Source organism: Paenibacillus thiaminolyticus (genome assembly GCF_003591545.1).
Taxonomy (GTDB): domain Bacteria; phylum Bacillota; class Bacilli; order Paenibacillales; family Paenibacillaceae; genus Paenibacillus_B; species Paenibacillus_B thiaminolyticus_A.
In genome coordinates this window covers 57,672-114,035 of the sequence record NZ_QYZD01000019.1, presented here as the reverse complement: position 1 = coordinate 114,035, position 56,364 = coordinate 57,672, and the positions used below count along the sequence as shown (strand labels likewise).

51 protein-coding genes and 6 pseudogenes (1 of these 57 cut by a window edge) are annotated in these 56,364 nt (G+C 52.9%); 38 read left to right on the top strand and 19 right to left on the bottom strand.

Features of this window, described 5'->3' with window-relative positions; all coding sequences use genetic code 11:
* Positions 1 to 51: 51 nt before the first annotated feature.
* A complete protein-coding gene (locus tag DQX05_RS19610) occupies positions 52 to 1,206 on the bottom strand; it encodes an alpha/beta hydrolase family protein (protein ID WP_119795160.1) in 1,155 nt (384 codons plus the stop codon).
* Positions 1,207 to 1,571: 365 nt separating this feature from the next.
* On the opposite strand from DQX05_RS19610, the gene DQX05_RS19605 reads away from it, so the two are divergent.
* The 3 genes from DQX05_RS19605 to deoD all read left to right on the top strand — a co-directional run bounded on the left by DQX05_RS19605 (position 1,572) and on the right by deoD (position 5,436).
* Complete coding sequence (locus DQX05_RS19605) at positions 1,572 to 3,434, top strand: bifunctional metallophosphatase/5'-nucleotidase (protein ID WP_119795170.1); 1,863 nt, start codon at positions 1,572 to 1,574, stop codon at positions 3,432 to 3,434.
* Between the two features lie 248 nt (positions 3,435 to 3,682).
* Positions 3,683 to 4,687 carry a sugar-binding transcriptional regulator gene (locus DQX05_RS19600; protein ID WP_119795159.1) on the top strand — a complete coding sequence of 335 codons (1,005 nt, stop codon included), beginning with the start codon at positions 3,683 to 3,685 and terminating at the stop codon, positions 4,685 to 4,687.
* Positions 4,688 to 4,725: 38 nt separating this feature from the next.
* Positions 4,726 to 5,436 (top strand): purine-nucleoside phosphorylase, encoded by a 711-nt coding sequence (deoD, locus tag DQX05_RS19595; RefSeq protein WP_119795158.1) that lies wholly within the window; start codon positions 4,726 to 4,728, stop codon positions 5,434 to 5,436.
* A 353-nt stretch (positions 5,437 to 5,789) separates the two neighbouring features.
* On the opposite strand, the gene DQX05_RS30360 is transcribed toward deoD, so the two are convergent.
* The 3 genes and pseudogenes from DQX05_RS30360 to DQX05_RS19585 form a co-directional block, all read right to left on the bottom strand.
* Complete coding sequence (locus DQX05_RS30360) at positions 5,790 to 5,984, bottom strand: hypothetical protein (RefSeq protein ID WP_147385209.1); 195 nt, start codon at positions 5,982 to 5,984, stop codon at positions 5,790 to 5,792.
* 13 nt (positions 5,985 to 5,997) lie between these two features.
* Positions 5,998 to 6,198: a hypothetical protein gene (locus tag DQX05_RS19590; RefSeq protein ID WP_119795157.1), complete on the bottom strand. Its 201-nt coding sequence runs from the start codon at positions 6,196 to 6,198 to the stop codon at positions 5,998 to 6,000.
* A gap of 521 nt (positions 6,199 to 6,719) precedes the next feature.
* Positions 6,720 to 7,933 (bottom strand): annotated as a pseudogene (locus DQX05_RS19585) (cytochrome P450).
* Positions 7,934 to 8,241: 308 nt separating this feature from the next.
* Between DQX05_RS19585 and DQX05_RS19580 the strand changes: the two are divergent.
* The 12 genes from DQX05_RS19580 (at position 8,242) to DQX05_RS19525 (ending at position 19,430) form a co-directional block, all read left to right on the top strand.
* Positions 8,242 to 8,832: a TetR/AcrR family transcriptional regulator gene (locus tag DQX05_RS19580; RefSeq protein WP_119795156.1), complete on the top strand. Its 591-nt coding sequence runs from the start codon at positions 8,242 to 8,244 to the stop codon at positions 8,830 to 8,832.
* A gap of 397 nt (positions 8,833 to 9,229) precedes the next feature.
* Complete coding sequence (locus DQX05_RS19575) at positions 9,230 to 10,090, top strand: MurR/RpiR family transcriptional regulator (RefSeq protein ID WP_119795155.1); 861 nt, start codon at positions 9,230 to 9,232, stop codon at positions 10,088 to 10,090.
* Positions 10,091 to 10,279: 189 nt separating this feature from the next.
* A complete protein-coding gene (murQ, locus tag DQX05_RS19570) occupies positions 10,280 to 11,194 on the top strand; it encodes an N-acetylmuramic acid 6-phosphate etherase (RefSeq protein WP_119795154.1) in 915 nt (304 codons plus the stop codon).
* Between the two features lie 31 nt (positions 11,195 to 11,225).
* Positions 11,226 to 12,656: an ABC transporter substrate-binding protein gene (locus tag DQX05_RS19565; RefSeq protein WP_119795153.1), complete on the top strand. Its 1,431-nt coding sequence runs from the start codon at positions 11,226 to 11,228 to the stop codon at positions 12,654 to 12,656.
* A gap of 89 nt (positions 12,657 to 12,745) precedes the next feature.
* Positions 12,746 to 13,648: a carbohydrate ABC transporter permease gene (locus DQX05_RS19560; RefSeq protein ID WP_119795152.1), complete on the top strand. Its 903-nt coding sequence runs from the start codon at positions 12,746 to 12,748 to the stop codon at positions 13,646 to 13,648.
* A 21-nt stretch (positions 13,649 to 13,669) separates the two neighbouring features.
* Complete coding sequence (locus DQX05_RS19555; protein WP_119795151.1) at positions 13,670 to 14,530, top strand: carbohydrate ABC transporter permease; 861 nt, start codon at positions 13,670 to 13,672, stop codon at positions 14,528 to 14,530.
* 167 nt (positions 14,531 to 14,697) lie between these two features.
* Positions 14,698 to 15,516 (top strand): GNAT family N-acetyltransferase, encoded by an 819-nt coding sequence (locus tag DQX05_RS19550; RefSeq protein ID WP_310735684.1) that lies wholly within the window; start codon positions 14,698 to 14,700, stop codon positions 15,514 to 15,516.
* Entirely contained in the window at positions 15,516 to 16,220 is a 705-nt protein-coding gene (locus tag DQX05_RS19545; protein ID WP_119795150.1) for a PIG-L deacetylase family protein, read from the top strand. The genes DQX05_RS19550 and DQX05_RS19545 overlap by 1 nt, the downstream gene beginning before the upstream one ends.
* 33 nt (positions 16,221 to 16,253) lie before the next feature.
* A complete protein-coding gene (locus DQX05_RS19540) occupies positions 16,254 to 17,396 on the top strand; it encodes an exo-beta-N-acetylmuramidase NamZ family protein (protein WP_119795149.1) in 1,143 nt (380 codons plus the stop codon).
* Positions 17,397 to 17,551: 155 nt separating this feature from the next.
* Positions 17,552 to 18,469 carry an N-acetylglucosamine kinase gene (locus DQX05_RS19535; RefSeq protein ID WP_119795148.1) on the top strand — a complete coding sequence of 306 codons (918 nt, stop codon included), beginning with the start codon at positions 17,552 to 17,554 and terminating at the stop codon, positions 18,467 to 18,469.
* Positions 18,470 to 18,892: 423 nt separating this feature from the next.
* Positions 18,893 to 19,141 (top strand): hypothetical protein, encoded by a 249-nt coding sequence (locus DQX05_RS19530; RefSeq protein ID WP_259392121.1) that lies wholly within the window; start codon positions 18,893 to 18,895, stop codon positions 19,139 to 19,141.
* Between the two features lie 37 nt (positions 19,142 to 19,178).
* The gene (locus DQX05_RS19525; RefSeq protein WP_259392120.1) at positions 19,179 to 19,430 is read left to right on the top strand and encodes a hypothetical protein; all 252 of its coding nucleotides are present in this window, start codon (positions 19,179 to 19,181) and stop codon (positions 19,428 to 19,430) included.
* Positions 19,431 to 19,530: 100 nt separating this feature from the next.
* Here DQX05_RS19525 and DQX05_RS19515 read toward each other — a convergent pair whose 3' ends face one another.
* On the bottom strand, positions 19,531 to 20,028 hold the full coding sequence (locus DQX05_RS19515) for a MerR family DNA-binding transcriptional regulator (protein WP_259392119.1): 498 nt from the start codon (positions 20,026 to 20,028) through the stop codon (positions 19,531 to 19,533).
* 180 nt (positions 20,029 to 20,208) lie between these two features.
* On the opposite strand from DQX05_RS19515, the gene DQX05_RS32355 reads away from it, so the two are divergent.
* Both DQX05_RS32355 and DQX05_RS19510 read left to right on the top strand, forming a co-directional pair.
* Entirely contained in the window at positions 20,209 to 20,430 is a 222-nt protein-coding gene (locus DQX05_RS32355) for a hypothetical protein (RefSeq protein WP_259392118.1), read from the top strand.
* A complete protein-coding gene (locus tag DQX05_RS19510) occupies positions 20,417 to 20,848 on the top strand; it encodes a DUF5701 family protein (RefSeq protein WP_259392117.1) in 432 nt (143 codons plus the stop codon). Before DQX05_RS32355 ends, DQX05_RS19510 begins: the two co-directional genes overlap by 14 nt.
* Positions 20,849 to 21,032: 184 nt before the next feature.
* On the opposite strand, the gene DQX05_RS19505 is transcribed toward DQX05_RS19510, so the two are convergent.
* The 3 genes and pseudogenes from DQX05_RS19505 to DQX05_RS19495 form a co-directional block, all read right to left on the bottom strand.
* Positions 21,033 to 22,544, bottom strand: a complete 1,512-nt coding sequence (locus DQX05_RS19505; protein WP_119795147.1) for a sensor histidine kinase — start codon at positions 22,542 to 22,544, stop codon at positions 21,033 to 21,035.
* A pseudogene (locus DQX05_RS32895) lies at positions 22,534 to 23,210 on the bottom strand (response regulator transcription factor). Before DQX05_RS32895 ends, DQX05_RS19505 begins: the two are co-directional and overlap by 11 nt.
* A 201-nt stretch (positions 23,211 to 23,411) precedes the next feature.
* Entirely contained in the window at positions 23,412 to 24,308 is an 897-nt protein-coding gene (locus DQX05_RS19495) for a putative RNA methyltransferase (protein ID WP_119795146.1), read from the bottom strand.
* A gap of 176 nt (positions 24,309 to 24,484) precedes the next feature.
* On the opposite strand from DQX05_RS19495, the gene DQX05_RS30950 reads away from it, so the two are divergent.
* From DQX05_RS30950 to DQX05_RS19475, 5 genes and pseudogenes are all read left to right on the top strand, one after another.
* Positions 24,485 to 24,658 carry a hypothetical protein gene (locus DQX05_RS30950; protein WP_182914824.1) on the top strand — a complete coding sequence of 58 codons (174 nt, stop codon included), beginning with the start codon at positions 24,485 to 24,487 and terminating at the stop codon, positions 24,656 to 24,658.
* A 69-nt stretch (positions 24,659 to 24,727) separates the two neighbouring features.
* A pseudogene (locus DQX05_RS33260) lies at positions 24,728 to 25,249 on the top strand (SAM-dependent methyltransferase).
* 38 nt (positions 25,250 to 25,287) lie between these two features.
* Positions 25,288 to 26,019 carry an aminoglycoside 3'-phosphotransferase gene (locus DQX05_RS19485; protein ID WP_119795145.1) on the top strand — a complete coding sequence of 244 codons (732 nt, stop codon included), beginning with the start codon at positions 25,288 to 25,290 and terminating at the stop codon, positions 26,017 to 26,019.
* 434 nt (positions 26,020 to 26,453) lie between these two features.
* On the top strand, positions 26,454 to 26,756 hold the full coding sequence (locus tag DQX05_RS33255) for a CAP domain-containing protein (RefSeq protein ID WP_119795144.1): 303 nt from the start codon (positions 26,454 to 26,456) through the stop codon (positions 26,754 to 26,756).
* Entirely contained in the window at positions 26,737 to 27,225 is a 489-nt protein-coding gene (locus tag DQX05_RS19475; protein WP_147385208.1) for a hypothetical protein, read from the top strand. The genes DQX05_RS33255 and DQX05_RS19475 overlap by 20 nt, the downstream gene beginning before the upstream one ends.
* A gap of 183 nt (positions 27,226 to 27,408) precedes the next feature.
* Here the strand turns inward: DQX05_RS19475 and DQX05_RS19470 are convergent, their stop codons facing one another.
* The 7 genes and pseudogenes from DQX05_RS19470 to rlmD all read right to left on the bottom strand — a co-directional run bounded on the left by DQX05_RS19470 (position 27,409) and on the right by rlmD (position 34,073).
* Positions 27,409 to 28,791: a branched-chain amino acid transporter BcaP gene (locus tag DQX05_RS19470; protein WP_119795142.1), complete on the bottom strand. Its 1,383-nt coding sequence runs from the start codon at positions 28,789 to 28,791 to the stop codon at positions 27,409 to 27,411.
* Positions 28,792 to 29,129: 338 nt separating this feature from the next.
* Positions 29,130 to 29,870: pseudogene (locus tag DQX05_RS19465) on the bottom strand (dihydrolipoamide acetyltransferase family protein); the annotation flags it as partial.
* Positions 29,871 to 30,118: 248 nt separating this feature from the next.
* A pseudogene (locus DQX05_RS33250) lies at positions 30,119 to 30,225 on the bottom strand (DinB family protein); the annotation flags it as partial.
* A 202-nt stretch (positions 30,226 to 30,427) separates the two neighbouring features.
* A complete protein-coding gene (locus DQX05_RS19455; protein WP_119795140.1) occupies positions 30,428 to 31,018 on the bottom strand; it encodes a DUF3238 domain-containing protein in 591 nt (196 codons plus the stop codon).
* A 127-nt stretch (positions 31,019 to 31,145) separates the two neighbouring features.
* A pseudogene (locus DQX05_RS19450) lies at positions 31,146 to 31,565 on the bottom strand (GNAT family N-acetyltransferase); the annotation flags it as partial.
* 233 nt (positions 31,566 to 31,798) lie between these two features.
* On the bottom strand, positions 31,799 to 32,506 hold the full coding sequence (locus DQX05_RS19445; protein WP_119795138.1) for a DNA alkylation repair protein: 708 nt from the start codon (positions 32,504 to 32,506) through the stop codon (positions 31,799 to 31,801).
* A 43-nt stretch (positions 32,507 to 32,549) separates the two neighbouring features.
* Complete coding sequence (gene rlmD, locus DQX05_RS19440; RefSeq protein ID WP_259392115.1) at positions 32,550 to 34,073, bottom strand: 23S rRNA (uracil(1939)-C(5))-methyltransferase RlmD; 1,524 nt, start codon at positions 34,071 to 34,073, stop codon at positions 32,550 to 32,552.
* Between the two features lie 380 nt (positions 34,074 to 34,453).
* Here rlmD and recQ point away from each other — a divergent pair, with 380 nt between their 5' ends.
* The 3 genes from recQ (at position 34,454) to DQX05_RS19425 (ending at position 38,525) form a co-directional block, all read left to right on the top strand.
* Positions 34,454 to 36,283 carry a DNA helicase RecQ gene (gene recQ, locus DQX05_RS19435; RefSeq protein ID WP_119795136.1) on the top strand — a complete coding sequence of 610 codons (1,830 nt, stop codon included), beginning with the start codon at positions 34,454 to 34,456 and terminating at the stop codon, positions 36,281 to 36,283.
* On the top strand, positions 36,280 to 36,690 hold the full coding sequence (gene csaA, locus DQX05_RS19430) for a chaperone CsaA (protein WP_259392114.1): 411 nt from the start codon (positions 36,280 to 36,282) through the stop codon (positions 36,688 to 36,690). The genes recQ and csaA overlap by 4 nt, the downstream gene beginning before the upstream one ends.
* Before the next feature lie 71 nt (positions 36,691 to 36,761).
* A complete protein-coding gene (locus DQX05_RS19425; RefSeq protein ID WP_119795135.1) occupies positions 36,762 to 38,525 on the top strand; it encodes a B12-binding domain-containing radical SAM protein in 1,764 nt (587 codons plus the stop codon).
* Positions 38,526 to 39,187: 662 nt separating this feature from the next.
* On the opposite strand, the gene DQX05_RS30945 is transcribed toward DQX05_RS19425, so the two are convergent.
* From DQX05_RS30945 to DQX05_RS19415, 3 genes are all read right to left on the bottom strand, one after another.
* On the bottom strand, positions 39,188 to 39,355 hold the full coding sequence (locus DQX05_RS30945) for a hypothetical protein (protein ID WP_182914823.1): 168 nt from the start codon (positions 39,353 to 39,355) through the stop codon (positions 39,188 to 39,190).
* Between the two features lie 331 nt (positions 39,356 to 39,686).
* On the bottom strand, positions 39,687 to 40,289 hold the full coding sequence (locus DQX05_RS19420; RefSeq protein ID WP_182914822.1) for a hypothetical protein: 603 nt from the start codon (positions 40,287 to 40,289) through the stop codon (positions 39,687 to 39,689).
* 367 nt (positions 40,290 to 40,656) lie between these two features.
* Positions 40,657 to 41,430, bottom strand: coding sequence for an effector binding domain-containing protein (locus tag DQX05_RS19415; RefSeq protein ID WP_119795134.1), 774 nt, complete (start codon positions 41,428 to 41,430; stop codon positions 40,657 to 40,659).
* A gap of 177 nt (positions 41,431 to 41,607) precedes the next feature.
* Here DQX05_RS19415 and DQX05_RS19410 point away from each other — a divergent pair, with 177 nt between their 5' ends.
* The 4 genes from DQX05_RS19410 (at position 41,608) to DQX05_RS19395 (ending at position 46,387) form a co-directional block, all read left to right on the top strand.
* Complete coding sequence (locus DQX05_RS19410; RefSeq protein ID WP_119795133.1) at positions 41,608 to 42,372, top strand: TrmB family transcriptional regulator; 765 nt, start codon at positions 41,608 to 41,610, stop codon at positions 42,370 to 42,372.
* Positions 42,373 to 42,537: 165 nt separating this feature from the next.
* Positions 42,538 to 44,160: an ATP-binding protein gene (locus DQX05_RS19405; RefSeq protein ID WP_119795132.1), complete on the top strand. Its 1,623-nt coding sequence runs from the start codon at positions 42,538 to 42,540 to the stop codon at positions 44,158 to 44,160.
* Positions 44,157 to 44,879: a response regulator gene (locus DQX05_RS19400; protein ID WP_119795131.1), complete on the top strand. Its 723-nt coding sequence runs from the start codon at positions 44,157 to 44,159 to the stop codon at positions 44,877 to 44,879. Before DQX05_RS19405 ends, DQX05_RS19400 begins: the two co-directional genes overlap by 4 nt.
* A gap of 176 nt (positions 44,880 to 45,055) precedes the next feature.
* On the top strand, positions 45,056 to 46,387 hold the full coding sequence (locus DQX05_RS19395; RefSeq protein ID WP_259392113.1) for a CitMHS family transporter: 1,332 nt from the start codon (positions 45,056 to 45,058) through the stop codon (positions 46,385 to 46,387).
* A gap of 82 nt (positions 46,388 to 46,469) precedes the next feature.
* Here the strand turns inward: DQX05_RS19395 and DQX05_RS19390 are convergent, their stop codons facing one another.
* A complete protein-coding gene (locus tag DQX05_RS19390; RefSeq protein ID WP_119795129.1) occupies positions 46,470 to 47,738 on the bottom strand; it encodes an esterase/lipase family protein in 1,269 nt (422 codons plus the stop codon).
* A gap of 316 nt (positions 47,739 to 48,054) precedes the next feature.
* On the opposite strand from DQX05_RS19390, the gene DQX05_RS19385 reads away from it, so the two are divergent.
* The 9 genes from DQX05_RS19385 to hpaE all read left to right on the top strand — a co-directional run.
* The gene (locus tag DQX05_RS19385) at positions 48,055 to 48,723 is read left to right on the top strand and encodes a GntR family transcriptional regulator (RefSeq protein ID WP_119795168.1); all 669 of its coding nucleotides are present in this window, start codon (positions 48,055 to 48,057) and stop codon (positions 48,721 to 48,723) included.
* A 226-nt stretch (positions 48,724 to 48,949) separates the two neighbouring features.
* The gene (locus tag DQX05_RS19380) at positions 48,950 to 49,420 is read left to right on the top strand and encodes a flavin reductase family protein (protein ID WP_119795128.1); all 471 of its coding nucleotides are present in this window, start codon (positions 48,950 to 48,952) and stop codon (positions 49,418 to 49,420) included.
* A gap of 210 nt (positions 49,421 to 49,630) precedes the next feature.
* A complete protein-coding gene (locus DQX05_RS19375; RefSeq protein ID WP_119795127.1) occupies positions 49,631 to 50,833 on the top strand; it encodes an ABC transporter substrate-binding protein in 1,203 nt (400 codons plus the stop codon).
* Between the two features lie 34 nt (positions 50,834 to 50,867).
* Positions 50,868 to 51,749, top strand: a complete 882-nt coding sequence (locus DQX05_RS19370; protein ID WP_119795126.1) for a branched-chain amino acid ABC transporter permease — start codon at positions 50,868 to 50,870, stop codon at positions 51,747 to 51,749.
* Between the two features lie 9 nt (positions 51,750 to 51,758).
* Positions 51,759 to 52,841 carry a branched-chain amino acid ABC transporter permease gene (locus DQX05_RS19365; protein ID WP_119795125.1) on the top strand — a complete coding sequence of 361 codons (1,083 nt, stop codon included), beginning with the start codon at positions 51,759 to 51,761 and terminating at the stop codon, positions 52,839 to 52,841.
* Entirely contained in the window at positions 52,807 to 53,589 is a 783-nt protein-coding gene (locus DQX05_RS19360; RefSeq protein ID WP_119795124.1) for an ABC transporter ATP-binding protein, read from the top strand. Before DQX05_RS19365 ends, DQX05_RS19360 begins: the two co-directional genes overlap by 35 nt.
* The gene (locus DQX05_RS19355) at positions 53,589 to 54,359 is read left to right on the top strand and encodes an ABC transporter ATP-binding protein (RefSeq protein ID WP_119795123.1); all 771 of its coding nucleotides are present in this window, start codon (positions 53,589 to 53,591) and stop codon (positions 54,357 to 54,359) included. Before DQX05_RS19360 ends, DQX05_RS19355 begins: the two co-directional genes overlap by 1 nt.
* Positions 54,356 to 55,285 (top strand): 2,4-dihydroxyhept-2-ene-1,7-dioic acid aldolase, encoded by a 930-nt coding sequence (gene hpaI / locus DQX05_RS19350; protein WP_182914821.1) that lies wholly within the window; start codon positions 54,356 to 54,358, stop codon positions 55,283 to 55,285. The genes DQX05_RS19355 and hpaI overlap by 4 nt, the downstream gene beginning before the upstream one ends.
* A gap of 30 nt (positions 55,286 to 55,315) precedes the next feature.
* Positions 55,316 to 56,364, top strand: partial view of a 5-carboxymethyl-2-hydroxymuconate semialdehyde dehydrogenase gene (hpaE, locus tag DQX05_RS19345; protein ID WP_119795122.1) — the 5' portion only. Its footprint extends 451 nt past the window's final position; 1,049 of the gene's 1,500 nt are visible here — the first part of the coding sequence; the start codon lies at positions 55,316 to 55,318; the stop codon falls past the right edge of the window.

Sequence of the window (56,364 nt, the reverse complement as noted above, 5' to 3'; positions counted from 1 at the left end):
TAGGTTAAGTTTACCATGTTTTAATGTGAGCTTATAGTTTGAAGACACACTCTAGTAGGGAATGGACAGAGCGGCCTCTGCGGGCAAGTGCTGCGCCTCCGTCGCAGTCTCATACTGGGCGGGCGGTTCCGCTCCCAGCAGATGCTTCACGAAATAGTCCCATTTCCGCCGGATGAAATAGCGGTTCGACTGAATGCTGTGGCCGACGTTCGGCATGATGAGCAGATCGAAGTCCTTGTTCGCCCGGATCAGCGCGTCGACGAGCTGCATCGTATGCGCCATATGAACATTGTCATCCATATCGCCGTGCGCGAGCAGCAGCTTGCCCCTAAGATTGGCCGCCAGCTGGGCGTTGTCCTGACGGGCATACCGGTCCGGATGTTCCTGGTCGGCCAGTCCCTGGAACCGATCGCCCCATGCCGTAATGTAGGCCCGCTGATCGTGATTGCCGGCCCCCGAGACGGCGACGGAGTAGACATCGGGATAGGTCAGAATTGCCCGGGCCGAGCCGTAGCCGCCCCCGGAGACGCCCCAGATGCCGACGCGCTTCGGATCGATGAATGGATATCGTTCGGCGAGCTGCGGAATGGCGGCGACATGATCCGCTAATCCGGCCGGGAAGGATTTGTCTTCGGGGCGGAGATTCAGGTTCATCTCCTCAACTGTGCCTGCATATTCATAATAAGGCTCGCCGTCGAAGGTCAGCTGCCGCACTTCCCCGCTCTCCACATGGCGGACGAACAGATTATGCTTTTCGGCGTAGGCGCCCCACTGCCCGTCGGGGGAGAGCAGCTCATACGGCTCTGGCTGAAGCTGAACCGGGAAGCGGGTGCACCGATAGCTGGATAGATCGCATTCCCAGCGCGCCCCGTCCATATCGAAGCGGATGAGATGGCACGATTCGGGCAGCTCCAGCCGATCCAGCTTCAAATGATGGCGATCCAGCGTCCGGTCAAGCTCCTGGCCGAGGGAAGAAGCAAGGCGTTCATGATCGAAGGCCGGCTTCGAGGCGTTCGTCTCGGGATCGACGAGGATATACTCAATTCCCTTCTCTCTGCCCAGCCGTACGTCGCGGCGGTACCAGAACCGGTTCCCGCCGTCCAGCCAATTCGGGACGATGCGCCCGTTGAACACATGCTGTTGCCATTCGCTACTCAGCAGCTTCGCAGCGCGATCATACGGTTCGCGGGATATTATGTTGCTCATATCGCCATTCCTCCTGAATAAATTTGATGTATACTTCAGCTCCAGCTTCAGCTTAAGCAGGGAATATGAACGGAGTATGAACTCCGAATGGGGAAGGGATGGCTCAGTGGAAGGCTGGCTCAAATTCGCTTTCATTTCGATATGAAATGATTGGTTTTACAAATGTTCATTTTGTAGGAAGCAATAATCGATGTAAATCCTATGTTCTCCCTACTATCTCGGCATGAAACTTTGTCTTGACCGCAGAAAAATAAACTATGTATACTATGATTGATAAAAAGTTTTTCGTATATTTACATTTGTTCAATGGTGGTAGGCATTCTATCAACAAGATGAAAGGGAGAGTGAATTTTTTGAGATTCCAAATGAAAGCGGCTTCATTCCTCATGACCGGCGCATTGGGGATGCTGTTCTCGGCATCGGCCTTTGCCGCCCCGCTCCAACCGGTAGAGCACAATGAATGGATGCAGCAGAAGCATATTATTGCAGGCTATGAGCATGGGGATCTGCGGCTTGAGCGTCCCGTATCGTTGGGGGAAGCCGTCGCGCTGATTGCGAGAGGGACCGGAGCGTCGATTCCGGAGCAGAGCGGCTACTGGGCGCAGGGCTACCTTGACTGGGCGGCCGGACAGGGTGCAATTACGGAGCAGGAGAGCGCGAAGGACAAACTGACGCCTTCCGCCGAACGCCTTGCCGAGATTGCGAAGAAGCTGGGCGTTGAGCTTGAGCTGCCTGCCGGCACCTCCGTGACCCGCGAACAATTCACGGAAGCGTTGGGAGCCGCGCTGACGGAGCATATTACGATCGCCCATACGAATGATGTGCACGGCCACATTCAGGAGGATCAGAACGGCAAGGAATTCGGTTACGCCAAAATCGCGACGCTCGTCAAGGAATGGGAGAAGGAGAACAAGAATTTCCTGTTGATGGATGCAGGAGATACGTTCCAGGGCACGATCTATACGAACCAGTTCAAGGGAGAATCGATTCTTCCGATTCTCAATTCCCTCGGTTACACGGCGATGGCAGCCGGGAACCACGAATTTGATTTCGGCTATGAGCAGCTGTTGAAGCTTCGCGACGAGCTGAAGTATCCGATGATTAGCGCCAACGTCTTCAAGGCGGACGGCAGCAACTTGCTCGTGCCGACGTTCCAGACCGAGGTGGGCGGCGAGACGTTCGCCTTCATCGGCTTCGTCGCGGAAGAGACGCCGATCGTGACGCATCCGAACAATGTGAAGGGGCTGACGTTCAAGGATCCGGTAGATATCGCCAAGGAACTGGTGCCGGAGATGAAGAAGGAAGCCGATCATGTCATTATCGTCTCTCATATCGGCGTGGACAAGGACCGGGAGATCGCGAAGAACGTCTCGGGCATCGACCTCATCATCGGCGGCCATTCCCATACGCCGCTTCATACGCCGGAAGTCGTGAACGGCACCTATATCGTTCAGGACTGGGAGTACGGCAAATCGTTGGGCCGTGTCGATCTGTTCTATTACAACAAGGAACTGGTCGGCTTCAGCGGCGGATTGGTCGAGTATGACGAGAATGTGAAGGCCGATCCGGAGATCGAGAAGCTCGTACAGGAGGTCGTGGTCAAGGTCGAGGAATCGATGAAGGCCGTCGTCGGCAAGACGGAGGTCGATCTGGACGGCGAGCGGACGCAGGTCCGGGCGCAGGAGACCAATCTGGGCAACTTCATCGCTGATGCGATCATTGCCAAGACGAAGACGATCACAGGCTATGAAGCTGATGTGGCGCTGGTCAACGGCGGGGGCATCCGCGCCAGCAAGCAGGCGGGAGACATGACGAAAAAGGATCTCTATTCCATTCTGCCGTTCCCGAATACGCTGACCGTCGTGGAGGCGACCGGAGCCGATCTGAAGGCTGCGCTGGAAGTGTCGGTCAGAGGAGCGGAGAATACCGACGATCTGCCGGGCTCCTTCCTTCAAGTTGGCGGCATGTCTTTCGTCTATGACGTGAAGAAGCCGGCCGGCGAACGGGTCACCGAGGTGAAGGTCGGCGGACAACCGCTTGATCCGGAGAAGACGTACAAGGTGGCAACGAATGACTTCATTACCTCCGGCGGTGACGGATACTCGATGCTGCAGAAGGATCAGGTGTTGGATACCGGGTATACTTTCTATGATATCGTAGAAGAATACTTGCTGAACAACAAGGTCATTCATCCAAAAGTAGAGAACCGTATTGTAAGAGTCAACTAATCCGGGGTGAGGCGGAGGTTATGAATCTCAATGCTAGCCTGCCGCCGGATAATGGAATAGGCTGAGCGTAATGCGACGAGCGCTCCCCGGCGATTGTGCAGGGGGGCGCTTGTTCTCGTTATGCGTGTCCGAGGGATGCCAGCTACCATCCGGGGAATGCCAAATGATAAGATGCGGCGACAATGGTATAATAGAGAATTATAGACCGTTTTTCCTATATTCGACATTGGATAGATGGGTGGCTTGAAATGGATCAAGAGAAAATCAAAAAAATGATTGATGCTGCGAAAATGTATTATTTCATGGATTGCAGCCAGCAGGATATCGCAGACAAGCTCGGCGTGTCCCGGCCTACCGTCTCCCGATTTTTGCAGCAAGCGCGGGAGGAGGGATTGGTGCAGATTCGTATTCTGGATCCGTCTGAGGATACGCACCGGCTTGCCTACCAATTGAAGGACAAATACCGCTTGAAAAAGGCGATTGTCGTCCCGGTGCCTCATTATGAAGAGGACCTGATCGGAGAATATTTGGCCGAGGATGTCTCGCGCTATCTGGATGAGCTGATCACCGATGGAGATACGATTGCATTGGCTTGGGGAGAGACGATTTATCAGGTAGCGCACAAGTTGAACCATAAGCATGTAAGCAATGTCAATGTCGTGCAGTGGCAAGGCGGCGTAAGCCAGTCTGGAGCGAATACTTACAGCTGCGAGATTATGCATCTCTTTGGCAGCGCTTATCATACGTCTCCCTATTTCCTGCCGCTCCCCGTTATCGTGGACCACCCGTTGGTGAAGCAGGCGATAGAATCCGAGCGCCATATGCGCGCCGTCCTGGACATGGGGGAACAGGCGAATATCGCCCTGTACAGCGTAGGCGTCCCGGTGCCGAATTCTCCGGTTTTACCGGTGCAATACTTTACCGAAGAAGAGGTGAAGGAATTGGCAGGCAGGGCTTGCGGGGAGATTGGCGCCCGGTTCTACGATGCCGATGGCCGAATCTGTCTGCCTGAATTGGACGCGCGGACGATTGGGATCTCGCTTGATTCGCTCGCCCGGAAGGAGCATTCCATCCTTGTGGCCGGAGGGCCGGGCAAGGTGGAGGCGATATTCGGCGCGCTCCAAGGGGGATACGCGAATGTGCTCATAACCGATCAGTTCACGGCCAAATCTCTTGCCGACAAGGAGAAGGAGCATCTTCAGCCTGAGGGGACATCCTCTTCCTTCCCTCTTTCCGGCATTCCTCTATACTGAGCAGGCGGTTACTTAATGATGGGGAGGATATGACAGATATGAGCGTACACATTGGTGCTCCGCAAGGGGAGATCGCAGAGTCGATCCTGCTGCCTGGCGATCCGATACGCGCCCGGTTTATTGCGGATACTTTTTTGGAAGAGGCGCATTGCTATAACGCGGTGCGCGGCATGCTCGGCTATACCGGGAAGTACAAAGGGAAGCGTGTCTCCGTGCAAGGCACGGGAATGGGGGTGCCCTCCATCTCGATCTACGCGCATGAACTGATTCACGATTACGGCGTCAAGCATATGATCCGCGTCGGCACCTGCGGAGCAATTCAGCAAAACGTGGGGCTGCGGGACATCGTGATCGCGATGAGCGCATCCACGAGCTCGGCGGTGAACCAGCGCCGGTTCCGGGGCATTGACTTCGCGCCGACGGCCGATTTCCGCTTCCTGAAGCAGGCGTATGATCTGTCCTGTGAAAAGAAGCTGTCCGTCAAGGTCGGCAATGTAATGACGACGGATACGTTCTACATGGAGGACCGCGAAGAAATTCAGCTGTGGGCCGACTATCAGATTCTGGCGTTGGAAATGGAGACCGCGGCGCTCTATACGCTCGCTGCCCGGCATCAGGTCAACGCGCTGTCGATCCTGACTGTGTCGAACCATGTGCTGACGGGCGAGATGACGACCGCCGAGGAGCGGGAGAGCACCTTCACCGAGATGATAGAACTCGCCCTGGATCTGGCGGTGGCGCAGGAGTAAGGACACAGAATGATGAACGGATGAAGCTTAACTATGAATTTATCGCTAAAAACGACAGAGATGTCGTTTTTTTCTTTTGGAAATAGAGGGGCATAGCTACAGACAGTGGCTTTAAACACCAAACCACCGATTACCTCGCGGTATATGTCTCGTCGATTGTGGGGCGATTGAATATGGTATTGGAACGCTGATACTTAGAATTATATTTTGAAGGGCATATTGGCCATCATACGTTGACATGTGATTGTGCTTAAGGCTAGCTTTTCTCATATAAAGTCTTCCTGTATTAAAAATAAAAAGCACTCACCATCGGTGAGTGCTCTAGGCCATACTATTTGGGATTGTAGGTAAAGTCAATTTCGCCGCTCTTTCGCTTGCGAATGTTTTTCAGACATGGCCGCTTTTGATTCAGGTGTATGACCGCCTGGTATCGTTAAAGGCCCCACAGGATCGATGATCCGAGCTTCTTTAACGCCGGTTGCTCCGATAGTTACCCGTACAGTTTGTCCAACAGAATTGCGGACACCAGGTAAGACTTTTCGCTTCATAAGATGACGTCCTTTACTTGTAGTATACCCCGATCCAGTAATTTGAGACAACACCGTCGATGCCCATTTTACGCATAGGAAGATCAAATGCACCGAATTGAGTAGCAAAGTATTCCCGTTTTTCAGTCTTCGGCGTAAGTGCTAAAAATCCTTCGTAACCCAGATCATTGCTGGCCATTCCGGCAAAGGCAATCAGCAGTTTAGGTATGTTCACAAAAACCCTTGGCGGAACAAAAACGTGTTTCTGGAGCCGATTCTATTAGATGAATAAAGACATGATCACCTTCATCCGATAGCGAGAGGGCGCCAAGAATTTTGCGGTTTTCATCAATTAGTATATAGACGCTACGGGATTTATTCTTGATCTCTTTAAGCCACGAAAGCCTTAGTCCATTTCATTTTTGATACATCGGCTGCTCTAGCTTTTGTAAAAAAAGCCATATGTAATTTACCGTCCTGATCTTCTAGACACCAATTAGCCATTTCTCAACCCCCATAAATACGATTTTACATTAATCAAATCGTTTAAGAAACACGCCTGTGTTAGTGGAGGAGGTTGTGTGAAAAATAAGTGGAGGCCAATTTCGGCGCAACTATGCGGCCTTATCCAATTGTCGGAAGAATGATCCTGCATACATACGTTTTAAGGACAATGCTGACCTCTATCGAAGAGCCAAAAATAAAAGCAGCCTGCTGATTGTGAAAATCAACAGGCTGCCCAATCGAACGTCTTTGCTACCATCGTTTTACACGTACTGGTAAATAAGTTAACGTCTGCCCAGCGGCAAAAGGCGTCAGATTCTCCTCCAGTTGGAAACTTGAAAATGATCCATAAACAACCCCAGGCCAATGTTCGCCTCTAGCCGTGCAAGCGGAGCACCTAGGCAGAAATGTGGACCGTTACCGAAGGTTAGATGCAGTTTGTTATTGGGACGATGGATATTTAGCGTAAACGGCTCCTCAAACACTGCCTTGTCCAGATTGGCGGCGCTCATCCAGGCAACGACGACATCGCCTTTTTTGAGTTCCACTCCAAGCACATTGTTATCCTTCTTCACCGTCCGATCCATTCTGGCTGTGTGGAAACGGTAGCGGAGCATTTCTTCCACCGTATTCGGAAGCAGCTCGCGATGCGACTGTACCTCGGCATAGATCTGATCGTTATCATATAAAAAGGAATAGAACGTGTTGGCTAGTAAATGACTTGTCGTTTCGATGCCGGCTCCTAGAATGAACATGGTCATCCGGACGATCTCGTCATCTGTTAAGCGTTCACCATCGACTTCGGCTCGAATCAAGTCGGAGATGATATCGTCGCTCAGATGAATTCTTTTGGCAACTACATGCGGGTAGAGATAGTTGTAATAGTTCCTCGCCGCCTGCCGCTTCAATTCCCGAATATCCTCAATGTTATCGATTGGGAGCGGAAGGAACAGATGATCCACCCATTCCTTAAAGTGGAGGCGATCCTCCGATGGAACACCCAGCAGATCCGCAATTACGATGGTCGGCAGCACGCTGGTAAAGCTCTTGACGATATCGATGATCGGTTCATCTCCCATATCCTTGATCAGCTTACCGACCACTTCATGGATTCGAGGCTCCCACAAACTTAGGCTTTTAGGCGTAAATGCAGCGGATAACAGGCTTCGACTTTTTCGGTGTAGTGGAGGATCCTTGCTCAGGTTGATTCGTTCAGGAGTGCTTCCCACCTCATTGTCGGCGCCGACGCTGATTGTTGTTCGGACTCTCTCACTGGAGAAATACTCGTGATCGCTTAGTACTCTTTTGACATCTCCATACCGAAAAACGTTCCAGGTATTCGTGGCTTCGTTGTAGCTGATCGGTTCATGCTCCAATTGGTGCTTGAACCATTCAAAGGGGCTAAACTCTTCGACGGCTGATCGAAACTGAGTAATTTTTGCTAAGGGGATAATTTCCTTCTTCATCATACTCCCTCCCAATTTGAATTGGTTCATGTTTAAGTCCAGGATGGCCGCGTCATGATCGTCTGCTTCCGTGTTGTGAGGCTCAAAATCATGATGAACAGAATTTTATCTAGACTTAATTTACAATGTGTACAATAATTAACATTACATAAAGTATAGTCAGAATGTTTTGGCCGTTCAAGCAACGCTTTTTCACAATATGTAAATTAGTTATCACTTGGCTTCAAAATGTAAAATAAACTGGGGATTTACTACAGTTCATTGAGAAATTGTTTATTTTCACTCTAATTCAGAAAGGAAAGAACAAAATGCCGGGCATTTCCAAACCTCAAACAGACCCTAGAATTCGCCGTACAAGGCAGTTGATAAAGGATGCTTTTGTTGCTCTGCTGCAAGAGATGGATATTGGGAAAATGTCTATCAGCCGTATTGCGGAGCGTGCGACCATTAGCCGTGTTACATTTTATCTGCATTATCGCGATATCCCGGACATGTTGGACAAGATGGCGGATGAGATGATTGAAGATCTTCAGCGCGCCATGAACAGTAATCCAGCCCTGCCCAAATCTCCTGAAGATAAAGTTTGGTTGAGGCTAGTAAGGATGCTTGAACATATTGCTGAAAATGCACCATTTTACAAGGTTATTTTAGGATCGAGGCGAACCCATATTTTTACCGAACGTCTGTTACAGATGTTTACCGAGTTAATTACGGCAAGGTTCGAGAATAGGGAGACCGCTTCATCGGGTTCTAAAGCAGTCATTCAAAAGGATATTGCCATTTGGTATGGATCTTCTGCTTTAATTGGGACCATCGTGGGCTGGCTGCGTAACGACATGCCTTACACACCAGCCTTCCTGGCAAAACAACTTTACTTACTAAATACCCGTGATCTGTAAGTGGGTGCAAATGTGGATTTGCTATCCGTTCATGAAATATATCACTTTAGTTTTGCATTCAGTTGATGACGTCGAGTTAGGTGACTGTTCTGCCTCTACTAGCCTTCTGACCGGATGGGAGAGTGCTGACAAGGAGCGGGCAGGGCCTTCTGACCGGATGGAAGAGTGCTGACAAGGAGCGGACAGGGCATTCTGACCCGATGGGAGAGTGCTGACAAGAGCATGAGAAGGGTAGTCCTGACCGGACGGGACAATGGCAGCAAGAGCGGCCAAGGAGAGAGCGGCCTCGCGGGATGTGCGGCATTGTATTGCAAATAGCAGGGGTACAGTATAAAATAAAATTTATTATTGGAGCAAAACTTTGAAATAAAATTCCAAAGATGAGTAGGGAAAAGCGATGTCAATCCACGACAATATTTTAATTAAGATTCGTGACATGAAGGACAGCCTGACGCCGGTGGAAAGGGTAGTCGCAGAGTATGTGCTGGCTAATTTGGAGGAAATTCCGCATCTATCCATCAAGAGTCTGGCTCAGTTGACGAAGACGAGTGACGCGTCGGTTCTTCGTTTTTGCAAGACGATGGGCTATACCGGCTACCGCAGCTTTATTGTTAGTATTTCCGCCTCGCTTGGTTCAATGGAGGATGAGCAAAAGGATCAGTACACGGATATTCAGCCTGGAGATGATCTGAATACGATTATTTCGAACATTTCCCGCAATAATAGCAAGTCTATCGAGGATACGCTTTGTGTCATTGATAGAAAAGAAATCGAGCGCGCGGTGAAGGTGCTAAGGGAGAGCCGGCGGATCGTGTTTTTTGGCATCGGCGCTTCCGGTCTGGTCGGGATCGATGCAGAGCAGAAATTTTCGCGCATTAATAAGATTTGCCATGCGTACACCGACGGCCATAGCCAGCTTACCGCGGCGACGCTGCTCGAGAAGAATGACGTGGCGATCTTTATCTCGAATTCCGGCAGTACGGCCGATATTCTTGATGCGCTGGATATCGCCAAAAAGAACGGCGCCTGCATCATCGCGATTACGAAGTATACGAAAAGCCCGTTGGCGGAAAACGCTCATATCGTGCTGAGCATTTCCACGCCCGAGATTACGATCCGCAGCGGCGCCATGGGCTCGCGGATTGCCATGCTGACGGTGATCGACATTTTGTTCGCCGGCGTCGCCAGCGCTGAATACAAGCATGTAAAGAAATATTTGACGAAGACGCACAATATACTGGCAAGCAAGCATCGCTAATATTGGGAGCGGCTTGACGGTCAGACATCGGCTCGCGTCCGATGTCTTTTTTTTGTTGAAATCAAGGAAATAAAACAACAACAATTTATTTTATAATAAAATTTTATTTCAAAAACTGTTGACCATAAATGTCTTTGGGGCTAAGATTGCAGTATAAGCAAGTTACACAAACAGGATAGGAGGATGGCTATGGATGAGTATCTAGCGGGTCTAACGACGGAAGCAATCAATTCGGAGACAGCGGCCATTGATGAGTGTACAACCGAGCAAATGCTCCGCCTCATGAACGAGCAGGATGCGAAGGTTCCGCAAGCGGTTGCGGCTGAAATTCCGCAAATTGTGAAAGCGGTTAATTCACTTCATCAAGTGCTCAAACATGGTGGCAGGATGTTCTACGTCGGTGCTGGATCTTCAGGGAGAATGGGCGTCCTCGATGCTTCGGAATGTCCGCCCACGTTCGGAACCGACCCTGAGCTGGTGCAAGGACATATCGCCGGGGGAGACACTGCGCTGAGATGGGCCGTTGAAGGCTTTGAAGATAATGCGGAGGAGGGGGTTGCATTAATCGAGAGTTGCGGCGTGACAGACAAGGATGCGGTTGTCGGCATTACGGCGAGCGGAAGCGCGCGCTTTGTCATCGCAGCCTTGAAGAAGGCGCGGGACATCGGGGCAACGACCATCGGCGTAGTCAATAACAAGGAATCCTTGCTGGAGAGCGTCTGCGATATCTGCATCTCACCTATTGTAGGACCGGAAGTCATCATGGGATCGACCCGATTGAAAGCAGGTACAGCACAGAAGCTGGTTCTGAACATGCTTACCACTTGTACGATGGTGAAGCTGGGCAAGACGTATAACAACTTAATGGTCGATTTGAAGGCGAGCAACATCAAGCTGCGCGATCGGTCCGTACGGATTATACAGGCGGCTGCAGGCGTTGATGCGGGCACCGCTGCCACGTATTTAGAAAGCGCTTCCATGAACTGCAAGCTGGCCATCATGATGATTAAGACCGGTCTGGATGCGGCCGCGGCGGAGCAAGCGCTGGAGCAATGCGAGGGCAGGTTGAAGAAAGCGATCGGCACGTTTACAAAAGTGGTGTAATTCATTCGATAACCTGAGGGGGCTTATATCAATGAGGAAGTTGCGTGTATTGGCATCCATTTTGGCATTAACCTTGGTTTTGTCCTCTTTAACGGCATGCGGAAGCTCGAATAATGATGCGAAATCGCCAGGTGCGGGCGCTAACGGAGGGAACAGTGCAAAAGATACGATAACCGCGTTGCTCCCGCCGGTGTCTGGCAATTTCCAAGACAACTTCAAGCAAATGGAGAAGGAATTCAATGAATTGTATCCGGACCTGACGTTGAAAATCGAGCCGGCGAGCTGGGAAGACATGACGCAGAAGCTGGATACGCAAGTGAACGCGGGCAGCCCGCCGGATATTGCGTTCATTGGCTCAGCCGGAATTCCGAAGTATATCCAGCAAGGCATTCTGATGGATATTACCGATATTGCCACGCCTGACATGATTGCCGATTACGATGAAATTCCGCTGGAATATATGAAGAACGGCAACGGATTATACGGCTTCCCGGCGTACATGGAGGTTCACGCGCTTGGCGGCAACCGAGAGTTCCTGGAGCAAGCGGGCATCGATTGGAAGAAGGTACAGAAGGAAGGCTGGACGTTCGAGCAATTCCGTGAAGACGTCAAAAAGGGCGTCGTGAAGGATGGCGACAAAACGTCCCGTTACGGCTTCGTCTTTGCGACCGCGGGCGTAGCGTCCAAGGACTACTTGGCTATTTTGCTCAAAAATGCGGGCATGCCGGCCGCGTTCGACAAAGATTTGAAATATGCGTACACGGGCAAAAACTTCCTGGAAGTGCTCAAAGCGATTCGCGTGCTCATTGATGACGGTTCCATGCCGAAGGAGCTCAGCTCGGTCGATGCCGGGAAGCGCTGGAATATGTTCCTGACAGGTCAAACGATGATTACAGGCAAAGGTCTGGCCACTTTCGAAAATAATGCGAACCAAAATAACGAAAAGATCGAGAAAAAAGACGGAAGTGAAGTCAAAGGAAGCATCCCGGTCGATTACATCGTCTTGCCGGTTCCTACGTTCTTGGGCGAGAAGCAGCAGTCAAGCGTCGCGGTTGACGGTTATGTAACCTTCCGCGGCAAGCAGGAGCCGACACCTGAGCATAAGGCCAATGTCGTCAAAGCGGCTTACTTCTTGGCCAGCGGCAAGGTTGCAGCTACGACGAACAATGATCTGTTCGCCGCACATATTACCGAGTCCGGCAGAAAAGCGGCGGAAAGCATGCCGCTTGAAAGAAACGAGGACAATAAAGCGGCTGTAGAAACCTTGCTCAAGCAAGCGACGCCGGCACGTCCGGATATTCCGACGGATCTGGGCGCCAAGGCAATTAGGCTCGAGGACGAAGTCATTGTTCCTAAGCTGCAGGCCTTGATCGCCAACGAGATTTCGCCTGAGCAAATGTATGATGCGGTGAAATCGGCAGCCATAGCTGCATTCGGCGAAGACGGAGTTGTCAAAGACTAGACAGAACAGTATTCGGATAGCCGCACGGAACCGCAGTGCGGCTATCCGGAAATGATTGCACCACTGCGTATTGAAAGGGGTTTCACATTATGGCCCAATTAACGAAGCCGTTGAAGAGACGGAAAATTAAAGGGGATTCAGGATGGGGATATGCGTTTATCGCTGTAGCCCTGGTTGTGTTCGCCGTATTTACGGCCTATCCGGTTGTCAGCGCCTTTATTATCAGCTTCCAGGATTATAAGCCGCTAGGCTCTACGTTTATCGGTTTTGACAATTATATTAATTCCTTCAAGGATCCGCTGTTTTGGAAATCGATCGTCAATACGGCCGTCTATACGGTGTTGACGGTTCCGGTGGCCCTGATCATTTCCTTTGTCGTGGCCATTCTTATTTTGCCGCTGAATAAAAAGCTGCAGACGACGTTCAAGGCCGTGTACTATTTGCCGGCCGTGGCGTCCGGGGTGGCGATGTCTGTCGTATGGCTGTGGATTTTCGATCCAATGGAAGCGGGAATTTTGAACCAACTGCTTGGCCTGTTCGGCATCAGCAATTTGAACTGGCTCGGTTCAAGCTCGACGTCGATGTTCTCTCTCGTCCTAATGTCTTGGCTTGCAAGCCATGGCACGGCCATTATTATTTACTTGGCGGCCCTGCTCGGCATTGATGACAGTTATTATGAGGCAGCGGAATTGGATGGGGCATCCTTTTTGAAGAAGCTGTGGTATATCGTGATTCCTTTTTTGAAGCCAACAACGTTATTCTTGCTCGTAACCGGCGTTATCGGTTCCTTCCAGGTGTTCCAGAACGCTTATCTGATGACGGGCGGCGGCCCGGACAATTCAACGACAATGGTAGGGTTGCTTATTTTCAACAACGCATTTAAGTACTTTGAATTCGGGAAAGCCGCGGCACAATCGTTAGTGCTGGCCGCCATTATTGCGATAATTTCGTTAATTCAGTTCAAATTTATGGGCAAAGACGTGGAATATTAAGGGGAAGGGGAGAAGCCGATAATGTCACTCTATCATTCACATAATGGCAATGTGGCAGTCAAATATATTAGAAATGCTGTCATCATTACCGTACTTTTGCTTTTTGCTGTGGCCACGATCTTCCCTATCTATTTTATGATTATTTCTTCCTTCGGGGATCCTGTCGAAGCCGGTGCGATGAGCTACTCGCTCTTTCCGTCGAAGATATCTCTTGAATCCTACAAATTTTTCTTCGAATACAGCGAACATTCCTTTCGTTGGCTGTTAAATTCCTTGTTTGTGGCAAGTGTCGTGACGGTGTCGAACGTGTTTTTTGCGAGCATGGCCGGATATGCCTTCTCCAAAATTAAATTCAAGGGCAGAACGGCGCTGTTCACTCTGCTGTTAATAGCGATGATGATTCCGTATCAGGTAACGCAAGTGCCATTGTACATTTTGATCGTCAACATTTTTCAAATCCAAAATACGTACAGTGCCTTAATCATGCCTGGTCTCGTTACCGTATATAATATTTTTCTGGCGAAGCAGTTCATGGGCAGCATTCCGACCGAGGTGCTGGAATGCGCGAAGATCGAGGGCTGCAATCAGCTCCAGGTCTATTTCAAAATCATATTGCCGTTGTCGAAAACGGTCTTGGCCGTCATGGCGATTCTCACCTTCATGGATAGCTGGAATACCTTCTTCTGGCCGTTCCTGGTCACGAATACGATGGATATGCAGACGATTCAGGTAGGACTTAAAAACTTCCGCTTCGCCAACACGACCTACTTCGCGCCGATGATGGCAGGCGCTACGATCTCTGCGCTGCCGATGTTAATTCTCTTCTTCAGCTTGCAGAAGTATTTCCTGAAGGGGGTAACGGTAGGCGCGGTCAAAGGCTAATGGGAGGTGCTGCTTATGATGCTCGCAACCTGGGACTGGAAGTATAGCGGCGATGTGATTGCGCTATGGAATGAAGAAGCCGTGAGAGACGGGTACAAGGAGCTGACAGAGGCAAGCTTTGAAGCGATTTTTTATCGAATGCGTACTTCGACCCGGAAAATACGTTTGTGCTGCTGGACGCGGGCCGGGTTATCGGATTTGCGTGCGGCTGCACCGGACAGGATCTGTCTCTCGGGGAGGCGGCCGGCTATATTACCTGCATCGTGCTGTCCCGCGATCGCGGCAGCGATGAGAACTATAAAGTGATGCTGAAGGCGGTGGAGCGCCGTTTGCAAGAAGTGGGGAAAAAGCAGGCGGAGGTCCTGTTCTTCAATCCGATGATGCTGCCCTGGTACATCCCGGATACGCCGAAGCATGAGCATAATAACGCGCCCGGCGTGCCGGTCGGCAGCGCGTATCATCAATTTTTGCTGCGGCAAGGGTATATCGAGCGCGCGATCGAATGCGCCATGTATATGCCGCTGGCCGGGTTCGCCATCCCCGAAGACATCCGGGCCAAAGAGGCGCGAGCCGCCTCCGAGGGCTATGCGGTCGAGCTGTTCGACCCGGGTCAGCATAGCGGCCTGGAGGAGATGCTGCGGGGATTGAACAATCCGCTCTGGGAGCGGGAGATTGCCCAGGCGGCTGCGGACGGCGTGCCGTGTGTCGTCGCCGCGCATGAAGGGAAGGCCGCCGGCTTCGCTGGTCCGGTTATTCGCCAGGAGAACGGACGCGGCTACTTCGCGGGCATCGGCGTTCATCCCGGGCATGAAGGGCATGGCTTGGGAACGGTGTTGTTTTTCAAGCTGTGCGAGGCGTTCCGAAGCATCGGAACTGAGTATATGTCGCTCTATACCGGGAGCGAGAATCCTGCGATTCGCATTTATGAGAAGGCTGGCTTCCGCACGGTCAAATCATTCGCTGTGATGAGAAAGGAGCTTGTCTAATGAGCGAGCACAAGATAACGATTCTGGCTATTGGCGGTCATGTCGGGGATATGGAGCTGACCGCGGGCGGCGTATTGGCAAGCCATTCGCTGAAGGGGGATCGCATCGTCACCCTGGCGTTGACCGCAGGGGAGCGCGGGGTCCCGGCAGGCCGGGATATGGCGGAGTACCGCGAGCAGAAGGTGAATGAGGCGAAGGCGTTCGCGGAGATGCTGGGCGGCGAGGCTATCGTGTTCGATACGCCGGACGGCGAGCCGCAGGATAATGATGAGAACCGCCTCAAGGTGTGCGATGTCATCCGCGAGGTGCGCCCGAATATTATCATTACGCATTTCAAGAACAGCATGCACAAGGATCATATGACGACGCACCGCATTGTCAATGACGCGCGCTTCTTCGCCGGCTTGCCGTCGTTCCAGCGGGAGCTGCCCGCCTTCTTCGCCTCCAAGCTCTATTATGCGGAGAACTGGGAGGATGCGGTGGACTACAAGCCTTATGTGTATGTCGACTTTTCGCAAGAGGCTTATGATTTGTGGGTGAAGGCGGTATCGCTGCATTGGTTCGTGACGGGCAGCACGTCGTTCCCTTACCTGGAGTACTATAAGCATCTGGCACGGGTGCGCGGCATCGAGGCACGGAAGGAATACGCGGAGACGTTCATGATTCCGGAAGAAAGCATGCGCCTGCGCCAGTCCGAATTGTAGGGGCGGATGCGCGCACATGATGAGGAGGCTGCTATGATCCGCAACGGGATTGATTGTATCGATAAGTATGCGCATTTGTTCCAAGGGAAGCGTATCGGCCTGATTACGGCCCCGACCGGCTTGACGAAGGACTTCGTCTCGACGATTCAAATTTTGCACGATAAATTCAATCTGGCCGCGCTGTTCTCTCCGGAGCACGGCGTGCGCGGCGATCAGGCGGCGGGAGCCCAGGTGGAGACGTATGTGGACCCGTATACGCAGGTGCCCGTGTACAGCTTGTACCGCAAAGACTCCAAGCGGTTGAACCGGGAGATGCTGGATGAGGTCGATATGGTTGTCTACGATATTCAGGATGTCGGGGTCCGGTATTATACCTTCATTTACACGATGCTGTACGCCCTGGAAGATTGCGCGAAGGCAGGCAAGGAGTTCGTCTTGCTGGACCGGATCAATCCGCTCGACGGCGTGACGGTGGAAGGGAATCTGCTGAAGCCGGGCTATCACTCCTTCGTCGGGAATTATCCGCTCTGCGTCCGCTACGGTCTGACGGCAGGCGAGGTGGCGGCGATGGCGAACGAGCAGATGAAGTGGAACGGCCAACTGCATGTCGTGCGCTGCGAAGGCTGGGATCGGACGATGCAGTTCCCTGACGCCGGGCGCCCGTGGATCATGCCGTCCCTGGGGCTGCCGCGGTTCGATTCGGCCTTGCTGTATTCAGGCACTTGCCTGTTCGAAGGGACCAACATTTCGGAAGGCCGCGGCACGACGGCTCCGTTCGAGATCATCGGGGCGCCGTTCATCGACGCGGAGAAGCTGGCTCAGGAGATGAACCGGATGAAGCTGCCGGGAGTCGTCTTCCGTCCGGTCTATTTCAAGCCTTCGTTCTCGAAGTTCCGGGATGAGCAATGCGGCGGGGTGCAGCTTCATGTGCTCGATCGCCGCGCCCTGCAGCCGCTGGAAACGGGCGTTCAGCTATTGTATGCCATCAAGCGCAATTATGAGCAGTTTTCCTTTTTGCCCCCGGTGAAGGAGAATTCGCGGCCGTTCATTGATCTGTTAGGCGGGGACAGCATCTACCGCGCGGAGCCGGCGGACGTACCGGCGATGTTGGAGCGGTTCCGGGAAGAAAGCCGTGAATTTGCGGACATGAAGCGGCAGTATCATTTGTATTCATAGGGCTGAGCGGGGCGAATAGGGCCGAACCGTCGCCGCATGCCGGAACGAGCGCTGTTCGTGCGTCGGCGCGTCGTACGTATGCGCGGTCGTGCGTCTGGTGACTGTGCGTCGGGGTCTGCGCGGAGCTTAAGGCAGAAGAAGGATGTGAGCTTACGTTGAACTATGTGGCAGGGGTGGACGGCGGCGGCACGAAGACGGCCGTCACCGTTGCGGATGTGAAGGGGACGGTAGTGCATACGTTCACATCTGGCGCGATCAACTACAACGGACAGGACGAGGCGAGTGTGCGAAGCAGCCTGCGGGATATTTTCGAGATGATTGCGAAGGTATGCGGAGGGCTGGAGCACTGCGTGCAGGTCTGTATCGGCGCGGCGGGGATCAGCAATCCGACGGTCGTTCCCCGCCTCGAAGCGAGCGTTCGCGAATGCGGGTATGAAGGCGGCTTGACCATTACGGGCGATCAAGCAACGGCGCTGTGGGGCGCGCACGGCAAGGCCGTCGGCGTCATCCTCATCGCGGGCACGGGATCGATCTGCTATGGCCAGAATGAAGCGGGCCAGTCCCATCGCGCGGGCGGCTATGGCCATCTGATCGATGATGAAGGCAGCGGCTACAGCATTGGCCGCGAGCTGCTATCCTCGGTCGTGCGCGCGCATGACGGCCGCCTCCCCGCAACGCCCATTACGGGGATGGTGTATCAGCAGCTGCAGACAGAATCGATTCAGCAGCTTATCCGCTTCGTGTATGATCAGCGCACGAACAAAAAAGATATCGCGGCCCTGGCCCCGATTTTGTCGCAGGCCTGTGGGCTAGGGGATAAGACCGCTCTCTCCATCGCGGACCAATGCGCCCGCTCCCTGTGCGAGCTCATCGTTCCGGTCGTGGAGAAGCTGGGCCTGCAATCGGGAACGGTGGCGATGGCCGGCAGCGTGCTGCTGAAGAACAGTGATGTGCGGAACGGCTTGACCGCTTTGTTGGCAGAGCGGTACCCCGGGATGCAGTGCATTAACGCCGAGAAGGATGCGGCCTATGGCGCGGTGCTGCTGGCATTAGGGAAGCTGGCCACGGGATGAAGTTGAAGTAATGTTCGGAATTGAAGCAAACATACAGAAAGAGTGCGAATGGGGAAAGCGGTTCGCGCTCTTTTTTGCGTTCTCGGGAAGCGGCTGGCCACGGGATCCTGTAGAGAGGGAACGTCTCTGGGAGGGAAAGGCAGGAACCGTTCGTTTGTGTCGGAAAAATGAATAATCGAGCCTAAATTCACAAAATTGTGAACGTTTTCGACCTTGTTAACGGTAAAGTTCGGAATTGGGGAATTAACTGTATGGGATATATTGACAGTAATTATAGCCTGTGGTTACATATCCTTAGAAATAGTTTAAACGCTAAAATTTTAAATATCTGAAATCGATGAACCCAAACATCCGCACGCAGCTGGCGTCGGTGCTGGTCGGCGTCGTGCGCAGCGTCTCGTGCGAAGGCGGTTCGAGAAGGGAATGGTCGGCGTATTTGAAGTACTGGTCAATATTCCTTCTGTGGCGCATTCGATCCGCGCGGGCCGAACGTATCAATTGCCGGGGATTATGCTGACCAGCCGGGCGGAAGGGATGGTTACCTTCGCTCAGGCATTCGCCGATGCGGCCATGAACGGGCTCATTGATTATGATCAAGTTCAGGCGCATTCCGATATTGTGTTGGAGGGGGTGTCCCTCTCTAACGGCGCTTCCTATGGCAGAGTGAATTAAAGCGATTAAATTAACGGGGGAAAAGAGGTTGTTGGCGTTGGCGACCTTTCAATTCAAGGCGGTGGATGAATACGGCGCCCGTCGGCGCGGTATCGTGAAGGCGGTAACGAAGAAGCAGGCGGCCGAGCAATTGCAGGCGAGGAATTGGTGGGTTACGGAGCTGGAGGAACGCAAGAGTCATTGGCTGCATCGCGATATTACGCTTGGCGGTCCGAGCGTGAAGATCGGAGAGATCACCGTATTTTGCCGCCAGCACCTCTACCAGTGTCAGGCCGTCTCGGCGGCATAGTTGAGGAGTAAAGCGCTTTAATAATTGACGTGCGGACATGCGAAAGCACCGCCTTCACAACAAAATACGCTTAGGAGTCAAAGGGGTAGAGTTGATTTGATTATACCATCAGTTCCGTAATTTTACATTTATAACTGTGAAGATATGGCAACAAAATGGGGCACAGTTTGCGCTCTTTTTTTGTCCAGGTTATGGAAAAGAGGGTGGGGCGGGGGACACCGGTCTCGGCCGCCACTTCACCGATCGTCATCCCTTCGCTGTCCGGATCGGAAGCGCCGCGTTCTTCCAGCTCGAAGCGGCGAATCGCCTCTTCGGCCAGGCAGCGGTCCCGATGAAGCAGCGCTTGCACTTCATTCATCAGCCACAGTGCGGATGCGGTATCCCTGGCTCGAAGCAGCTGCATCACATCGGAAGTCACCTCCATGCCATATCCGGCAGCCATGGCGGCAATGCACTCCAGATAGGCGAGATGCTCATCGGTATATTTCCGGTATCCGTTCGGAGCGCGCAGCGCAGGGGGAATGATGCCCTGAGCCTCGTGATTGCGGAGGGCGCTGGTGCTCAGCTTCAATCGTCTTGCTGCATCGATCGGTCTCATCGTATTCCGTCCTCCTCGGCAAATTGTCTTCGTTACTAAAGATTAAAGCTGACTTATAATGTTTTGGCAAGCTGAGTCGATAATGATAGGTACTGCTGCCGCCCAAGCTTATAATTAGCTTCCATGTTGTACGATGGATTTGTAGATGGATAGCGAGAGAAGCATGGAGGAGGAGAACAGATGAGGAGACCGGATAGAAATGAATTCGATCGGAAGGTAGGCAACTTGATTCAGGCGGGCTATCCAGCATTCGTCGGGCTGGACGAAGAGGCGTTCAAGGAGCAGCTTGCGCCTCTGAGGGAGCGCGTCCAGCCGCTGCCTATGCCAGAAGAGACCGAAGCCCGGCAAGGGGCATATACCTTACATTATCGTCGTGAGGAGCGATGGCTTGGCTGGGGATAAGGCCATGGAGCAGGTCGAGCGGCAGGGCAAGCGGGGCTTCAGCATTATGGATGCCGAAGAGCTTCGCCGCTTTCAACCGATCGAGGGCGTTGAGCTTCCTGCCGGCATCGCGTATGTGGCGGCCGATATCGACAGGGGAATGGAGACGCTGAACGTGACGCCGAATGAAGCGCTCAAGACAATAGTGCAGCAGGGCCGCTCTCCCCTTACGATCGAGGAGGGAATTGCGCTCCTTACCCATTACCCGGACATTTTGCAGAAAAATAACGGCTTCTCCCTGCTTGCCTCCTGCTGCGGCGACCGCAGGGTCATCGCGCTCTGGATAAGCGGCGGCTGGCCGAAGCTGGGCTGGTGCTGGGTGGGCAATCCGCATACCTGGCTCGGCTCCGCTTCATGCGGCTGCCGAATCGGGGGATAAAGGCAAGGCGACTCGGCCTGCCATTATCCCAGGGGCGCAAGGCGTCCCGCATGGCAAACCCGCCCAGTCCGGAGAGCCCGGCAGGCCTGGCATAAAGTGAAGGCCGCTCTATATGCGGGGCGCCTTGATTCCGCAACCTTTCCGGCAGGTAAAGTCCGTCCGGTACAAGGACAGCCGCGGGCAGTTATGGCGCGGGCGGCTTGGGCAGGGACAGCCGGAACACGGTACCGGCCTGCGAGGTGGATTGAAGGACGAGCTCCCCGCCATTGGCGCGAGCAAGCAGCCGGCTGAGCGTCAGGCCCAGACCGAGTCCTTGCTTCTTCTTGCGCCGGATGCTGCCGCGGTAATAGCGTTCGAAGATGAACGGGACCTCGGATTCACGGATACCGCCGCCGTTATCCCGGACCTCGATGACAATGTCCTCATCGAATATCGCGGCCTTCACGGCAATCTCGGTTGCCTCGGCCGCCGAGCTGTTCATGATCAGATTCGTGATAATCTGCTTGATCTGTCCCTGATCTCCATCGCATTCGATGTCTTCGTCTGGCAGGATGGCATTCAGCTGTATCAAGGCGAACGACGGCAAGGATCGCAGCTGCTGAATGACGCTGCGGATGAGCGGGGAGAGCGGACCCTTCTCGGGCTCGGTCTTGATGGCCCCTGCTTCCAGAGAAGAGAATTCGAGCAGATCATCGACCATACACTGCATCCGCTTCGCTTCCTCGAGCGAGATCTGCAGGAATTCATCGGCTTCGCTCCCCGCGACGACTCGTCCATGCACGGCCTGAACCATGCCGCGAATTGAGGTAAGCGGCGTCCGCAGCTCATGCGACACCCCGGCCAGCAGATCAGTGCGCATCTGTTCCAACTGCTTGAGGCGCGAGGTCATGTCGCCGAAGGAGGAGATAAGCTGCCTCAGCTCCTGCTCCTTAATCCCGTGGACGGCGGGCAGCGCCGGCGAATACTGCCCGTCGGCAACCTGCAGCGCGGCATGCGCCAGCTGGCGCAGCGGCTGCGTCAGCTTCCGCAGCAGCAGATAGATCGCCGCCCAGCCGGCCGCGGCGATGCCGAAGGCCATCAACGCGATCAGGACATAGAGCTGCTTCGTGTTGTTGATATCCTCCTGAATCGGCGCGCTCAAGTACAGCGCCCCAGCCACACCTGACTGCTGCTTGAGCGGCACGCCGATGCGCAGCCACGTCACATCCTGCTTGATGAAGCGTTCCCGGGTCGGCTGCCCGGAGAGCACGGTCTTGTAGTCGGAAGGTGCGACGGCGGTTCCGGATTCGTCGTTCCCGCCATCTTCCACCGTATTAAGCACCTTGCCCTTCGCATCAACAATCTGCATCGTCTCGCCATTCGCGGGTGCCGCTATGATGGTGGCGCTAATGGTTTGGACCGGGGTGGCCGCTTCGGCAGATTCGAACGGAATGATAGGCCGGACGGACAGCTCCGACTTGAGACTGTTCGCAGAGGTCTGCGTCTCGGCCTGAATGCTGGCCAGACTCGAGATCCGGACATAGGAATCGGCCAACTGCTCCGCCCGCGCTTGCAGCACATCATAGCTGTGCCGGTATGCGTTCGCATAGATCCAGATACCGGGGAGGAGACCGATAAGGAGCAGCGCGGCGAACAGAATCAGAGCGTAGCGCCACGCCCAGACGCGCAGCATCGGGATTGGTTGTCTAGCGGACATGGAGAGAATACCCCATTCCCCGCATGGTCCGGATAGCGCCTTCGGTTTCCGGCCAATCCTTCAGGCACTGCCGCAACCGTTTGATTGTCGTGTCTACCGCCCGATCTCCGCCTTCATAATCGATTCCCCATATGTTGTCCAGCAGTTGCTCCCGGCTGAAGCATTGATTGGGATGCCGAGCAAGGAAGGCGAGCACATTCCAAGCGCGCGGGATCAGCGGCACCGCCTGCTCGTTCAAGTAAGCGGCGCAGGAGGTGAAGTCGATGACCAGACCTCCAGCCGTACGGCCTCGTGATCGGCCATATAGATGGATCGCCTCAGAACCGCTTGGACGCGGGCGACAACTTCTTCCGGATCGAACGGCTTCGAAATATAGTCATCGGCCCCTTCCTGCAGTCCCCGTAGCCGATCCGGCACAGCGCCGCGCGCGGTCACGATAATGACCGGACAACTTCCATACTGCCTTAGCTGCTTCAGAATCTCCCTTCCGTCCTGATCGGGCAAGGTCAAATCGAGAAGCACCAGATCCGGCCTCCATGACAAAAAAAGTCCCTCCAGATCTCCCACTCCCGCCTCCCAGCGCACTTCATATGGTTCACGCGCCAGATACGCCTGCAGCAAGCGGGCGATGGGCGCTTCATCTTCGATCAGCAATATCTTTTTCATGTCATGACATCCTTTCGAGCTTCATACGTACAGGCTATTGTACCAGCAGACAGGGGAACGATGCCTTAGGAAAAATTAAGCTGGCGGCCTCAGTTCCCCTGCCGACAGCGTACAGGATGAAGGTGTCAGGAAGATGTCAGCACGCCCGGGCACAAGCAAAACATCCACCCCGCCAGGCAGGGTGGATGTTGATTCAAACTTTTATTTTTGCTTCCCGTACAGGATCGTGAAGTCTGCGGTAATCTCGGCGTTCTCCATATGCAGCGCCTGACGGATCCGCTCTTCCGGCGCGCCCCAGGACAAGGGCGTCATGCGGATCACGTCCTCCAGGAATGCGGGGGCTGCCGGGAGACGATACTGCACCGACTCGGTCTCAATCAGATGAAAATGACGGCAAAAGAGCGCTGCCGTGCGCTTATTATCGTAGTGCTGTCTGTCCGTCTGCCGATACAGCACCTCCCTGAGCTCGCGTAAATAGGCGCTTCCGGGAATGACCTTAATGACCATTCCGTCATCGGAGAGCAGCCGGCGGAACTCGGCATAGTTCGACGGAGACAACAGGTTCAGGATGAAGCCGAAGGTCCGATCGGCGAACGGGCACTGGGCCAGATCGGCAACGCACCATATCGCCCGCAATGAGTCTCTTGCCGCGATCCGGATTGCTTCCTTGGTAATGTCGACGCCTATGCCCAACAGCTTGACCGCTGTGTGTTCGTGTACTTGGTGCACAATGCGGGCTAAAGCGGAGCCTTCCCCGCAGCCGGCATCCAACAGATGCGGCGGTTCCGCATCGAAGGCGAGACCCCGGGAGATTCGGCCGCTGATCCGTTCCAGCAGCGGTTCAAAAAAACCGCTGGCGCTTACTCTCCTGCGGGCTTCGAACATCGGTTGGTCGTAAGTGCCGCGCGGAGGATGCGGAAGCAGGTTCACATACCCCTGCTTCGCGATATCGAAGCAATGGCCGCGAGAGCAGCGCAAGCTGCCCGTGTTCGCCATCTGCATCAACTGCATTGGGCCGGAGCAGCTCGGGCAGGCCAGTATCGCTTCATATTCGGAAATGAGACGGATGCTCATCTGTTTTTTGCCATAGATAGACATGCAAAAACACCCCATTCATTCGGATTGGTGAATGAAAAAAGGCGCAGAAAAATAAACCCAGGCCATCGCTCAAAAAATGGCTGAGCCTTCATCCGCACCTCTCATTAACGCAACCGAATGTAATGGATCATGAATGGGAGCACCCTCTCTATATCATTCTCATAGGCAGGAGCAGCATGGCTCCCGACAAGATTTATTATAACATAAGCGCAATGCATCCGGTCAGAATGGACATCCCGGACGGCTGGAGGCAAGGTATGGCTGTCGTGCTCGCCGGGGTATACCTGGCCGTCTCCGCTTCCCGCAGACCGGGCGGCAAGACCGCTCCGAGGCAAGCGGATATGCAGTAAAATTCTCGACCATATGATACAATGCCAGTGAGTTATTATTTTTAGCGGAGAAAAGTGAGTTGAGCAGAGATGAGTCAAGCCGAGGTAAAGCTGGATTTGAGCCGGATCGTTTATTGGAAGGACGTTCGAAGAGTATGTGAAAATGTTCGATCTGTCGATAGAGCATATGGAGAAGGCGCAAGCGAACTACATTTGGGACGAATGTCAAGCGGTAGCCGGATTGAGGCGGACTCGGATGCAGGCGCTGCGCGATTGCGCGGCAGACATGAAGCAGGCCCCGGAGCGCTATGGCCGGCCGTGCTGCCCGAGCTGCCCTTCCCGGACGCGGCTTTCGATATGACCTTGTCGGATCATTTCCTGTTCATGTATGCGGATCGGCTGGAGTATGATTTTCACGTGCGGACCATTCGCGAGCTGATGCGGGTGACACGCGAAGAGATTCGCATTTTCCCACTGGCAGACTTGTCGAACCGCAAGTATGAGCATGCCGAATATATTGACAGCCAAGGGTGGGACGCGGAAGAGGTATCCGTTCCGTATTGCTTCCAGAAGAATGCGGATACGATGCTGAAGCTGTCCCGGAGAGGGTAAGAGGGCAGGGAGCGTCTTTGGCGGTAGGAGGAAGAGAAATGAAGAGAACGGAAATCGCTTTTGATATCGGGACGGTGCCGGAGGCCATGCGGCCGTATGTTGAACAGGCGACGATTTATGACAGCAGCTGTTCGGAAGCGGCGAAGACTTTGTTCGTAGAGGGGGCGGAGCGCGCGTTCCTTAAAATATGCGCCGCCGGCAGTCTGGAACGGGAATGCCGGATGACGCGGTTCATGCACGGCCTTGGCCTCGCGCCGAATGTCATCGCGTATGAATCGGACGGGGAGCGGGATTATCTGTTGACCGAGGCCGTGGAAGGGCAGGATGGCGCCGAGGCCGTGCATCTCGAACAGCCGGACAGATTGGCGTCGGTCTTCGGCGAATCGCTGCGGATGCTGCATTCGCTTCCGCTGGACGGCTGCCCTTATCCGCATCGAACGGCAGAGATGCTGGCGGAAGCGACCGGCAAGGAGATCGATGCTGGACTTATGCAGCGCTTGGAGAATTTCGCCGCCGATGATGTCCTGATTCACGGGGATTATTGCCTGCCGAATGTGATTCTCGATCGCTTCTCATTTCGCTCATTTATCGATGTAGGGAATGGAGGAGTCGGCGACAGGCACTTCGATCTGTATTGGGGATTGTGGACGCTGCGCTACAATCTGAAGACGGACCGGTACCACGAACGGTTTCTTGACGCGTATGGAAGACAGGATGTGGATGCGGACCGTCTGGCGGATTTCACGAAATTCATAGAGCACTCAAGTTAACAGGCGTTGCTGCCACTCGGTTTCTCCGTTCGGATGAGAGCATAAGACTATGGTTATAAAGAGAAAATGATGGCGTGCAAGCTGGCGACAGTTAGTGCGTCATTTTAGCAGGTACAGCTTGGCGAGTGCACATGATCGAACCGAAAATAAAACCGATAGAAAGTATGCACCTGTCGATGTGCGCGGAGCGGGAAATCTGGCATTTGCGGAGGATACGTCCGGATTTACGCGTTTAGCAGCAGGCACAGATAAGATTGATATTGGCTTGCGAACTAGCGGATCTCTTACCAGCACCTATCGCTCGAAATTCCGGTCACCGTATCGGAGAAAGTCCAATGCAAAACGGATCCGCCGAAAAGTCCGCAATCCACGCTTGATGTCTATGCCGGCGTAGAGCGGACACGCCTCGAAGCGCATCGGAAAGCGTCTTTGGAATGATCAATTCGCTGCGTGCGGCAGCAAACTTATCTGTGCTCAAGTTCGACGAAAGTCTGAATAAAGCGGCGCAAGCCCATGCGAATTATGCGACGGCTCATCACTCGATGACCCATATCGAGGGGAAGGAGAAGGCGGGCTTCTCCGGAGCTTTGCCTCCCAGCGTGCGGAAGCGTTCGGTTATCCGAACATCAGCGTGGGCGAGGTCATCGCTCCGACCTTCGATGAGCTACCAGAGGGACGCAAGTTCTAATCGATGCGCCATTCCATCGGGCTACGCTCTTGTCGCCGAATCTGGATGAGGTGGGCATCGGAGTAACGGATGACTATACCGTCACCAATCCCGGAACCAAAAAATTCGGGGAAATGATGAAAGATCGGGATATCGTCTATTCTCCTTACCATGGTCAGAAGGAGATTCCGACCTTCTGGCTGGCTAATGAATCGCCAAATCCGTTGACCTATTACAAGCAGCAAGGCGCCAAGGTCGGTTATCCAATCTCGATCAGCACCTCCTATGGCAATAAGCTGATTCATCACTCGGCTTCCATTACCGATGCTTCCGGGAAACCGGTCGATTTTTATTTGGTGGATGCCAAAAAGCAAGGAGCGGATGAGATCATCCTCCTGATTCCGAAAGAGCCTCTGCAAGGCAAGACGACCGATACGGTTACGGCAGCTTCGGCGAGACGAACAGCTTCAACGAGGAGAAGGGCATTCCGGCTTCGGAGTTCACGAAAACATGGAGCTTCACGACGACGAAAGCGGTAGCGGCTGCGAACAGTTCAAAGACGAAGCCGACGCGTCCGTCGAAGTAGGAGAGATATGAGCATGGGAAGAGGCGGCTTAGGATAGCCGCCTCGTGTTACTTCTATATCACCTATTTATCCGTTAATAAGAACATTCCTGTCATTTCGAGTGAATAGTCCTTGAATTCCCTTTACCTACCTATCGTCAATTCAACTTGCTGTGCTTGCGCGAATATATAAAGTATATTGCCGTACCAATCGAAATCCATATCACAAAGGAGATCCAGGTGATTAACGGCAAACTTAATGCAAGGTAGAGACAAAGCAATGCGCTAATGGCCGGCAGCACAGGAACGAACGGGACGCGGAAGGAAGCCTTGATGTCAGGGAACTTCTTCCGCAGGACGATGACGGCAATCGATATGAGGGTAAACGCAGCCAAAGTGCCCATATTCACTAAATGTGCCAGTGTGGTCAGATCAATAAAACCTGCAATGCCTGCTGCGACAATCCCGGTTAACCATGTGTTAGCGAACGGAGTCTGGGTCTTTGCATTTACTTTGGAGAATTGCTTCGGCAATAATCCATCACGACTCATGGCGTAGGTTAAACGTACTTGCGCATAGATTAGTGCCAGAATTACGGTTGTAATGCCAAAGACCGCCCCGATTGAAATGATACCCGCGATCGAGTTTTGCCCTACCGTTTCTAAGGCTAAAGCGACAGGAGCGCCCACGTTTAACTTAGTATACGAGATCATCCCTGTTAAGACCCCGGAGACCGCCATATACAAAATCGTGCAAATGAGCAAGGACGCGATAATCCCGATCGGCATTGTTTTTTTCGGATTCTTCACTTCTTCCGATGCCGTAGCGATAACATCGAACCCGATATAGGCAAAGAATACCGTAGCTGCACCGGTTACGATCCCCTGAAGTCCAAAGGGCGCAAAAGGCACCCAGTTATCAGGCTTTACATACCAAATCCCTACCACTATAAATAGGAAGATAACAGCTAATTTGACGAACACCATAATATTGTTGAATTTAATGCTTTCCTTTACACCTTTGCTGACGAGTGCTGTGATTCCCAAGATGATCAGAACGGCCGGTAAATCGATGAATCCTCCTTTGCCAACACTAGGGGCGGAGGTGAGAATGGCGGGAAGGTGGATATTAAAGCCCGCTAGCAAAGATTGAAAGTATGCAGACCATCCCGTAGATACGGCAGAAATAGCCATCACATATTCAAGCATAAGATCCCATCCGATAAGGAAGGCGAACAATTCGCCTAATGTGGCATACGTGTACGTATACACACTTCCTGAGACAGGTACGGCGGAGGAAAACTCGGCGTAACAGAAGGCAGCGAGCGCACAGGCAATACCTGCGATAACAAATGACAGCATGATCCCGGGTCCTGCAGATTCTGCTGCAACGACACCCGTCACAACAAAAATCCCAGTCCCGATCACGCAGCCTACGCCAAGAAAGATTAAATCCATCAATGACATCGTTCGTGCTAATTCTTTTTTCTCACTGTGAGCGAGCATGAGGTTCAGTGTTTTTTTGCGGAAAAGCTGATTCAATATGATTCCTCCCATGCAAAGGGTACGCAGAAATACATAAAAGCACATATAGTATTCCAATAATTGAGAAATTGATTACTCTGCACACCACTACTATGCTGTCGTTTTAAGAATGTAGCATAAGAAGAAATTGAGGATTAGTGACATTGATCACATACAATTGCGTCAAATTTTTGCACTAGTTTACATGTATGAGGGATTCGGGATTATCCGTGGAAGAGGCTAAGGAGGTGCTGGCATTATGCTCAGCTCCGGATTGCAATTGAACGAAAGGCCAAGCCGTTAAATAACCGGCTTCATCCTGATTGGCCTTGCGAATTTGTTCCGCCTCAATAGTCTTAATACAACTTGGTATTCAACTCGTAGCTTTCCAGATTCTCTTTCACCCTTTGCAAAAAACGTCCGCATATGACGCCGTCGAGAATGCGGTGGTCAATGGATAAACATAAGTTCACCATCGAGCGTATCGCAATCATCTCGCCGATGACGACGGGCTTCTTCACGATGGACTCTAACGTTAAGATGGCTGCTTGCGGATAATTAATGGTTGGGCTGGAGGAAACGGAACCGAACGAGCCGGTATTGTTGACCGTAAATGTCCCCCCTTTCATATCGTTAGGGGTCAGTTTGCCAGAACGGGCTTTTTTCGTGAGGGAGTCGATAGCCAGGGCGAGACCGGCTATACTTTTCTGATCGGCGTGATGGATGACAGGTGATAGTACGGAATCCTCGTTCCCAATGAGCAGGGACAGGTTGATATCGCGTTTGACAATAATTTTGTCTGCCGCCCACGCAGCGTTCATGATGGGATAATCTTTGATCGCGCTAACCACCGCTTGGACAAAGAGGGGCAAATACGTAAGATGAATCCCTTCCTGACGCATAAACTCATCTTTGCGCTTATTCCGCAGCAATACTAAATTGGTAACATCCGCTTCTATCATCATCCCGGCATGAGGGATTTCCGTTTTACTCAGCTTCGTACGCGAAGCGATAGTATGGCGAATAGGGGTTACATCGATAACGTAATCGCCGGCCCCGGTGACCTGTGTGTCAACTTCTGTCCATGGAGTTGGCGGTTGATCATCGGTTTGATGATTATCAGTGAGACGTTGTGGAGCAGACAGGTCCTCCAAAATCATTCCTCCATTCGATACCCTGTAAACGAATAAACGAATTTAGTAATTGCTATTAGTATCAGATACTAATTATGATATCCCAATCATTGGAATGCTTCAACTATCTATTTTGACATCCGCCAACAAGTCACCAGCATCATACGATAGCCGGCTTACCAACAAAAAAGAGGGGTTCACTGCCCTCGTCACTACTTTTTCAAGATTCCCAATATTCTATCCATGGCCCGACATCCGTACTGTATCTCTTGGCCATGACCCGAACGATCTGAGCCATATGCGTTAAATCATGGCTCATGCTTGTCATGCAGGTGAGAATAGCGATCGAACGGGGGAAAGGGTGCTCCTTCCCGTGATTCATGCCAAGCTCCTGTTCCCGATTCCATCCATAAGATATGCCAGCTTTTGGTCTATATTTAGCAGTTTATCGTATTTTCACGGATTTCTGCTGCATCGATATGGGTTTGGGTGAGGGAGAAGCCGAAGCACAGTATGAGGGTTTAAGGAACGAATTTGTCTACTATACGTTCCATCGGAGGGAGCAGAGACAGGGGCGTATCGCCTGTAACGCGCGGATCGTGAGTATAGATGGTAACCGGCTCGCCCTTATCTACACGTTTATAAATTTCATGCGCTGGAAACCCGTCATGGCGCCCCTTAATGGTTACTTTTCCTGTATTGTCAACCGCTACGTCATACTCCCAATCTAGAGGAGAAGCGTCAGCGTTCAAAGGGTTGGACGCACTGCCTCGTATGAAAAACGACGCTGACGTGCTTGAGATACTCTCATTCGAGATGGTCAGTCCGGAATCAGAGGCATGGCCGAATACTTCCCGCAAAACTTTACCGCTGCTTAGTTCAACGGTTCTTTCGATTGTCGGGCCTGTCGATCGAAAATGTTGTATTTCCGTTTTCTCGAAATCCACGACAATATGCTGTGCCATTTTCGAAAGCTCGAGTTGATCTTCGGTGTAATAAGTAAAGCTTCTGTTGTTGCCATTGAATTGAATGAGCGCATTCGCGGTTCGCTTATGCTCTATCCATGCTTCCGGAATAAATGCAGCGAAGCGTATCTCGACAATGTGTGCCATAGGAACAACCTCCTTTTATTGATTGATGAACACCCATGCTGTATAGTCATTATCGATATATATGCCGAATTGAAAAGCGAAAGCCGCTATTTTTCACAACGTATCGTCACCATCAATGGAAAAAAAATTAGACAGTACCCCTAGTGCCCGAAAAAATATAATGAGTTTTACCGAAAATAACAGCTTCTTTTTCCTTGGAGAATCCGATCTTTTCAGCTACACGTATCGATGCTAGGTTTTGGGGAGCGATGATGCTTATCAACCTGCTTAACCCTAAACGGTCAAATCCATATTCCTTGCAAGCTGTGGCTGCTTCCGAAGCATAGCCTTTGCACCAATAGTTTTTGTTAATATGGTAGCCGATTTCAACCTCCGTTTTGCCGTCTACATTTTGATTAATAAGTCCGCAGTCCCCAATAACCTGTCCCGAATCCTTCAGACAAACAGCCCATAATCCATAACCGTCATTCGCATATCGGTCTTGATTTCTCATGATCCAGGCTTGGGTTTGCTTGTAGCTAAAAGGAGCCGGATAATACGCCATCGTGGAACCAATTTATTTTGTACCGATGCGTTTTACATAAGCCTGTAATTCCGCAAAAAGTCGGCATTTTTCATTTCGCCATTCATCAGCTCAAGAGTGAAGGCTTGATCGATTTCCACAACCCTTCCGAATTTTAGGAAGAGTCTAGACACCGATGCATCTTATTTTTAATCAATTCTCACAAGTATTGAACAACTCTCCACATGCACCGTATGCTGAGTGCAGCACACTTGGATTTAACACCTTACATGTTTGCGTTTGAAACCAAGCTGCCCTTTATCTACAGCCTTTTGAATATTTTCGAAAGCGTGTATGAGCTTGCTTTTGGTCTTGTCCCGTTTGACTTTTACCGGGCCTACTGCCTTAGCGGTCTCGACGGCCTTATCATGGAGCGGCAAATAAGATACAGCGACTGTGTACATAAAATTGTTCATCGCGTATTTCGCTCGTTCGGGAGCATCGTGAATCGTGCGTTCCACCAGATCAAGCATACCGGCAATTTTGTCTTCGGAGAATTCACCATCTGGACGATTCCCCAACAGCCAGCAGTAACAGCTCCAGCCCGCCGACATTCTCAACTCTTCTCCGCTTGCGATCCATTTATCGGCAACCTTTTGTGCGATATCTGCTTCCGCCAGGGTTACGGCAACCACATAATCAGACAGCATGTAAAAATAAGCCGCATCCATCCAACGGTCATAATCCGCTTCCGTCATCGCATTGGGGTCTGCAATGATGCCGGCAAAGTACATAGCGTCGTAGTTCCCTGTCGCGTAAAGCTGCTCGGCCAGAGGTTGATTGATTTTTGTTTTCTTGAAGATGGGCTTCATCTCGCCTGTCGCCACGCCAAAAAGCGGTTCATGTGCGCCGTTGGATATATACATCTTCTTGAGTCGTTCCTTGCCGAGAGCTTCAAGCTCCTGCATTACCATTTCAAAATTCATTGTTTAACACTCCCCTCTTCGGTTGCCGTTAAGATTATAACAATCAGCTCCATCCATTTAGCCTAGTATCATTACATTTTGTCAGCAACACACAGCACTCCACATGCGCCGTCTGCGGGAACATGTCCACCGGCTGGACGGAGGCCAGTTCGTAACCGCCGGCCAGCAGCGCTTTACAATCCTTCGCCAAGGTGGACGGATTGCAGGAGACGTAGACGAGCCGCTTCGGCTTGGCGGCGAGGATGGCCCGCAGCAGACGCTCGTCGCAGCCGGTGCGCGGCGGGTCGACGACGATGACGTCGGGACGGTAGCCGTCCTTCACCCAGCGGGGAAGCAGCGCTTCGGCTTCCCCGGCATAGAAGGCGGCGTTCGTGCGGCCGCTGCGCTCGGCGTTCTGGCGGGCATTGTCGACGGCCTCCGGGATAATCTCGATGCCGCGCACCTCGGCCGCATACGGCGCGAGCCAGAGGGCGATCGTGCCCGTCCCGCAGTAGGCGTCGACGACCCGTTCCCGCCCGCTCAAGGCCGCGGCCACGCGTACCGCCTCGTACAGCTTCAGCGTCTGCTGCGGGTTGAGCTGGAAGAAGGCCCGCGGTGACAGTGAGAATTTCACGTCGCCGAGCGAGTCCTCCATCGTCGGCTTGCCCCAGAGAATGCGCGTCTTGTCGCCGAACACGAGCGACGTCTTGCGTGTGTTGATATTGTGCGCAATTGTGGTCAGGTCGGGTACCTTCCGCAGCAACTCGCTGACGAGCTGGTCGTTCTTCGGCAGCGTCTCCGTACCCGTGACGAGCGTTAATTGCAGGTCGTTGGACTGGAAGCCTGTCCGCACGATAATCGTGCGGACAACGCCGCTGCGGCGCTTCACGTCATACGGCGCAATGTGCAGCCGCTCCAGAATCGCCTTGACCTCCTCGACCGTCTGATTGATGCGGTCATGCTGGATCGTGCAGCCCGTAATATCGACGAGCTGATGGGACTGGGCCTCGTATAGTCCGGCGACGATGCGGCCGTCCCGTCCGGCGCCGAGCTGCAGTTGGGCTTTGTTCCGGTAATGCCACGGATCGTCCATGCCCAGCATCGGCTTGAGCGGCAGCGCCTGCCCTTCGATGCCGGCATAGCGGCGGAACGCCTCCCGCACCAGCTCCTCCTTCGCCCGGAGCTGGCCCTCGTAAGCGAGATGCTGCAGTTGGCAGCCGCCGCAGCGCTCATACACCGGACAAGGCGGCTGGCGCCGGTCCGGCGATTCCTTCTCGTACGCCGTCACAGCGGCGACGATATGCTTATCGTGCACTGCGCTTACCTTCGCCCGCACGACCTCGCCCGGAAGAGCGCCGTCGAGGAAGACGGCTTTTTTCCGATAATAGCCGACGCCTTCTCCGTTAATGCCGATCCGCTTGATCGTGACGACGATGCGATCACCAATCTTCACCTGCTCCGCAGAGGCATCGGTCACCCCTGGCCGCGCTCCGGCAGCACCGGGACGCGGTCCCTTTTTCCAAGCTGCCCGCTCCTTAGGTTTGCTTCCTCTATGACTCCGGTCTGTACCGGTTCTTCGTTCGTTCATGTCTGGTCTTCGCTCCTGCCTTCAGATTCAACTGCTCTCACTATAGCAAAAAGAATGGGTGGGCGCCAACCGACAGCAACGGGGCTTGAGCACCAGCAGTGAGAGGAAGCATACAGGCAAGCTAGGACGGGCCACTAGGGTCGATGTTGCATATGGCCTGATTCTAATGCCCAATGATTGATACTTATGGACGGGGGATATGAATGCCCCGGGCTTCGTGTTTGTTGAATGCGGCCTTAATGCAGCAGCCAATATCAAGACCGAAGAGGCGGGCGCGAATTCAACCTTGCCCCGAGAGAATCCGGCTTGGCCCTCCCAACCGGCTTCGCGTTAGGTTATACTAGAACAATAGCAGGGAGAGCGAGAAGGAGTTCGAGGATATGATATCAATGGACCAAGCACGGAGCACATTGAAGCGGGTGTTCGGCTACGATGACTTCCGCGAGGGACAGAAGCGAATAATTGAATATATATTAGAAGGTAAAAATACGGTAGGCATTATGCCGACCGGCGGCGGGAAGTCGATCTGCTACCAGATTCCGGCGCTGATGCTGCAGGGTGTGACGCTGGTCGTCTCGCCGCTCATCTCGCTGATGAAGGATCAGGTCGATGCGCTGCACAGCTTGGGCGTAGAGGCCGCGTTCATCAACAGCACTCAGGAGATGGGGGAGGCCGGACGAATTGTGCGCCGGGCGGAGGAAGGGCGGCTGAAGCTGCTCTATGTCGCGCCGGAGCGGCTGGAGAGCGAATGGTTCCGGGAGCGGGCGAAGTCGCTGCCGATCGCGTTCATTGCGGTGGACGAGGCCCACTGCGTGTCGCAATGGGGGCATGATTTCCGCCCTAGCTACCGCGCGATCGCGCCTTTCCTGAAGGAGCTGGAGGAGGCGGGACGTCCGCGCCCGCTCATGGCGGCCTTTACGGCTACCGCGACGCCGGAGGTGACGGAGGACTTAATCCGGCTGCTCGAGCTTGGGGAGCCGGAGCTGGTGGTCACCGGCTTCAAGCGGGACAACCTGGCGTTCGCCGTGCTGCGCGGGGAGGAGCGCCGGGCGTTCACGCTGAATTATGTGCGGGAGCGCACGCATCAGCCCGGCATCATCTATGCCTCGACGCGGAAGGAAGTCGAGGATCTGTGCGAGATGCTGCGGAAGGCGGGTCTTGCCGCCGGCCGGTATCATGCCGGGATGTCGGACGAGGAGCGCGCGCATATGCAGGAGGCGTTCCTGTATGACGACCTGCGCGTCATCGTGGCGACGAACGCCTTCGGCATGGGCATCGACAAATCGAACGTGCGTTATGTGCTGCACTACAATATGCCGAAGCATATGGAGGCGTATGTGCAGGAAGCCGGGCGCGCGGGCCGGGACGGCGAGCCGAGCGAATGCGTGCTGCTGTTCCATCCGCAGGATATTTTGACGCAGAAGTTTTTTATTGAACAGAGCGAAGCCGCGCCAGAGCGGAAGACGCATGAATATAAGAAGCTGCAGGCGATGATCGATTACTGCTACACGACCGGCTGCCTGCAGACGTACATGCTGCGCTACTTCGGCGAAATGTCGGACGAGACCTGCGGCATGTGCGGGAACTGCAAGGATGAGCGCGAATCAATCGACATTACGACGGAAGCGCAGAAAATTTTCTCCTGCATCTTCCGGATGAGGGAACGGTTCGGCGTCTCGATGGTCGCCTCTGTGCTCAAGGGATCGCGCAACAAAAAGGTGGTCCAATACGGCTTCGAGAAGCTGCCGACGCATGGGGAAATGCGGCATTTGACCGAGAAGGCGATCGCCGATTTGATTTATGTGCTGATCGCGGAAGGCTATTTGCAATTAAGTGAAGGACAGTATCCGGTCGTCCGCTTGCTGCCGCCCGCGGCCGAGGTGCTAAAGGGGCAGCGCCAGGTGACGCAGCGGGTCGCGACCTCGCTGAAGCCGAAGGCCGCCGGCGCGGTCGACCAGACGATCTTCGAGCAGCTCCGCCTGATCCGGCGCGAGCTGGCGAGCAAGGCGGGCGTGCCGCCTTATATCGTGTTCAACGACAGCACGCTGCGTGAAATGGCGGAGCGGATGCCGAAGACGGAAGCCGAGATGATGCTCGTCAAAGGGATCGGGGAAGCAAAGCTAAAACAATTCGGCGAGCCGTTCATGGCCTTCTTCCGTCAACGGGAAGAAGAGTCGGCCCGGCTTGACGCACAGGAGGAATGGGCATGATGGATTCGAATAAGCATAGCAATGGCGCCGATACGGGCAGCGTGAATGCGGCGGAAGAAGCGCAGCCGCAAGTGGCCCAGGCGACCATCGAAGATTTCATGAAGCTGGATATCCGGATCGGCACGATCGTAGAGGCGTCTCCACTTGACAAGGCGCGCAAGCCTGCGATCAAGCTGTTGATCGATTTCGGCCCGCTCGGCCTGAAGCGGTCGAGCGCGCAGCTTACGGTTCGCTATACGCCCGAAGCGCTGATCGGACGCCAGATTGCCGCGGTGGTCAATTTCCCGCCGCGGAAGATTGCGGGCTTTCCCTCGGAGGTGCTCGTGCTCGGCGGCGTGCCGGAAGAAGGGGACGTCGTGCTGCTGCGGACAGACGAGGCGGTGCCGAACGGAACGCCGATTGCATAGGCCATGGCGCAAGGCGAGCCGGACAGGATGCGGCCTGGCGGCACTTGAATGACCGATAGAAGGGAGTCAACATGAAAGTCGTACTATCCACATTGAACGCGAAATATATTCATACTTCGCTTGCCATCCGCTGCCTGAAGGCGCACTGCGGCGACGAGTTCGACGTCGAGCTGGCGGAGTATACGATCAAGGATCCGGCGATGAATATCGTCTCCGATCTGTTCCGCCGCGAGCCGGATGTCATCGGATTCTCCTGCTATATCTGGAACATCGAGGAGACGATTCGGGTCATCGGCATGCTGCGGAAGGTAAGGCCTGAGCTGCGCATCGTCCTGGGCGGGCCGGAAGTATCCTATGACACCGGGTACTGGATGAACCGGCTGCCGGACGTGGACTTCATCGTCATGGGAGAAGGGGAGGAGACCTTCCTGCATCTGCTGCGTGAGATTCGCGACGAACAGAAGTATCACTTCGTGTTCGGCCTCGCGTACCGCAAAGGGGATGAGGTCCGCATCAATCCGGGCCGTCCGAAGCTTGACCTGAACGCGATCCCGTCTCCGCACCGGTTCGCGGAGGATTTGCCGCATCTGGGCAAACGTGTCGTCTACTTCGAGACGAGCCGCGGCTGTCCGTTCAGCTGCCAATTCTGCCTGTCGAGTATCGAGGTCGGGGTCCGCTACTTCGATATCGAGCGAACGAAGGCGGATCTGCTGTTCCTGATCGACAACGGGGCGAAGCTGATCAAGTTCGTCGACCGCACGTTCAACATCAAGCGGGATTACGCGATGGAAATGTTCCGCTTCCTGATCGAGAACCACCGCGGCTGCGTGTTCCAGTTCGAGATTACGGCGGACATTATGCGGCCGGAGGTGCTTGATTTCCTGGCGGAGAACGCGCCGCCCGGCATTTTCCGCTTCGAGATCGGCGTCCAGTCGACCAATGATTCGACGAACGAGCTCGTGAAGCGGCGTCAGAACTTCACCAAGCTGACCCGCACCGTAACGAAGGTGAAGGACAGCGGCAAAATCGATCAGCATCTCGATCTGATCGCCGGTCTGCCGCTTGAGGACTATGGAACCTTCCGCAAAACGTTCAATGATGTGTTCGAGCTGCGTCCGGAAGAGCTGCAGCTCGGCTTCCTGAAGATGCTGCGGGGCACCGGACTGCGCAATGACGCGGACAAGTACGGATATGTATATATGGATCAAGCCCCCTACGAAATGCTGAGCAACGACGTGCTTCCCTTCAGCGATGTCGTTCGCCTGAAGCGGCTGGAGGATGTGCTGGAGAAATATTGGAACGCCCACCGGATGGACTATACGATGGAGCATCTGATGCAGGAGGAATTCGATTCGCCGTTCGATTTCTTCCAGGCGTTCGGCGATTTCTGGGAAGCTAACGGGTGGCAGAAGATCGGGCATCAATTGGAGGATCTGTTCGTGCGCCTGCAAGCCTTCCTAGACGCGCACGGTCTGCGGCGGCCGGACGTGGCGAGCGGGCTGATGAAGCTGGACTACTTCCGCAATCACAAATACAAGCCGCGCAAGACGTGGTGGGAGACGACCGTGCCGAAGGAAGAAGCGGCCCGCGTCATGCGGCAAGCTGCCGAGCGGCCGGAGGACGTGTCCTCCGTCTTTGCGGGGCTGGGCTTGAGCGAGAAGGAACTGCACAAGCATGCCGTTGTCGAGCGGCTTCCCTTTGCATGGAAGGCAGATGCCGTCCAAGCGGCGGGGAGGCTGGATGTGGAGGACGCCCCGAGCTATCTGCTCGTCGTCTATCAGCAGACAGAAGACGAGAAACCGCTGCTCTTTTCCATCGGGGCAGGTGCCCAGTAACGAAAACAATTTGGAAGCGCCGGTGGATTTGCGTCCCCGGCGTTTTTGTGCAATATTATAGAATTTATAAATTTTTTGGGGGGGAAACAGACTTCCGCCTCAGGGTGAATCGTGGCCGGCGCTGAAGAGTCAAAACGCTGAAGAGAAGCAGCACATTGAATTAGCAAAACTGCGCGCTAATGTGATTCTATGAAGGTGCTGTTCTATAAGTAGTTTCTACCTACATTGAGATAGTCCCCTCTGCTTCTCATAGCTTGACTTGCCGAAAAGCTGCGAAAACTCCCATGACGTCTACGACGTTACAGTTTTCCATTTTGACGTCTACTCTGTGACCGACATTCCTGCAAGACGCAGGCTATTGAGAAAGTCCAAGGTATTTTTCGGCACTTCATTTGGACTCGTCTCTCAGTAGAAAAAATTGATTAAAAACGCTCTGAGTGCCAAGTTTTGGTTAGGAAAATGGATAATCTCCACGCTTTCGTAAAAAAGGAGTTTCCAACGGCCTGAGACCTGCACACTTTCCCTAGACACGCCTATTCGGTAAGCGAAATCCGCAAAACTGCACGATTTGTCCAATCACGTCTATTCGGTAGGCGAAACTGCACGATTTGTCCAGACCCGTCTATCCGGTAGGCGAAACTGCACGATTTGTCCAGCCCCGTCTATCCGGTAGGCGAAATACTGCGCAAATACAGCAATTCGACATGGACGACTTCACCAGAAAGGAAATCCTGCAAACCTGCAGGAATTTCACCCGTTTCGCTACGACTTGGAGCAAAATGGCCTAAAATGATGTAGATTTGCAGCAATTCCTCGGGATGTGGACTCATTGAGCCGAAATTCCTGTAAAATGGCAGCAATTCCCTCGACACGTTCAAGCCCCAGGAGGCAACGATGCCTCCAGAAGGCGATGATGCCCCCAGGATCCGACACGTCTGTTGGATCCCGTAAATCAGGCTGTTGAGAAAGTCCGAGGGATTTTTTCGTGCCGTGAACCGGCCTGAGGCTTTGGGATAGGGCGGTTCCTAGCGAGCGGCGAGGGGCCGCAATCGCCGCTATCTGCGGTGAGGGCCGAGGCGGACGGTCACGAACAAAAGCCCGCGATATCCCGATCCTTGGAGCTGGTTACCCGCTCCGGTTCGCTGCTGCCTCCCATATTCTTCACGAAACGTTGGCCCGGTTCTCCCATGGCGCCATAAACGTCAAATAATTGCCCTCCGCAGAGATCTGGTAGGCGAGACTGCCCGGATTGCGCATGAAGTCTTCGACCGGAATAGGATCGACGCCGTTATCGCCGATCGAGGCCCGGCGCAGCTTCTTCACGTTGTCCAGCGCTGCGGCAGCTTCTCTTAACGTAACCGCTTCGTCGGCGCGGAGGCTGCCATCGCGATAACCGTGCAGCAGACCGAGCGACTTCGCCTGTTCCGCATAGGCGGTCAGGCTGCTCTCCCCGCTGTCTTGCCCGAAGGCGCGCACCAACATGCGGGCGGCCTCGCCGCGCGTAATTGCGTCATCCGGGGATGCGAGCTCGCCTTCCCGGAGCCAGCCTTCCTCCTGTGCGACCTTCATCGGATCGACGCCATGCTTGTACGTGAGCACTGTCACCGCATAGCGGATGAGCTCATTGGCCGTGACCTTGGCGGTCAGATCGGCCTTGGCGTCGACGGCCCCTGCCGTGACAAGAGAATTCACGCCATGGGCATACCAAGGCGCGGTGGAGCCTTTCTCTGCCCCCATGACGGTCAACGGCATGGAGCATGCCATGACTGCGGCCAGTATAGCCGCGACATTCTTTTCTTCAATTTGAACCTACCCCCTTCATGACTATGGAAGACATGCGAACATGCCGCTATCTTCTTCCATGTCCCGGCGGCTTCCATTCTTCAACGTCAGGTGAGCGCAGCTGCGATTATGTAGTATGGGCTTGACGGCGAGTATCCCGGTGTCCGCGTGCGTCATTGCCCGCAATGAGTACCTTCTTTTTTCCATTATATCCATCACATCGACCTAGGCGTTGTCAGACTGGGCCGCTCATCTTAATAATACGGGAGACCAAGTGAAAAGTAGGGGGGGATTTTTACCTCACCCGGAATAGCAGCCGCACCGAGCCGGCTGGCCCGGTGCCGCTTCATTATTGCACCGCGATATAAATATCCACCTGAGCGTCATCCGGATTGGCGCTCCGCTCGTCGTACCGCTCGAAATCTCCGGTGAACGTGCGCGTCCCCCCCGAGGACGCCGCCCATTTCCAGATGGCCGCCCATGCTTCCGGCACGACCTTGGCCACAGGTCCGCGTTCCGTCGTGAATACCGCATACTTCGCCGCGGGGACGGTGACCGTCGCGATTCCTTCCGGCAGTGCCGCGTCGGTAATGACGCTTGTGCCGATCAGCATCGAATATTCACCGGCCGCCCCATTCTCATAGTCATGATAACAGCCGTAGACGACGCCGGGCTCGGCCGCATTCGGAATGCGATCCAGCAGGCCTTCCTTCCAGAATTGGTCCCACATCTGCGGAATGACGGCCTCCGGCGTATATTCGCGCATATTCGAGGTGCGAGCCGAGATACCGGCCAGCATCATCTCTCCGCGCTCGACGATCTTGACCGTCTGCAGCTCCGGGATCGCCGTCCCTGCTTGATCAGCCCATCGCTTTAGCGTCGGAAGATAATTGTTCAGCATCGTTCGCGCAGCTTGTTCTTCCATCCCGTTCTCGACGACAAAGGGGACGCACACCTCAACCATCTCTTCCATCGTCATATCCGGCTGCTTGAAGGCTCCGCCCTCATAGCAATAGATGCAGTAATCCAGCACTCTATTGTTATCCTTGTCCGTTCCAAGCTGTTCCTCGCTGTGCAGCGGCATTCCGCAACTTTGGCATTCGCGTTGCAGGGTTTGTTCCATGAACATTCACTCCTCATCATATGATGGCTTTAGTATACGCGATGGAACTTGACAACCCTGTGTCAGGTTCGCTAAGGGAAATGGAACTTGTTTTTGGAGAGCGGATAGAACATGGTAAAATAAATAACAGGCATCTAAGAGATGGTAAGCTGAGTACGAAGGGAAGAAGGAGGAGCCATGCTTCAGAAATTTGGATTTTCCCAATATGAAAGCAAAGTATACGAGGCGCTCGTCTCCAGCGGCGAACCGATGGACGCGACGACTGTCGTGAAATATTCGGGCGTCCCCAAAGCGAAAATCTATGAGGTGCTGGCCCGGCTCATCGACAAGGGCGTCGCGTCCGACACGATCTCCGGCAAGAAGAAGCTGTATGCGGCGCTGCCGCTCCAGGTCGTCATCGACAAGCTGGCCCAGGAATTCGAGAACAGCATTGCCCAGCTGAGACGAAGCAGCGAACGCAGGGCGTACGTCGACGATCAGGTGTGGACCATCAAATCGGACACGAGCATTCAAGCGTACGGCAAGCATCTGATCGAGGGAGCGGAGCAATCGATTCTGATCTCGATGTGGAAGGACGACTTCGCGGCCTATGTGCCGCTCTTGGAACGGAAGGAGCAGGAGGGAGTCCGCATCGAGGCGATGGTGACCGGCTATCATGTGCCGCAGGCCCGGCTGTCGAAGCTGCATACCCTTACGCCGACGGACGAGCATCAGCGGCTGGAGCGGTTCGCAATCATCGTCGTCGATGGCGAGCGGCTGATGTTCGGCGGACTCGATCACGGGAACTGGCAGGCGATGCAGACGGGCGCGCAGCCGTTCGTCACCTTCTTCACGGAATTTTTCTACCATGATGTCGCGCTGGCGGCCATCTCGCAAAAATATTACCACGAGCTGATGCAGGACGAGGAAATGAAGGCTCTGTTGATGCAGCTTCGTTATTAGAATCGAAAACACTCTTGCATGGCTCTGCCGCTGCGGGAGTGTTTTTATGTTGAGTCCATTACGGGCATTCTCCCTTCTGCTCAGAAAAACAAGATAGTGATATAATGGAATTATTTGACGATAGATAACTCTAAAATATTGATTTCAATTTTTAGGAGTACTAGAATGGGCCGATTATTGAATCTGAAATGTAATTTACGGCTGAAGATGATTTTGCTTATCAGCCTCTTGATTATAGGAATCTGTGCAATTTTCGCGGTATTTTTGGAGCGGTTTATATGGAATATGGCCGAGGATCAGACCGGAAAACGAGCGTTGAATCTGGCGCAGAGTGTCGCGAATATACCGGAAATCCAACGAGCCTTCCGCTTGGACAACCCCTCCGTGGTGATCCAACCAATCGTGCACCCGATACAGCGGGAGACGGGCGCGGAGTTCATTGTTGTCGGGGATACGCAGGAAATCCGGCAGTCCCATCCCAATGTGAGCATTATCGGAGCCAAAATGGTCGGAAGCGATAATGACAGGGCCTTGCTTCATGGCGAGTCGTACGTATCGAAGAAGGAAGGAACGCTCGGGTTGTCGATTCGGGGGAAGGTGCCCATTTTTGATGAAGGGAAGATCGTGGGGGTCGTGTCGGTCGGTTTTCTCAATAATGATGTGCACCGCATCGTGGCGGACCAGAGCCAAGCCCTCTGGCTGACCTTAAGTCTCATAATTCTGTTCGGCATCGCGGGGGCTGTCTTCATTGCTTCTTATATCAAAAGATTATTGCATAATATGGAGCCCGAGGAGATCTCTCATCTGTATCTTCAGAAGGAAGCGATTCTGCAGTCCACGCATGAAGGCATTATCGCGGTGGATAATGATGGGGCCATATCGGCGATGAATAAAGCGGCCAAGGAGATTCTGTTCACGGATATGGCGCAGCAACAAACAAATTATGCAGGCGCATCCATTCAACAGATTGTTCCTTCCTTGAACAGGCATGGCAAGCAGAGAAGCCGCTTATTGAACCGTGAAATGGTGCTCGGCGAGGATGTCGTGCTCGTCAACCAGACTCCTATTGTAAGGGAGAATGCAGTTACGGGGAGCGTCTATACGTTCCGCGCCAAAACAGAGCTGGAAACGGTGACGGAGGAGCTGTCCCGCATTAAGCAATATGCGAATGCGCAGCGGGCGCAGACGCATGAGTACTCCAATAAGCTGCATATCATCCTTGGGCTGGTGCAGAACCAGCGGCATAAGGAAGCCATCGATTTTATTAAAAAGGAAAGCAATATGCAGCAGGCCAGGTTAACGTTTTTATCGGAAAAGGTAGAGGACCCTCTGCTTCAGGCATTATTACAAGGGAAGTTCAACCAAGCCAATGAGCTGGGCATCTCCATGGTCATTCATCCGGACAGCCGGCTGGAAGGCTCATTTGCAGACGAGAAGCAGGATGCGCTGTTAACCGCGCTGGGCAATGTCATGGAGAATGCATTGGAGGCGGTCAAGCAGAAGGAAGACGGCCAGCGCAAGGTGGCCATCTTTTTTACGGATATCGGGGAGGATTGCATTTTTGAAATTGAAGATTCCGGTCCAGGGGTAGCCGAGGCGGATATCCCCCGTCTTTTTGAGCAAGGATTTTCGACGAAGCAGGGCGGCCATCGGGGAACGGGGCTGGCGCTGTCCAAGCTGATGCTGAATGGCGTTGGCGGCGAGATTTTGTTAGAAGCAGGGGAAGGGGAGCTCGGAGGAGCTTGTTTTATGATTATCATGCCGCAGGATGAAAGGGGATCGCTGTGAAGGACTTGTTTTCGGTGCTGATTATCGAGGATGATTTTCGAGTAGCGGATATTCATCGTCAATATGTTGAAAAAACAACCGGCTTTGCCGTACCATACATCGCCAAGAGCCGAAAGGAAGCGCTGGCTTATATGGAACGCGGCGAAGCGGTTCCGGATCTCATTTTATTGGATGTATATATCCCGGATGTGGAAGGGATGAACCTGTTGTGGGAGTTTCGTCAGTCCAGTCATGACACCGATATCATTATCGTCACGGCGGAGAAGGGAGCGAAGTCGGTTCAGGAAGCGCTTCGCGCCGGCGTGTTCGATTATATCGTCAAGCCCGTAGATGAGGAGCGTTTCAGCTATACGCTGACAAAGTATAAGGAATACCGGAGCTTGCTGCGCTCCACCAAAGAAATGGAACAGACCGATATCGACGCTGTCTTCGGACTGCATCGCGCTTCGGGCACTTCCGCCAGATCGGATGGGGCGCTCCCGAAAGGGATTGACTCGATCACGCTGGATAGGATTCACCGCGTCTTCGCGCACAAGGAGATCGGCGGAATTACAGCTGTTGAATTAAGCTCCGAGCTCGGCATCAGCCGTTCGACGGCACGGCGTTATTTAGAATATTTAGTGTCCTTGAAAAGGGTCAAGGCGAAGCTCATCTATGGCACGGTAGGAAGGCCGGAACGAAGATATATGATCTGTGACACTTATGAACAAAATCGGTAAAATGAGCGATATTATTTTTATGCTCACAATATTTATCCTCCGCCTCAACTGTGATAAATTTCATACTAATCTACAAAGGATTATGCTTTACACCGAATTGTAAACGCATTCATATGTTGTGAAATGAGGTTATGTGTGAAACGCTGGCAAGCACATCACGGAAAGGGGATATCCTATTGAGCCTTAGTTTGATTGGTCTGATTACGATTTTAATTATTGTCGGCTTGCTTATCAGCGGCAAAGTGACCCCGATTGTTGCCATGGTCATACCACCGATCCTTGGCGCATTAATCGCGGGGTACAGTTTTACGGAAATCGGCGGCTTTTTTGGCAACGGCGTCAGCTCGGTTATCAATGTCGCGATTATGTTTATTTTTGCGATTATCTTTTTTGGCATTATGCAGGATGTTGGGCTCTTTGATCCATTAATTAATAAAATGGTCGCTGTTTCACGCGGAAGCGTGGTAACCGTTTGTGTCGGAACCGTTCTGGTGGCCGCGATTGCCCATTTAGACGGGTCGGGAGCTTCGACCTTTTTAATTACGATTCCTGCGCTTTTACCTGTTTACAAGCGCTTACAAATGAACCCGTATTTGCTGCTCCTGTTAGTTGGGGGAAGCGCAAGTATTATGAATATGATTCCGTGGGCCGGTCCTCTGGGACGAACGGCTACTGTCCTGGAAGCGGATGTCACGGAATTATGGCAGCCGCTCATTCCTATCCAGATCATCGGCATGGTGCTCATGATTGGACTGGCCGTACTTCTCGGCATCAGGGAGAAGCGGAGAATCATCCGCAAGTACGGCTCCTTGGAGGTTGCCGCCACGCTTGAAGCGACAGCTGCAGGGCCGGATGCTTCCGCTTCCGTCCAGACCGGACCAGCGAATGGTCTCGCTCGTCCTAGATTGCTGTGGGTCAATGCTTGCCTGGCTGTCGCGGTCGTGGGCGTGCTCGTGGCCGGAATTATCCCGGCGGGCCTAGCCTTCATGATTGGGGTAAGCATCGCCTTGCCGCTTAACTTCTTCAAGGTGAAGGATCAGATGGAACGGTTGCGCGCCCATGCGCCCAATGCGCTCACGATGGCTTCGATCATTCTTGCGGCCGGCTTATTTTTGGGGATACTTAACGGAACCGGCATGCTTACAGCCATCGCGAATGATGCCGTGACGATACTTCCAGGCAGCATCGCGCCATACCTGCATATTATCGTCGGCTTGCTGGGCGTGCCGTTCGATTTAATCTTGAGCACGGATGCGTATTACTTCGCCCTGCTGCCTGTCGTCGATCAGATTGCTTCCGGCTTCGGCGTCGCTTCGCTGTCCACGGCGTACGCGATGGTGATCGGCAATATCGTCGGCACGTTCGTGAGCCCGCTGTCCCCGGCCTTATGGCTGGCGCTCGGGTTAGCGGGCCTGGAGATGGGCCGCCATATCCGTTATTCGCTGTTCTGGATATGGGGAATCAGTATTATTCTCGTCGTTACGGCTATATTTATGGGAATTATTTGAAGATGAATAGCGGCCTTAATTGTTACTTGTTCATGGACCTTGATTGGCTTTGCGCCGATCAAGGTTTTTGTTTTGGGCTCCCTCAATCCCCAACAGGCAAACCCGCAACCATTTTCGCTACGTTCTGAAAAAAATCATCCGTTCGCTTTATCCCCAGTCCCACCACGTCGAGATGATCCCAGGAATCCATGAGGCCCATATAGTTCCATTTGCCGGGCTGTGGCTTTCCGCGATAAGCCACGATGTGATCGGTTGACCCGTTTTTCGGCCCGTCCATGGAGATCGTGTTGACCAGGCCATCATTCGGCCACCATGTCCGATCGATGGTGACATGTCCCGGGGCATGATAGGTAAAGGAGCCGACAAAAAAGCTGGACGGCAGTAAAAACGGATTCATAAACGTTTTCGGCACATGCCAGCCCAAGATCGGAACCCGATAGGAGCTGTTGGCCGCAATTGAGAAATAGTAGACGCGGGGCTGCGCCCGTACCCGCTTGTTCAATTCTTTGGCCCCGTCAGGGCTTAAATCCCATTGCGAGCTGTCCTTCGATAGCGTCCAGAATTCGCTGTTTATGACGCGTTTGGAATAATGGAGCCATGATTCATCGGGCAATCGCTTCAGCCCCCATTGATCCAATTTGAAATCATATAGAGGGTGTTCAAAGTTGCCGACTGCTGCGGCAACCACCCCTATCAACTGATGAGTATAGGGAGCGACTCCTTCAACAAAGTGCGTGAAGCTGGTGCCGTCATGCGGCGTGGCGATGGACACGAGGCTGCTTACATGCGGCAGCGGCCGATCGCTAAATAATGGCGATAGCTCGGATGAAGCGGCAGCATCGCGCTCGGCGGCGTCTCCGTTCTCCAGCAGATGGACCAGTATCCGTGCGGTTTGTCCCCCCATGCTATGGCCGATCAGATGAATCTTCCTCGGCTGCCCCGTATCCGGATCGATTTCTCCCCACTCCGGGTACAGCCCTTCATACGTTCTTCCATATCGCGCATGACCGTACATTTCCGAGTGGGCTTTGCCGTAATCCACGGTGCCTCCCTTAATCTGCGCATATAACTCGCAGGCGCGGTCCCAATTGCTCGATACCGTTCCTACCGTGGCCGTGAAGACGGAATACCCGTCTGTACGCAGCTTCTCTTGAATATCGCCGAAGCCGCCCCAGTATTTAAAACCAAACATCTCGTCTCTTCCCCAGCCGCCAAATCCATGGACGAGCACGATGGGGTAATCATTGTTGGCATGCGTGGCCTGTGCGCGGGCAGACGGCAAGCCGACAAGAAAAATAGAGTAGAATAGAAGAAAAAAGAGCGCCACATAAAGTGACAGTTTGCGGATCATAAACAGCCTCCTTCGCATTGTAATCGCTTTCAATGGGGTTGTTGGCAAATTTCCTTCTCATCTTCTGCTGCACTGCTGCTGGATTCATGAAGACATCAATGGAACTCCTGATGCGAGTATGCATGGCGGGTCGGTATAACGTGGTGTGGCGGCAAAGATATTATGTTCTACATACATATTTACCATATGAAACCATAAATTACAACTCATTGAATCCAGCTTAACGCAGCTCTCTCCTGGTGCAAAGCGGGGCGATGTGGCGCTTACCTTATACAAAGCACTTGAAATCATATATGATATTATTTATGATTATCATATGAAAACGACAAAACCAAGTGTAAATAAGAAACAGTTAGCTTATGATTACATTCGCTCGCAAATTGTGAACGGCGTGTTCGGATCCGGCTATCGCATCGTGATTGATCAGATTGCCAAAGAGCTTAAACTTAGCATTATCCCCGTTCGGGAAGCGATTCGCCAGCTCGAAGCCGATGGCTTAATCCAATACAAGCCATACAGCGGCGCGATAGTCAGTAAAATCAACGAAGAAGAATATATGGAGACATTGGCCGTGTTGGCAGTCCTTGAAGGATATGCGTCTTCACTCAGTGCCAAGCGAATGAATCCGGGTGGCATTCGGCTTCTGGAACAGATTAACCACAGCATGAGCGATGCATTGTATGAATTTGAGTTTGAACAATTCAGTGAATTGAATCGTAAATTCCATGATGTCCTGATCGACAATTGCGAGAATAAGTATTTGAAGGAACAAATACGTCATTGCTGGGATCGCCTCGGCCGAGTTCGCAAATCCGGTTTTCCCTTTATGCCCAAGCGTGCCAAGGAATCGATAAAAGAGCATGAACAGATGATCGCGATGATCAAGGAACAGAACCTTGATGAACAATTCGTGCGTCAGCATAAGCTCAATACCGTCAAAGCTTTTAAGGAGCGCAAAGATTCGGATATCGTACTGGATACGTAGCCGCAGGACCTTTAGGGGTGCTTAATCAGCACTCCTTTTTTTTCTATCAGGAGAAAATATTTGGATCGGCATGGAAGGGTGCGAGATTAAGCATCACACATCAATTGATATATGATCAACTAATTATATAATATATTAAAATATAAAATAAAATATAGTATATTGGTTGAAATCATATATGATTTATTGTAGAATGAACTCATTCTAAAGTATGGGAGGTTTTGGAATGGACGATAAAGCTTTTCGAAGGGCCATGGGCAAGTTCGCCACGGGCGTTACCGTCATCACGACATGCTTGCAAGGGGAAGTTCACGGCATGACTGCAAACGCTTTCGTCTCGGTATCTTTGGATCCCAGGTTGATTTTGGTGTCGATAAGCAAGAACGCCAAAATGCTTGAAACGATGAAAGAATCCGGAGCATTTGCCGTTAGTGTCCTGAGTCAGGAACAGAAAGAAATGTCGGTATATTTTGCGGGTCAGGCGAAAGAGCGGCGGGAAATCGAATTTACGTGGGTGAACGATATGCCCGTCCTGCCTAATTCTCTGGCGGCGCTTGTCTGTGACGTGTATGATGCGCATGTCGCCGGCGACCACACTTTATTTATCGGGAAGGTTAATCATATAACGACATATGAGCTTGAACCCTTATTATTTTTTGGCGGCAATTATCGAATGCTGCAGGCCTCATCGCTCTAAACTCAATGGCCGCCCCACCTTTGTAAGTCTCCCTCATCTAGAACGACCACCACAACTACAGTTTCGTTCAGCTTGTTACGCATCAACCGCAATCTACCAATAAGCTTATACTATCGAGTGGCTGCTAACTTCGAGAGCTATGCGACCGATGACGAGATGTTGATGTCGAGAAAAGTATCCGCTCGCAATCCGGAATATGGGAGGATTTCTATGAAGAAGAGTTGGTCCATATTCATCAGTTTGCTGCTGCTTGTATTCGTTCTGTCTGGTTGCGGGGGAGGGGATGCCAATCGGACATCTTCTGCAGACAATTCGCCATCGGATTCCTCGACAAAGGATTCAGACACGATTAAAATCGGCGGCTTGTTCTCCGTGTCGGGAGGAGCCTCCACCCTTGGCAAGCCTCAAATGGATACACTCAAAATGCTAGTTGAAGAAGCCAATGCGTCCGGAGGCATTGGCGGCAGGATGATCGAGCTGTATACGTATGATGATAAATCGGATCAGAACGAAGCCGTCCTGAATATGAAGAAATTGCTGGAGCAAGACAACGTATCGGTTGTGATCGGGGGCACCATATCCGGCAATGCGCTGGCCATCATTCCCCTTGCGGAAAAGGCTAAGGTTCCCCTCATCGCCGTAGCAGCGAGCAAAAACATTAATGTCCCGACGAAACCGTTTGTCTTCAAAACAGCCCAGGGTGATGATCTGGTCGTCCCGCGTGTCATTCAATATGCCAGAGAACATAACCTGACCAAGATTGCCTGGATCAATGTGGACAACTCCTTCGGTTCCAGCGCGCATGAAGAATTCAAGAATATGGCGTCTGAAGCCGGGATTACGATTGTCATCGAGGATGTGTTTGAACCATCGGTGAACGATGCGAAGCCGATGCTGACACGTGTGAAGAATGCCAATCCGCAAGCCATTATCATCTGGGGCACGGCGCAGGAGTCGGCCATCGTAACGAAGAATGTGCGTGAGCTTCGGATTGACTTGCCTATTATTGAGTCCCATGGTATTGCGAATTCCCAATTCATTGAGCTTGCGGGCGATGCTGCAGAAGGTATCGTGTTTCCGGCTGGCAGCCTGCTCGTATCCAGTCAGCTAGCAGATGACAATGCACAGAAGAACGTGCTGGAGCAGTATAAGAAGCAATTTGAAGACAAATTCGGATATGAGACGAGCACCTTTGGCGGTCATGTCTGGGATGCATTTGAAATGATTAAGCGAGCGGCTGAGACGGCAGGCACGGACCCGGTTGCACTGCGGGATGAGTTGGAAAGCGGGACGAAGGACCTTGTAGGTGTGAGCGGAATCTTTACCATGTCGGCCAATAATCATAATGGACTGAAGCCGGATGCGCTGTCGATGATCGAGATCAAAGATAAGAAATGGATATTGACACAGTAGGGGACGAACATGATTTGGGGGGAGGACATGACGAATGGGGTTCCATGAGCAAATCATTCAATTAATCATTTCGGGATTAACGATTGGCAGTATCTATGCGTTAATCGCGACAGGATTCGTCATTACGTACAACATTACTGGTGTCTTGAATTTTGCTCAAGGGGAGTTTGCCATGCTCGGGGCCATGATCGCCAATTCGCTCGTTGCTGCAGGGCTGTCCTACATGCCGGCATTTATCATGGCCATTCTGATTGTACTGGTTAGCGGCGCGCTGTTCGAGCGGGCAGCGATTCACCCAGCCAGACATTCCACAGGCTCGGCTATGATTATTATTACGATCGGCGTTGCGATTGCCGTCCGCGGGATTGCGCTCTTCATCTGGGGGACCGATCCGAAGATGCTGCCTCCTTTTACTCCGGGTGAACCGTTCAACCTGTTCGGGGCCGTCGTTCAATTGCAGAGTCTCTGGGCTATCGGGGTAGCCATGATTAGCTTAATCGCGATGTATATTTTCTTTGAGCGAACATTTATGGGCAAAGCGGTAACCGCCTGTGTAATCAATCGCTTTGCAGCCCGGTTAATGGGAATCAAGCCGGAGAAGATGTCGTTGTTGTCGATCAGCGCAAGCGCCGCGCTCGGAGCGATCGGCGGCATTATTATAGCCCCTATCTCCGGCGCCTCTTACGAGATGGGCCTTATGCTCGGGATGAAGGCGTTCATTGCCGCTGTGATCGGCGGTCTGACGAACGCTCCGGCAGCGATTGTCGGCGCCTTGATCGTCGGTCTGCTTGAATCGTTCACGGAGGGGTTGTGGTCCAGCGGTTACAAAGACCTCGTCATTTTTGGGGTGTTGCTGCTCGTGTTATTCATTTTGCCTAACGGCCTGTTTGCCAAAATGTCAGGTAAGCGAGTATAGGAGGCCCTCATGATCAAATCGGGAATAGGTAATGTATATAATCGGAGTTTGACGGGAATTGCCGTTGTTGCCTTGCTGTTGGCGATCATTCCGCTCTTCTCTCCGTCAGCCTATATTCTAAGCACTTTGGTCATCATCGGGCTTTATTCTTTGGTGGGCACGGGTCTCGGCATGCTGATGGGGTATGCAGGTCAAATCTCATTGAGTCACGCCGCGTTTTATGGAGTCGGCGCCTATTCATCTGCTTTCGTTACGGTAAAGCTGGGCATGCCGCCGCTGCCAGGCATGGCGGTCGGCATATTGCTGGCAGCGCTCATTGCTTATATCGTCGGCATCCCTACACTCCGGTTAACCGGTCATTACTTGGCGCTCGCCACGCTCGGGTTCGGAATGATTATGTTTGCCTTGTTCAAGCAGCTCAAGGGGATCACTGGAGGGCTGGACGGGTTTCTAAATATACCGTCATTATCCCTATTCGGTCTAGTGATTGATACGGATGTTCAATATTATTACGTCGTCTGGTGCTTGGCGCTTCTCGGTATTCTGGCTGCTCGGAACATGATTCATTCCCGTGTCGGCCGCGCACTGCGTGGGATTGAGAGCAGTGAAATTGCATCCGCTTCGATTGGCATTGATACCCAAAAATACAAATTGCAAGTGTTTGTGATGAGTGCCGTTTTTGCCTCGATTGCCGGAAGCGTATATGCCCATTATATTTCGTTTATTAACCCGATGCTCTTTCATTCCAACGCCTCTATTCAATTTCTGATCATGTCGGTTCTGGGCGGAGGGACAAGTATATGGGGCGGGTTTGTTGGCGCTCTCGCTTATGTAACGCTCGGCGAAGCGTTGAAGGATACCGTCCCGTTCTTCCTGCCGAATGTCAGTGATGAATTCAACATTATATTTTTCGGGATGCTGCTTGTTGCGATATTAATCTACATGCCTGACGGGTTGGCGCCTGTCATTGGGAAGAAGATGAGGAAGCTGAGACCGGCAGCGAAGAAGCAAGCCGGACGAGACCATCTGGCGGGTTCTTCGGGAGGTGAGAGTGGACATGGCAGCGCGAGCGCCCCTTCTTCGGATGTGTAATGTAACGAAATGGTTCGGTGGAGTCGCCGCGGTCGAAGCGGTTTCCTTTGACGTGTATCCAGGGCAAATCACGGCAGTCATTGGTCCGAACGGTGCGGGCAAGACGACCCTCTTCAATTTGATTACGGCCATTCTCCCGCTGACAAATGGCCGTATCTTTTTGGAGAATACCGAGATTACCGGGATGAAAGCTCCGCAAATTGCGAGGTTAGGAATAACGAGAACATTTCAGAACCTGCAAATCTTCGGGAATATGTCCGTTGTGGAGAATGTGATGACAGGCGCGCATACGCAGCTCAAGACGGGGATGATACGGTCGGCATTCCGGCCGCCTGCGGTAAGCCGCGAGGAAAGAAGGGCGCACGAGAATGCTCTGAAGCTATTGGAGAATGTGGGATTGCTTGAATATGCCTATGAAGAAGCAGACAAGCTTCCTTACGGCAATCAACGGCTTCTTGAAATCGCCCGGGCTGCGGCATCGGCCCCCAAGCTGATCTTGCTTGATGAGCCGATGGCTGGCTTAAATCCGCAAGAATCCAAGAAGCTGGTAACGACAATCGAACGAATGCGGGCGGAAGGTATGACATTTCTGTTTGTTGAGCATGACATGGAAACCGTGATGTCGATGGCGGATCATATCGTTGTGCTTGATTTTGGCAAGAACATTGCAGAAGGCACGCCGGAAGAAATCTACAATAACCCTGCGGTTATAACCGCTTATTTGGGAGATGAGGAGATCGCGCTCTGATGCTGGAAGTAACGGGCTTGCATACGTATTATGGCCATTTACATGCTCTTAAAGGGATTTCATTCACAGTCAGGAAGGGAGAACTGCTTGCCATCGTCGGATCGAATGGAGCCGGAAAGAGCACGTTGTTGGGAACCTTGGCAGGAATGCTCCAACCAAGGGCAGGAAGGATTATGTTCGAGGGCGCTGATATTACGCGGCTCTCCGTGGAGCAGGTGGTCGCGAAGGGGATTTGTCTCGTGCCTGAACGTCGGCAAATCTTTGACTCCCTCTCGGTAAAGGACAATCTGTTGCTGGGTGCGTACCACCGCAGAAGGAAGGACAAGCGCCGAATCCAGCAAGACTATGAGCAGGTGATCGAGTTGTTCCCGAAGCTGAAGACGATGCTTAGGCGTCCGGGAGGCCTGTTGAGCGGCGGTGAACAGCAGATGCTGGCGATTGGCCGAGGCTTAATGTCCCGCCCCGCTCTAATGTTGCTGGACGAACCCTCGCTTGGACTTGCGCCGCTGATCGTCACAGACATGATGAACATTTTTGTACAGCTCAAGCAAGAAATCGGGACAACGATCATTCTCGTCGAACAGAATGTGAAGGCAGCGCTAGGCGTTGCAGATTATGCGTGCGTCATTGAGCGGGGAGAGATCGCATTGCACGGAGCAGCGGCGGAGATCATGGATCACCCCAATGTTCGAAGCGCGTATTTCGGCAAAAGCAGGGCGGCGGAAGTGGAATCAATCCCAATACAGAACGAAAGGATGTTGGCAAAATGATCAACGCGAAAGAAATGAAGCAACGATTGAGAGGTTCGATCTCGCCGATTGTAACTCCGTTTGACAGCAACAATCAAGTGGATTTGCAGGCGATGAGCGGCTTGATTGAATGGCATCTCGAATCCGGAACTCACGGAATTTCAGTTACCGGAACGACCGGAGAGCCAAGCTCGCTCACGCTTGTGGAACGCGAGATGATTATGGAGCATGTCATTCGTACGGTCAATCAACGCGTTCCTGTTGTTCCGGGCACGGGATCAACGAATCATGAGGAAGCGCTGCACTTGACGAAGCTTGCCCAAGAGATGGGGGCAGATGCGGCGCTTGTCATCGTGCCGTATTATAATCGTCCGAACCAGCAAGCATTATATCAACATTTCAGAACGATTGCCGATTCCGTGGATATTTCGATCATTCTGTATAATATCCCGGGCCGAACAGGCGTGAATTTGGAGGTAAGCACACTGGCCCGTCTGGTAGAAGATTGCGATAACATTGTCGGAATCAAAGAGTCCAACAAAGATTTCGAACATGTGAACCGGGTTCTTCATCGCTGCGGAAGGGATTTCCTGCTGTATTCAGGGATTGAGTTGTTGTGTTACCCGATGCTGGCGATCGGCGGGGCAGGCCATGTTGCCGCCACAGCGAACGTAGCGCCGAAGGAAGTCGCCGAGCTGTATAATCGCTGGACTGCGGGGGATGTCGAAGGCGCCGTGGAGCTTCATTACCATTTGATGACGCTGAATGACGTTCTATTCAAGGATACGAATCCGGTACCTGTCAAGACGGCATTGGGCATGATGAGGAAAATCAATCCGGCAGTACGGCTTCCGCTTGGACCGCCATCCGAAGCTCTTCGCCAGGAAATAGAGGACACGCTTGTTCAATACGGGATCTTAACCAAGCAAATGAATGCGTCTTCATAGTAAGAGATTCGGAGAGGAAGGAGAGAAGACATGAAGCAGTCACAGACCCATATCGGCAACGTCTTGCATTATATTAACGGCCAATTCGTAGAGAGCGCGTCTGGCCGCGCATTCAGCAACCTCAATCCGTTCAACAATGAGCCGATCAATGAAGTGGCAGAAGGATTCGCCGAGGATATCGGTCTTGCTGTGGCGGCAGCGCGCCGAGCGTTCGATGAAGGGCCATGGCGGACGATGCGCGTTAACGAACGTATGAAATATATCATCAAAATTGCCGAACTGATAGAGAAATATGCGGACGATATCTCGTGTCTGGAATCGCTGGATAGCGGCTTGCCGATTGCACAGACGAAGAAGCAGGCCGAACGCGCGGCCTCCAATTTCCGCTTCTATGCAGAGATGGTCAGGACGCGTCTTGTCGGCGAATCGTATCAAGTGGACAACTCGTTTATTAACTACACGATTCATAAGCCGGTCGGTGTTGCGGGCTTGATTACACCATGGAATGCGCCGTTCATGCTGGCCACCTGGAAAGTGGCTCCAACCCTAGCGACCGGAAATACTTGTGTATTGAAGCCGGCCGAGTGGTCTCCGCTTACGGCGAACAAGCTGGCCGAGATTATTCATGAAGCCGGGTTGCCTCCAGGCGTATTCAATGTCGTCCATGGATATGGCGAGACTTGCGGCGCGCCGTTAGTCGCTCACCCTGACGTCCAACTGATTTCTTTCACGGGGGAGACGACGACCGGTTCGGCAATTATTAAGAACGGTTCAGATACGCTGAAGCGCGTCTCGATGGAACTGGGCGGCAAGTCACCGGCCATCGTATTCGAGGATGCCGATCTGGATACGGCATTAGATGCGGTCGTATGGCAGATTTTCTCCTTCAACGGAGAGCGGTGCACCGCCAATTCGAGACTGCTTATTCATGAATCCATTCATGATCCGTTTGTCGATAGGCTGAAGGACAGATTGCGGAGCATTATCGTCGGCGATCCGCAAGATCCGGCTACGGAAGTGGGTCCGCTGATTCACCGCGAACACTATAACCATGTCAACCAGTATATCGACACAGCGCG

Bases quoted from the DNA above. Each gene is read 5' to 3' on its own strand.
- DQX05_RS19610 (WP_119795160.1), bottom strand. From the start codon at position 1,206: ATGAGCAACATAATATCCCGCGAACCGTATGATCGCGCTGCGAAGCTG.
- DQX05_RS19555 (WP_119795151.1), top strand. From the start codon at position 13,670: ATGTCACTCTATCATTCACATAATGGCAATGTGGCAGTCAAATATATT.
- DQX05_RS19410 (WP_119795133.1), top strand. From the start codon at position 41,608: ATGCTTCAGAAATTTGGATTTTCCCAATATGAAAGCAAAGTATACGAG.
- DQX05_RS19360 (WP_119795124.1), top strand. From the start codon at position 52,807: ATGGCAGCGCGAGCGCCCCTTCTTCGGATGTGTAATGTAACGAAATGG.
- DQX05_RS30360 (WP_147385209.1), bottom strand. From the start codon at position 5,984: ATGAAGCGAAAAGTCTTACCTGGTGTCCGCAATTCTGTTGGACAAACT.
- DQX05_RS19355 (WP_119795123.1), top strand. From the start codon at position 53,589: ATGCTGGAAGTAACGGGCTTGCATACGTATTATGGCCATTTACATGCT.
- DQX05_RS30950 (WP_182914824.1), top strand. From the start codon at position 24,485: ATGGCTCCCGACAAGATTTATTATAACATAAGCGCAATGCATCCGGTC.
- DQX05_RS19505 (WP_119795147.1), bottom strand. From the start codon at position 22,544: ATGTCCGCTAGACAACCAATCCCGATGCTGCGCGTCTGGGCGTGGCGC.
- DQX05_RS19575 (WP_119795155.1), top strand. From the start codon at position 9,230: ATGTCAATCCACGACAATATTTTAATTAAGATTCGTGACATGAAGGAC.
- DQX05_RS19605 (WP_119795170.1), top strand. From the start codon at position 1,572: ATGAAAGCGGCTTCATTCCTCATGACCGGCGCATTGGGGATGCTGTTC.
- recQ (WP_119795136.1), top strand. From the start codon at position 34,454: ATGATATCAATGGACCAAGCACGGAGCACATTGAAGCGGGTGTTCGGC.
- DQX05_RS19370 (WP_119795126.1), top strand. From the start codon at position 50,868: ATGGGGTTCCATGAGCAAATCATTCAATTAATCATTTCGGGATTAACG.
- DQX05_RS19545 (WP_119795150.1), top strand. From the start codon at position 15,516: ATGAGCGAGCACAAGATAACGATTCTGGCTATTGGCGGTCATGTCGGG.
- DQX05_RS19560 (WP_119795152.1), top strand. From the start codon at position 12,746: ATGGCCCAATTAACGAAGCCGTTGAAGAGACGGAAAATTAAAGGGGAT.
- DQX05_RS19375 (WP_119795127.1), top strand. From the start codon at position 49,631: ATGAAGAAGAGTTGGTCCATATTCATCAGTTTGCTGCTGCTTGTATTC.
- DQX05_RS19485 (WP_119795145.1), top strand. From the start codon at position 25,288: ATGAAGAGAACGGAAATCGCTTTTGATATCGGGACGGTGCCGGAGGCC.
- hpaI (WP_182914821.1), top strand. From the start codon at position 54,356: ATGATCAACGCGAAAGAAATGAAGCAACGATTGAGAGGTTCGATCTCG.
- DQX05_RS19600 (WP_119795159.1), top strand. From the start codon at position 3,683: ATGGATCAAGAGAAAATCAAAAAAATGATTGATGCTGCGAAAATGTAT.
- murQ (WP_119795154.1), top strand. From the start codon at position 10,280: ATGGATGAGTATCTAGCGGGTCTAACGACGGAAGCAATCAATTCGGAG.
- deoD (WP_119795158.1), top strand. From the start codon at position 4,726: ATGAGCGTACACATTGGTGCTCCGCAAGGGGAGATCGCAGAGTCGATC.
- DQX05_RS19445 (WP_119795138.1), bottom strand. From the start codon at position 32,506: ATGAATTTTGAAATGGTAATGCAGGAGCTTGAAGCTCTCGGCAAGGAA.
- DQX05_RS19455 (WP_119795140.1), bottom strand. From the start codon at position 31,018: ATGGCACACATTGTCGAGATACGCTTCGCTGCATTTATTCCGGAAGCA.
- DQX05_RS32355 (WP_259392118.1), top strand. From the start codon at position 20,209: ATGAGGAGACCGGATAGAAATGAATTCGATCGGAAGGTAGGCAACTTG.
- DQX05_RS19385 (WP_119795168.1), top strand. From the start codon at position 48,055: ATGAAAACGACAAAACCAAGTGTAAATAAGAAACAGTTAGCTTATGAT.
- DQX05_RS19530 (WP_259392121.1), top strand. From the start codon at position 18,893: ATGGTCGGCGTATTTGAAGTACTGGTCAATATTCCTTCTGTGGCGCAT.
- DQX05_RS19495 (WP_119795146.1), bottom strand. From the start codon at position 24,308: ATGTCTATCTATGGCAAAAAACAGATGAGCATCCGTCTCATTTCCGAA.
- DQX05_RS19425 (WP_119795135.1), top strand. From the start codon at position 36,762: ATGAAAGTCGTACTATCCACATTGAACGCGAAATATATTCATACTTCG.
- DQX05_RS19365 (WP_119795125.1), top strand. From the start codon at position 51,759: ATGATCAAATCGGGAATAGGTAATGTATATAATCGGAGTTTGACGGGA.
- csaA (WP_259392114.1), top strand. From the start codon at position 36,280: ATGATGGATTCGAATAAGCATAGCAATGGCGCCGATACGGGCAGCGTG.
- rlmD (WP_259392115.1), bottom strand. From the start codon at position 34,073: ATGAACGAACGAAGAACCGGTACAGACCGGAGTCATAGAGGAAGCAAA.
- DQX05_RS30945 (WP_182914823.1), bottom strand. From the start codon at position 39,355: ATGAGTCCACATCCCGAGGAATTGCTGCAAATCTACATCATTTTAGGC.
- DQX05_RS19415 (WP_119795134.1), bottom strand. From the start codon at position 41,430: ATGGAACAAACCCTGCAACGCGAATGCCAAAGTTGCGGAATGCCGCTG.
- DQX05_RS19390 (WP_119795129.1), bottom strand. From the start codon at position 47,738: ATGATCCGCAAACTGTCACTTTATGTGGCGCTCTTTTTTCTTCTATTC.
- DQX05_RS19580 (WP_119795156.1), top strand. From the start codon at position 8,242: ATGCCGGGCATTTCCAAACCTCAAACAGACCCTAGAATTCGCCGTACA.
- DQX05_RS19380 (WP_119795128.1), top strand. From the start codon at position 48,950: ATGGACGATAAAGCTTTTCGAAGGGCCATGGGCAAGTTCGCCACGGGC.
- DQX05_RS19405 (WP_119795132.1), top strand. From the start codon at position 42,538: ATGGGCCGATTATTGAATCTGAAATGTAATTTACGGCTGAAGATGATT.
- DQX05_RS19515 (WP_259392119.1), bottom strand. From the start codon at position 20,028: ATGAGACCGATCGATGCAGCAAGACGATTGAAGCTGAGCACCAGCGCC.
- DQX05_RS33255 (WP_119795144.1), top strand. From the start codon at position 26,454: ATGATCAATTCGCTGCGTGCGGCAGCAAACTTATCTGTGCTCAAGTTC.
- DQX05_RS19420 (WP_182914822.1), bottom strand. From the start codon at position 40,289: ATGGCATGCTCCATGCCGTTGACCGTCATGGGGGCAGAGAAAGGCTCC.
- DQX05_RS19565 (WP_119795153.1), top strand. From the start codon at position 11,226: ATGAGGAAGTTGCGTGTATTGGCATCCATTTTGGCATTAACCTTGGTT.
- DQX05_RS19540 (WP_119795149.1), top strand. From the start codon at position 16,254: ATGATCCGCAACGGGATTGATTGTATCGATAAGTATGCGCATTTGTTC.